The sequence below is a fragment of the Chryseolinea sp. T2 genome, from assembly GCF_037203685.1.
Taxonomy (GTDB): Bacteria; Bacteroidota; Bacteroidia; order Cytophagales; family Cyclobacteriaceae; genus Chryseolinea.
The window spans coordinates 1-41540 of sequence record NZ_JBBCAU010000016.1 but is presented as its reverse complement, the minus strand read 5'-3'; the positions used below and the strand labels follow the sequence as shown (position 1 = coordinate 41540).

At 48.1% G+C, this 41540-nt stretch carries 31 protein-coding genes; 12 read left to right on the top strand and 19 right to left on the bottom strand.

Annotated elements, in window-relative coordinates:
* Positions 1 to 306 precede the first annotated feature (306 nt).
* The gene (locus tag WBG78_RS30285; protein WP_337330293.1) at positions 307 to 930 is read right to left on the bottom strand and encodes a DUF3109 family protein; all 624 of its coding nucleotides are present in this window, start codon (positions 928 to 930) and stop codon (positions 307 to 309) included.
* 122 nt (positions 931 to 1052) lie between these two features.
* Between WBG78_RS30285 and WBG78_RS30280 the strand changes: the two genes are divergently transcribed.
* The 4 genes from WBG78_RS30280 (at position 1053) to WBG78_RS30265 (ending at position 4966) form a co-directional block, all read left to right on the top strand.
* Positions 1053 to 2030 (top strand): hypothetical protein, encoded by a 978-nt coding sequence (locus WBG78_RS30280; protein ID WP_337330292.1) that lies wholly within the window; start codon positions 1053 to 1055, stop codon positions 2028 to 2030.
* 112 nt (positions 2031 to 2142) lie between these two features.
* A complete protein-coding gene (locus WBG78_RS30275; RefSeq protein WP_337330291.1) occupies positions 2143 to 2487 on the top strand; it encodes a hypothetical protein in 345 nt (114 codons plus the stop codon).
* Between the two features lie 133 nt (positions 2488 to 2620).
* A complete protein-coding gene (locus WBG78_RS30270; protein WP_337330290.1) occupies positions 2621 to 3706 on the top strand; it encodes a rhomboid family intramembrane serine protease in 1086 nt (361 codons plus the stop codon).
* Positions 3707 to 3805: 99 nt separating this feature from the next.
* Positions 3806 to 4966, top strand: coding sequence for a hypothetical protein (locus WBG78_RS30265; protein WP_337330289.1), 1161 nt, complete (start codon positions 3806 to 3808; stop codon positions 4964 to 4966).
* A gap of 8 nt (positions 4967 to 4974) precedes the next feature.
* Here WBG78_RS30265 and tcmP read toward each other — a convergent pair whose 3' ends face one another.
* Positions 4975 to 5817 carry a three-Cys-motif partner protein TcmP gene (gene tcmP, locus WBG78_RS30260; RefSeq protein WP_337330288.1) on the bottom strand — a complete coding sequence of 281 codons (843 nt, stop codon included), beginning with the start codon at positions 5815 to 5817 and terminating at the stop codon, positions 4975 to 4977.
* 192 nt (positions 5818 to 6009) lie between these two features.
* Here tcmP and WBG78_RS30255 point away from each other — a divergent pair, with 192 nt between their 5' ends.
* From WBG78_RS30255 to murA, 3 genes are all read left to right on the top strand, one after another.
* A complete protein-coding gene (locus WBG78_RS30255) occupies positions 6010 to 8271 on the top strand; it encodes an ATP-dependent helicase (protein WP_337330287.1) in 2262 nt (753 codons plus the stop codon).
* 107 nt (positions 8272 to 8378) lie between these two features.
* Positions 8379 to 9098, top strand: a complete 720-nt coding sequence (locus tag WBG78_RS30250) for a DUF4290 domain-containing protein (RefSeq protein ID WP_337330286.1) — start codon at positions 8379 to 8381, stop codon at positions 9096 to 9098.
* Positions 9099 to 9160: 62 nt separating this feature from the next.
* On the top strand, positions 9161 to 10465 hold the full coding sequence (gene murA, locus WBG78_RS30245) for a UDP-N-acetylglucosamine 1-carboxyvinyltransferase (RefSeq protein WP_337330285.1): 1305 nt from the start codon (positions 9161 to 9163) through the stop codon (positions 10463 to 10465).
* A 200-nt stretch (positions 10466 to 10665) separates the two neighbouring features.
* Here the strand turns inward: murA and WBG78_RS30240 are convergent, their stop codons facing one another.
* Positions 10666 to 11499, bottom strand: a complete 834-nt coding sequence (locus WBG78_RS30240) for a universal stress protein (RefSeq protein WP_337330284.1) — start codon at positions 11497 to 11499, stop codon at positions 10666 to 10668.
* Between the two features lie 324 nt (positions 11500 to 11823).
* Between WBG78_RS30240 and WBG78_RS30235 the strand changes: the two genes are divergently transcribed.
* From WBG78_RS30235 to WBG78_RS30220, 4 genes are read left to right on the top strand one after another with little or no spacing between them, the layout of a single operon-like run.
* Positions 11824 to 13221 carry an MBL fold metallo-hydrolase gene (locus WBG78_RS30235; RefSeq protein ID WP_337330283.1) on the top strand — a complete coding sequence of 466 codons (1398 nt, stop codon included), beginning with the start codon at positions 11824 to 11826 and terminating at the stop codon, positions 13219 to 13221.
* A gap of 18 nt (positions 13222 to 13239) precedes the next feature.
* On the top strand, positions 13240 to 14013 hold the full coding sequence (locus WBG78_RS30230) for a prolipoprotein diacylglyceryl transferase (protein ID WP_337330282.1): 774 nt from the start codon (positions 13240 to 13242) through the stop codon (positions 14011 to 14013).
* The gene (locus WBG78_RS30225; RefSeq protein ID WP_337330281.1) at positions 13997 to 15394 is read left to right on the top strand and encodes a radical SAM protein; all 1398 of its coding nucleotides are present in this window, start codon (positions 13997 to 13999) and stop codon (positions 15392 to 15394) included. Before WBG78_RS30230 ends, WBG78_RS30225 begins: the two co-directional genes overlap by 17 nt.
* Position 15395: 1 nt before the next feature.
* The gene (locus tag WBG78_RS30220; RefSeq protein ID WP_337330280.1) at positions 15396 to 15677 is read left to right on the top strand and encodes a hypothetical protein; all 282 of its coding nucleotides are present in this window, start codon (positions 15396 to 15398) and stop codon (positions 15675 to 15677) included.
* Between the two features lie 68 nt (positions 15678 to 15745).
* On the opposite strand, the gene WBG78_RS30215 is transcribed toward WBG78_RS30220, so the two are convergent.
* The 9 genes from WBG78_RS30215 to WBG78_RS30175 all read right to left on the bottom strand — a co-directional run bounded on the left by WBG78_RS30215 (position 15746) and on the right by WBG78_RS30175 (position 24065).
* Complete coding sequence (locus WBG78_RS30215; protein WP_337330279.1) at positions 15746 to 17338, bottom strand: transferase; 1593 nt, start codon at positions 17336 to 17338, stop codon at positions 15746 to 15748.
* Position 17339: 1 nt separating this feature from the next.
* On the bottom strand, positions 17340 to 18314 hold the full coding sequence (locus tag WBG78_RS30210) for an ADP-ribosylglycohydrolase family protein (protein ID WP_337330278.1): 975 nt from the start codon (positions 18312 to 18314) through the stop codon (positions 17340 to 17342).
* A complete protein-coding gene (locus WBG78_RS30205; protein WP_337330277.1) occupies positions 18301 to 19239 on the bottom strand; it encodes a sugar kinase in 939 nt (312 codons plus the stop codon). Before WBG78_RS30205 ends, WBG78_RS30210 begins: the two co-directional genes overlap by 14 nt.
* A gap of 91 nt (positions 19240 to 19330) precedes the next feature.
* A complete protein-coding gene (locus tag WBG78_RS30200) occupies positions 19331 to 20353 on the bottom strand; it encodes an SPFH domain-containing protein (protein WP_337330276.1) in 1023 nt (340 codons plus the stop codon).
* A gap of 5 nt (positions 20354 to 20358) precedes the next feature.
* Complete coding sequence (locus tag WBG78_RS30195) at positions 20359 to 20847, bottom strand: hypothetical protein (protein WP_337330275.1); 489 nt, start codon at positions 20845 to 20847, stop codon at positions 20359 to 20361.
* A 339-nt stretch (positions 20848 to 21186) separates the two neighbouring features.
* Positions 21187 to 21423 (bottom strand): hypothetical protein, encoded by a 237-nt coding sequence (locus WBG78_RS30190; protein ID WP_337330274.1) that lies wholly within the window; start codon positions 21421 to 21423, stop codon positions 21187 to 21189.
* 35 nt (positions 21424 to 21458) lie between these two features.
* Positions 21459 to 22142: an NUDIX hydrolase gene (locus WBG78_RS30185; RefSeq protein ID WP_337330273.1), complete on the bottom strand. Its 684-nt coding sequence runs from the start codon at positions 22140 to 22142 to the stop codon at positions 21459 to 21461.
* Between the two features lie 99 nt (positions 22143 to 22241).
* On the bottom strand, positions 22242 to 23354 hold the full coding sequence (locus WBG78_RS30180; protein ID WP_337330272.1) for an AAA family ATPase: 1113 nt from the start codon (positions 23352 to 23354) through the stop codon (positions 22242 to 22244).
* A gap of 3 nt (positions 23355 to 23357) precedes the next feature.
* Complete coding sequence (locus tag WBG78_RS30175; protein ID WP_337330271.1) at positions 23358 to 24065, bottom strand: RNA ligase family protein; 708 nt, start codon at positions 24063 to 24065, stop codon at positions 23358 to 23360.
* Between the two features lie 220 nt (positions 24066 to 24285).
* Here WBG78_RS30175 and WBG78_RS30170 point away from each other — a divergent pair, with 220 nt between their 5' ends.
* Positions 24286 to 27810 (top strand): VCBS repeat-containing protein, encoded by a 3525-nt coding sequence (locus WBG78_RS30170; RefSeq protein ID WP_337330270.1) that lies wholly within the window; start codon positions 24286 to 24288, stop codon positions 27808 to 27810.
* A 79-nt stretch (positions 27811 to 27889) separates the two neighbouring features.
* Here the strand turns inward: WBG78_RS30170 and WBG78_RS30165 are convergent, their stop codons facing one another.
* From WBG78_RS30165 to WBG78_RS30135, 7 genes are all read right to left on the bottom strand, one after another.
* Complete coding sequence (locus tag WBG78_RS30165) at positions 27890 to 28375, bottom strand: lipocalin family protein (protein ID WP_337330269.1); 486 nt, start codon at positions 28373 to 28375, stop codon at positions 27890 to 27892.
* Positions 28376 to 28383: 8 nt separating this feature from the next.
* A complete protein-coding gene (locus tag WBG78_RS30160; RefSeq protein WP_337330268.1) occupies positions 28384 to 29859 on the bottom strand; it encodes a RagB/SusD family nutrient uptake outer membrane protein in 1476 nt (491 codons plus the stop codon).
* Between the two features lie 10 nt (positions 29860 to 29869).
* Positions 29870 to 33316 carry a SusC/RagA family TonB-linked outer membrane protein gene (locus WBG78_RS30155; RefSeq protein WP_337330267.1) on the bottom strand — a complete coding sequence of 1149 codons (3447 nt, stop codon included), beginning with the start codon at positions 33314 to 33316 and terminating at the stop codon, positions 29870 to 29872.
* A 19-nt stretch (positions 33317 to 33335) separates the two neighbouring features.
* Complete coding sequence (locus WBG78_RS30150; protein ID WP_337330266.1) at positions 33336 to 34289, bottom strand: FecR family protein; 954 nt, start codon at positions 34287 to 34289, stop codon at positions 33336 to 33338.
* A 92-nt stretch (positions 34290 to 34381) separates the two neighbouring features.
* Positions 34382 to 34993, bottom strand: coding sequence for an RNA polymerase sigma-70 factor (locus WBG78_RS30145; protein ID WP_337330265.1), 612 nt, complete (start codon positions 34991 to 34993; stop codon positions 34382 to 34384).
* Positions 34994 to 35135: 142 nt separating this feature from the next.
* Complete coding sequence (locus tag WBG78_RS30140) at positions 35136 to 36170, bottom strand: PorP/SprF family type IX secretion system membrane protein (protein ID WP_337330264.1); 1035 nt, start codon at positions 36168 to 36170, stop codon at positions 35136 to 35138.
* 24 nt (positions 36171 to 36194) lie between these two features.
* On the bottom strand, positions 36195 to 41540 hold a 5346-nt coding region (locus tag WBG78_RS30135; RefSeq protein WP_337330263.1), incomplete at its 5' end, for a tandem-95 repeat protein.

The window sequence follows — 41540 nt, the reverse complement described above, 5'->3', positions numbered from 1 at the left end:
CAACAGTACCCGTTGGAGTTACCCACATTCCAACATCGGTTCAATAGTAATACTGACACAGTTTATTTTACAGACCCGAACAACGATTGGAATTAAAGTATTCCCATGCTGCAACTTCTAATGAAACCCTTTTGGTAAGTATTGGGCTGCAATATGGTTGCGTATCCCCATTCGGAGATATCGTCCCCGTAAAGTATGGCTGCGCGAAAGTTCTTCAGGCAAAAGCAATTGGTCCAGGATATCAGGAACTCCCTACAACGTAATCACTTCAATACTCGATGCTCTGCATCATTGATGAACTGATCGCTACTTCTTAAGCTTCGGACTCTTCTTACCGTCGTCTTTGTTAGACTTACCCTCATCCTTAGCCTCCTCCTCGATCACCCTCACTAACTCTTCATACCACGCCTCGCCATACTTGCGAATGAGCGGATCGCGCAGGAACTTGTAGACCGGCACCTGCAACTCCTTTCCCAACGCACAGGCTGGTGAACAGATGTGCCACTTGTGATAGTTCACTGCTTCAAAGTTCTTCTTCTGTGTGATACGGATCGGATACAGATGACAGGAGATCGGCTTCTTCCAGGAGATAACGCCATCGTTATACGCCGCCTCGATACCGCATTTCAGAATACCCTTCTTGTCATAGATAGCATAAACGCACTCGCGGCCTTCGATTACGGGAGTTACAAGATCGTCTTCGTCGTCGACAGTGTGGGTACCCTGCTTTTCAATTTCTTCGACTCCCCGGGCACTCAGATAAGGCTTCACCTTGGGATAAATCTCTTCCAGGATGGCCAGTTCCTCCTCCAGCAGGGGCGCTCCGTAATCCCCTTCCACGCAGCACGCACCTTTGCATTTTTCAAGATTGCAAACGAATTCCTTGTCCCGGACGTCGTCCGACACCAAAACCTCTCCGACTTTAATCATGGTGCAAAGTTAACCCTTAATCGACGTCAAAAAACCAAAAATACCCGTCAAAAGTGCCGGGACAGGGTGCAAAAGGTGGTCACACTTTGGCTTCCCGGGGTATATAGCTTGAGGGAACCACTATGCAGACCTTTCTCAGCAGGCTCAATTACAAGCGCTATTTCGTGGGGCTATTCACCCTGACAATGCCACTCATGCTGGCAACGCTTGGTATCAGCATCCTGCTGCAGAACATTCGGGAAGGACAGCCGTGGAAAGAATGGGGTATCACGATGGTTATGCCCTTCCTTGGAATTTTCTACATCATCACCACGCTCATACATTATTACCGGAAGTCACCGAAGATCACCATCAATGATCATGAAATCTGGATCGGCAACAAAGTGATCAATGTGTCCGACATTGTTCTGGTCACTGTTCGCGGCAAGAGCTCTGACACGGTTCTCTTCGTTCCCTATACTTTTGAATCCAGCTCACTCCTGCTTGCCGATGGAAACCAGGTTTCCATTGCCGTAGAGAATTATGAAAATGGAAACGTGATCAGATTGAATCTGAGTCGCCTCAATGATTTCATTCTGGGTAAGTCAAAGAAGTTTCATCCGGTATCATCGCATGGCGATGATCAGATCATACGTCACCCCATCGACATTCAACGTGCGCGTGTCTTCAAACTTATGCCATTGAAGTCGTTCAACAACCTCATTTTTTTGGGGATGTGTGTCGTAGCTGTTGGCGTAGCATTTGACATCACGCGGCCGTTACTGCTGATATTTCCCTTCACTGTCTTCACGTTGTTTTATTCTCTGCTCATCAATCAGAACCATTACTTTATTGTGAGCGAGAATCACCTTATTGTGAGATGCTTTTTTCTTCCCCGCTGGGAGCGCTCATTTCGACTGGATGACATCCAGATCGTAGAAACAGAAGAAGTGCCCCGTCAGCAAACAGCGCTGAAGCTTATGACCAGCGACTTCAGAATATACCGTTACCAGTCAGGCCTGTTGAACTATGAACTTTTTGAACAGCTCATTCGCGCCATTCATGTGCGCAAGAGTGTATCGCTGACGCATACGTTGATTCAGAAGTATAAGCAGAATTAAAGGTTATATATAACCAGAATTTATATCCAGCGGATAGCGAAGTCCATTTTTTTCTACACGCCAATCAACCACAATTACCATTACCATTTAAACGAACAGGTCGATCAACTCCATGAACGATTATACTTCTAAGTTGAGGCATATCATACCCGCCTTCTTATATGTGACGATCGGTACATTATTAGCCCTCGTCTTAATAAGATATTTTCTGGCAATTGAAACAGAACTGTTGGATTTTAAGCAAGAGGTTTGGCAACTCTGGCTGCCGCTCTCACTACCCTGGATCCCAATTACGATATGGTTGCGCCCAAGATTTCGAATTTTAACTTACAAGAAGGACAGCGACCGCAAGCAGTTTGGGTTCCAGCTGCTGACAGCAGTTATAATGGCTGTCTCCATGATCATCTCGCAGATGTACCTGACGACAGAAAGCGGAACGCTGCAGGAGGTGACTTAACATCGAAGATCTGGATAAAAAAGAACCAACGAGATATTATCAAATCAATTCCTTTCATCCACTCGCATCCTTCGGCACATCATATACTGACTTTCGGGCTAGTGGACAGCATAACCAGTATCTGAACATCCATGTGTATTTCGCCTGTCCAATCGTAAATGATAGTCTGGACGATCAAAGAGATTCATTCAAATACTGGTATGGAGTTTCCTTTAAAAAGCAAATCGGCAATCGACTTAGTGCAGACCAAAAGGAACGCGAATACCAGGCTTTCTTCGCTGAGTGCATTGATAAGATGAATCGATTCGTATTTCACGACTTAACCTATTTTGAACGACTACCAAATTCGGAAGACCGGGATGGATTCCTGAAAGCCGTGGGTACGCGTAATGGAACACATATCAAAGCAGTAATACTGGAACCGAAGCACGAGGCTTTCGAAGTTCGAAGCGGCAAGATGCTGCAATGGATCTTTGGCTCCTATTTGATTGGAACTTCACTCTTTCTTCTCATTCTTGTCTCTGGAAGAGTCAGCAAGCGAGAGTTAGCGAGGCAACGCGCAGGAAAGAGACCAAAAGAAGATGACGTTGTTAACATGTTTAAGTTTCTTATTCCGAAACAGCCACATTTAGTTACGTCAGTTGTTCTTGATATTAATATTATTGTCTTTCTGCTAATGGTCTTTTCTGGTGTGCATATCATCTCGCCTAACGGACTGGAACTTTTGGAATGGGGAGCAAATCGAAGAGCAGAAACGACGTCCGGTGATTGGTGGCGGTTGCTTAGCAGTATGTTTTTGCACGGCGGGTTGATGCACCTCGCGTTAAATATCTACGGATTGTATCTGGCGTCGATCTTTATTGAGCCTATGCTTGGTCCAGTTCGTTATGCACTCATTTATTTTATATCGGGAATTGCCGGAAGCATTGCCAGCATCTGCTGGTATGAAAACACGATAAGTGTAGGAGCATCAGGTGCAATCTTTGGATTGTGTGGCGCAATACTGGCCGTGACACTTACCGGTCTCCTTGCCAAAGAGGGCAAAAAATTGATCCTGATCCTTTTCGGCCCTTACGTTTTTATTAATCTTCTGATGGGTCTTACAGGAGGAATTGACAACGCGGCACACTTGGGAGGGCTCGTCAGCGGAGTAAACGTTGGATTGATAATCTACACTACCATGAAGCCGGAAATAAGAGATGACATGAGTACTCAGTAATCCGCGTACTACGAACCTAACATTCTTCAAACAACTCATGACTGAGCACTCCGGATTAAAGACTTAACTTGATTATCTTGTTCTTCTTAAAACACCGCCATGAGGGAATATCGCCTGGGAATAGTTGTCACAATTTTTGCCTATGTGTTCGCTGGCGGAGCTCTTGTCGGCGCCTACTTTGCATTGAAGGCTGCGCTTGCCGCAAGTTCTCAAACCTCCGGACTGACATTTCATCTGATTGTGGCTGCATGTATTGGTGTAGCCATCTATATGGTTAAAGAGATTCAGATCAGCAAGTTTATCATTGCTGTCGATCGCATATCTCTCGTTTCCGTGATATACAAAAGAAGCCTCGCCCTGGACGAGATCAAAGGATGGCGGGAGGGAAAAGATGAACTTCATATTATACCAAAGAACGATTCGTTAAAGAAGATCCGCGTTACTACTTATTTTAAAAACAGTGACGAGATACGTGAATTCCTTGGCACAAATTATCCCAACCTGGATGCTGCCGATGCCCAGGCCGAGGAGGATGAAATATTAAACGACGAAGCCTTTGGCGCCGATCCGGAAGAACGAGGTATTCGCCTTGAACAGGCACGTAAGGCTGCCAGATACACCGAATGGTTTGGATGGGGAGTCGCTGCATGGCTGTTCTTCTATCCCACCCCCTACACGCTATGTTTGTCAGCAGGGATACTATATCCGCTTCTGGCGATCGCAGTTTGCTTCCGATACCGCGGACTCATCCGTGGCGAAGGAAATAAAAATGAAAAGCATCCTTCGGTGATGGGATCATTTATCGTTGTTTCATTGATGCTGGCGTTCCGCTGCATGAAGGACATCAACACTTTGGATTATGGCTTCGGATGGTTTCTCATGGCCATTATTGCAGTGGTCGTGTTTGTGATGTATGAGTTTTCTACCTCGCGGTTTAAATTCAAAAACAAGAATGAGTTGGTGACCGTTTTTCTCTTCCCCATTTTTACGTTCGCTTATGGGTACGGAGCAGTAACCATGGTAAACGCAGTTGGAGATCGGTCAGCGCCGACTCAGTATCAAACAGAGGTGATTGCAAAACGTATCTCGAATGGAAAGTCTACTTCTTACTATCTGGAACTAAGAAGATGGGGCGATCTTAAAGAGGATGAGGAGATAAGCGTAACGCGTTTGATGTACGACGACACCGCCATTGGAGATGGGATGATGATAAGTCAGTATCCGGGATTGCTGGGGATGAGCTGGATTGTAGTGGACTAGGTTAATTCCTAAAACAGCTCATACTGCATGTTCTCCGCGCCGCTCACCTCGCGCAGGATATTACGCGTTGAAAACTGCTTGGAGAAAAATCCGATATGATATGCGGGAAGCTCCATCATCCGCGACTCGAGCTTGTGCGTAGACATCGATGCGTTCAATCCCGCCACGAGCAGGTTGTTTTGGTACAAGCGAATCAATCGACGATAGAAATGGTGATTGCTTTCGAGGTCCTTCAATTTAGAGACCGATGATTCACCAATGTATCTGCGCAGCGTATCAGACTGTTCTTTCGCATAATAACGGCAGTCCATCCGGTTGTTCAGAACAAAAGTGAAGGGCATGAGCAGGCTGCAGTTCAATGCCGCCAGTTTATTTACGGTCGAGAACGGAAGTTCGAGAGAGAATGAATCGGCAAGAACAAGCACAGCGACCCTCTTGCCTGGCTTGGAAGTCGGGATAAGTGAAAGAAACCTGTCAGGGTCGCGCGGGTTGGAATGAATGATCTCTGTGTCAAGTGATGAAAATGCCCGGCGTATGCGTGTGTCAAGAGCCTTAAGTTGATCGGCGTCGCGCTCACAAAAGAGCCATCTTGTAAAAGGCAACGCATCGCTCATGGCGGCAAAAGTGGCGCCGGGGAAAATATCTTTTTGATGTCCTGAAGAAAATAGGCCACTGCCGGCAAACAGATCAACGAGCACTACTTCATCCGCGCGCGACAATGCAGTTACGATGAATGCCTGCAAATAACTCTGGAGTACTTGAACCTTTACTTTAAACCATGGCTCTGCGGCGCTGACGCTTAAGCCATCGTCAGAAAAACCGGGAACTGTTTCGCGCGATTTTAAGTTCAAAAAATTATAGTTTAGCGATACGACGTCGACGAAGACCGTTGCCTTGAGCCTTTGCAAACTGTTGTTCAAAATTAACTTGTGTCCAGCGTTTCTGCCAATCTTTTCGCGAACGCTATGAAATTTTTGTTCGATTGTAAGTGCAACTCCTCAACTGCTTGTGAATACTCGTGTGCTTGCTAACTTGTGGCCGATATGACTGATTACCTGGAGAGTTTGAATGAGCCCCAATATCAAGGGGTAGTGAATACAGAAGGAGCATGCATGCTGATCGCGGGTGCTGGTTCGGGCAAAACCCGGGTACTGACCTTTCGCATCGCTCAGCTTATACGCAATGGTGTGGATCCTTTCAACATCATGGCACTTACTTTCACGAATAAAGCGGCGAAAGAAATGCGTGAGCGTATTGAGAAAGTGGTGGGACACGATGCGCGCAACCTGTGGATGGGAACCTTTCACTCGGTGTTTTCGCGCATCCTCCGCGCCGAAGCGCATCACCTTGGATACACGAACAACTTCACCATTTACGATACGGATGATTCGAAGTCCCTCATCAGGAACATCGTAAAGGAAATGGGCCTCGATGATGCCATCTATAAAGCCAACACCGTTTATAGCCGGATCTCTGCCGCGAAGAACACCCTGATCAGCTGGCAGGATTATGCTAACAATGCGGAACTGATGGCCGATGATGCCGCTAACATGCGCCCTGAGATCTCCAAGATCTATCGCGCCTATGCCCAGCGTTGCTTCAAGGCGGGTGCCATGGACTTCGATGACCTGCTCTTCAACACAGACAAACTTTTCAAAGAACACCTGGAAGTACTAAATAAGTATCAGCATAGGATCCACTATGTACTCGTCGATGAGTTCCAGGATACCAACCTTTGCCAATACTATATCATCCGGAAACTTGCCGCCGTTCGCCAGAATATTTGTGTTGTGGGAGATGATGCGCAAAGTATCTATGGATTCCGGGGTGCCGACATCTCGAACATCCTCAACTTCGAGCGCGATTATCCCGATCTGAAAGTCATTAAGCTCGAACAGAATTATCGTTCCACCAACACCATTGTGAAGGCGGCGAACTCGGTAATCAAAAAGAACCGGGCACAGCTTCCAAAGAATGTATGGACGGAGAACGAGGACGGCAACATGATCGAACTGATCAAAGCCGTATCCGACAACGAGGAAGGCAAGCTGGTGGCGTCATCGATCTTCCAGGAGAAGATGCAGCACCAACTGAAGTTCAGTGATTTTGCAATTCTTTATAGAACCAACAGTCAGTCGCGTGCGATAGAAGAAGCGCTGCGCCGAATGAACATCAAATACAAAGTAGTGGGCGGTCTCTCCTTCTATCAACGCAAGGAGATTAAAGATCTGCTGGCCTACATGCGCTTCTCAATCAATCAATCGGATGAGGCGTCTTTCAGAAGGATAATCAACCTGCCCAAGCGCGGTATTGGTGATTCCAGTGTCGACAAAGTGATTGTTGCGGCCAATGACCATGCGATCACCATCTGGGAGGTACTTGAGAATGCGCAGTCTTTCATTGGCGGGCGGGCAGCCACAGCCATCGACGACTTCGTGGCCATGATCAAAAGGTTCGGTGTTGAGGTCGGTCGGAAAGACGCTTACGATGCTGCTTTCGATATCGCCAAAGGCTCAGGACTGTTGCGTGAGCTTTATGAAGACAAGACCGTTGAAGGCCTTAGCCGATATGAGAACGTTCAGGAATTGCTGAACGCGATCAAGGAGTTTGTTGACGACCCTGAGCGTCAGGACAAGAGCCTGGGGGCATTCCTTCAGGAGGTTTCGCTGATCACCGGTCAGGATGAAGACAAAGACAAGGACCCGGACAAGGTAACCCTGATGACCATTCACATGGCAAAGGGTCTGGAGTTCCGTAACGTTTATATCGTGGGGCTTGAGGAAGATCTCTTCCCGTCCCAGATGATGCTCAGCAACCGGTCGGAGCTGGAAGAAGAGCGTCGACTGTTTTATGTGGCTATTACCCGTGCCCAGAAGCATCTTTTCCTGAGCTACGCCCTTACCCGCTACAGGTTCGGCCGTCTGAAGAACTGCGAGCCCAGCCGCTTCCTGGACGATGTGGATCAGTCGTTTATTAAGGTAAGCACCAAGTTTGCAGGTCTTGAATCTCTTCCGCCACCTTCCCAGTATGCCAAAAACCTCGTTAGCGGCATCAAAAAGACCATTTCTTCCTCGCCGCCGCCCCGTGCCGCGGGTGCACAGGCTTATAAGGCTTCGGCTGATTTTCAGCCCAGCGACACGTCCCAGTTGCGGGAAGGGATGAAGGTGGAACACCCCAAATTCGGGTTTGGAAGGGTCACGGCCATGGACTCGGCAGGCGCCGACCGCAAGGCCAAGATTAATTTTGACGATTTTGGAGAGAAGACCTTATTGCTTAACTTTGCTAAACTCAAAATACATGCATAGCTAAAGTGTTTAGCTATCATTACCCGGGCGAAGTTTTTTGAACTGGATGTTCGCCCCGACTACAATCACTTACATACGTACTGACGAAAAACCTCAAAACAACTCGCATGCAAATTGGAGAATATAACTCTGAGCGTCCTGACATCATTCTGAAAGAATACGGCCGTAACGTTCAAAAGCTGGTCGAATACATCAAGACGGTCCCAAGCATCGAAAAAAGAACTGAGCTCTCATATACACTTATCGAGCTTATCAAACAATTGACCCCGAGTATCAAAGAACAGCCGGATAACCCGCAGAGACTTTGGGACGACCTTTATATCATTGCAAACTTTAGTCTGGACGTAAACAATCCTTACGAGATTCCTACACCGGAAATTGTTTTTAAGAAGCCCATGAAAATGGAGTATCCGAAGAACGACGTTCGGTTCCGTCACTACGGAAAGAACATTGAGAAGCTCGTGAAGGAGGCTTTGAAGAAAGACAACGACCAGGAAAGACAGGAGTCGATCATCTACCTCGGGAAATTGATGAAGACGTTCTACGGCAACTGGAATAAGGAAACGCTGGACGATTCTGTTATTCTCCGTGACATCCAGGCCATGTCGGGCGGTGCGCTGAACATGACCATTGAGAAAGTTCGCGAAGACAACCTCTTCGAGAAACTTTACAAGGACACCAAGAAGAAGACCAGTATGCGCGGCCAGGGCGATCAGCAACCTCGCCAGGGACAAGGCAATGGAAATCAGAACCGTCACCAGGGAGGCGGCCACAGGCCGTTCAACAAGAACAAGAACAACAACTTCCGCAGAAGAAGAGACCAATAACAATAACAACGCGATGGGCTTAGCTCATCGCGTATTTTTTAAACTAGCCACTATTTTTTAGAATGAGTGTTTTCAAGATCAAGGGTGGGAAGAAGCTAAAAGGTGAAATCATCCCACAAGGTGCCAAGAACGAGGCACTGCAAATTCTGAGTGCAACCGTATTGAGTGCTGAGCCCGTTACGGTACATAATGTCCCCAATATCGTTGATGTCAATAAGCTGATCGACCTGATCGGTGACCTTGGTTCCAAAGTTGAAAAGCTGGGACCCGAGACCTACCGTTTTACCGCGGCGAACATCAATACAAAATTCCTTGAGACTGAAGATTACCGTAAGAAGGCTGCAGCACTCCGTGGGTCTGTGATGTTGCTGGGACCAATCCTTGCGCGCTTCGGTAAGGCGACTATGCCAAAGCCCGGTGGCGACAAGATCGGACGCCGACGCCTCGATACTCACTTCCTTGGCTTCCAACGACTCGGAGCAAAATTCAACTTCGACGCCGAAGAACATCTCTTCCACATCGATGCTACCGAACTGAAGGGCTGCTACATGCTCCTCGATGAAGCATCGGTAACCGGAACGGCCAACATCGTGATGGCTGCAGTTCTGGCGAAAGGAACAACGACGATTTATTACGCAGCCTGCGAGCCTTATCTCCAGCAACTTTGTCTCATGCTCAACCGCATGGGTGCAAAGATCAGTGGCATCGGTTCCAACCTGCTTACTATTGAAGGCGTTGAGAAACTCGGTGGAACTGAGCATACAATGCTTCCCGACATGATCGAGATTGGAAGCTTCATCGGTCTTGCAGCCATGACACAATCGGAGATCACCATCAAAAATTGCCGCATCGATATGCTGGGCATTATACCGGAAACATTCCGCCGCCTGGGTATCAAGCTGGAATACCGCGGAGATGATATCCACATCCCTTCGCAAGACCTGTACGAGATCGATACGTTTATCGATGGATCGATCCTTACCATTTCAGATGCGCCATGGCCCGGATTCACTCCTGACCTTATCAGTATCATACTTGTCGTTGCTACTCAGGCAAAGGGCACCGTGCTCATTCATCAGAAGATGTTTGAGAGCCGCCTGTTCTTCGTTGACAAACTGATAGACATGGGTGCGCAGATCATTCTTTGTGATCCACACCGCGCAACTGTAATTGGTTTGGAGAGAAAGCAACAATTGAAAGGCATCAAGATGTCGTCTCCTGATATCCGTGCCGGTGTGTCATTGCTTATTGCCGCACTGAGCTCGAGCGGAACCAGTGAGATCTCCAACATAGAGCAGATCGATCGAGGGTATCAGAATATTGATACGCGGCTTAAAGCGTTGGGAGCACAGATCGAGCGCATCTAGAGGACTAGTCTTTAGTCCTGAGTCCTTAGTCCTTAGTATTGGTTATTAGTATTTTTAGTCTTTTAGTTGAGGTGGCTTGGACGTTGATCGTTGCATGTTTGATTTTGTCTTACCTGCCAACTTGCGTTCTTAAGTAGCTTCTAACAACTAAGAAGTCTAGTGACCAATACTCACGACTAAGGACTCAGGACTCAAGACTGCTATTTGATCGCTGCCGTCCAGATCAGTGTCTTCGAATGATTCACCAGATCCTCTGCAAGACTTCCGTTCAGCAGATGGCTCACTCCTCGCCTTCCGTGCGTGCCCAGCGCTATCAGGTGCCCGCCGATGGTCTCGCTGAAATGGAGAATGCCACCCTCTTCGTTCTCGTGGTTGAATACATTGATTGTATAGTCCTTGAACATAAATCGCTTTGCAAATTCCTTGAGGCGTTTCATCGTTACGGTATCTGACGTAAAAGACGAAGGCGTATTGATGTAAACAATATGGACTGTGGCCTTGAAGAATGCCTGCAGGGCCTTCACCTGCTTCGTCAGTTCCTCCTGCCCTTCAGTTTCCAGTGTGTTAGGGAATACGATGTTCCTGATCGCACCCTTGTAAAGATCTTTGACCACCAGCACCGGGACGGAAGACTTGCGCACGATGCGTTCGGCATTTGATCCTGAGATAAATTCCTTGAACCCACTGGAACCATGAGAGCCCATAAGCACCAGGTCGATGCTATTATTTTCGATAGCATTCACCACCAGGTTAGGAAAGAATCCGAACTCAATGGTGGTGGTTGTCTTTACGTCGGCATTGCCGTGCTTAGCCAGTAGCTTTTCAAACTGCAACTGAACCGACTTTCGTGAATCACGGAAAAAGCTTTCGTCCATCGTGACGACCTGCATCATGCCAGGGTCACCAACTACAGGCAGTTCAATAACATGGAACAGGTGCACGGTACCTTTGGATTGTGCGGCGATGTCTAACGCGAGACGAAATGCATTAACTGCTGGCTTCGAAAAGTCGCATGGGACGAGTATTCTTTTCATGAGCTGTGGGTTTACTGTGTTAACGGATGCTATCGCTTCCTTATGACTCAAAAGTAGCTTATTGCAGATGTCCGTTATTGAGGATTGTCAATAAAGGGGATGATATAAGTCAGAAGTTTGGCGCGGTCAAAGTATATTTAGTCCTGAGTCTTTAGTCCTGAGTCCTGAGTGGTATTGAGTATTTATAGTTTCTAAGTTGCGAGTATTACAAATTGGTCAGCAAAGGCCACGATGGTTTAACTATCATGCAATAATAGACTTTAAGTACTACTAACAACTCAGGACTAACGACTCAGGACTAAGGACTAAAAAAGAACTTTCCCCATGGACGTAAGAGTTAAATTTCTCGGCGCTGCCAAATCGGTTACAGGCTCCCGCTACCTGCTTGACATCGGAGACTTCCGGGTGCTCTTTGATTGTGGATTGTTTCAGGGATTGAAGGAACTCCGAATGCGAAACTGGGAGCCGTGCCCGGTGGAGGCGTCATCTATCCATGCTGTTGTTATTAGTCATGGTCACATTGATCATACTGGGTTTCTTCCAAGGCTTGTGAAGGAAGGATTTAATGGGCCAATCTATTGTACAAAGCCGACGGCGGATCTGCTGGAGCTTTTGTTACTGGATTCGGCGAAGTTACAGGAAGAAGAAGCATTGTATGCGGCGCAGAAAGGGTACTCACGTCATAGTCATCCGGAACCATTGTACTATACAGCCGACGCACAACGTGTGTTTCCAATGGTTAAGAAGTTCGATTATGGTATAGAGATACCGTTGGCGGATCACGTTTCAATCAGGTTTAATTCGGCCGGGCACATGCTGGGCGCCGCGATCACCGAGATGTTTATAAAAGGTGATAACCAAAGTAAGAAGATTGTATTTTCCGGTGACCTTGGGCGGGAAACAGATGAACTTTTGCCTCCACCTGCTAAAATCAAACAAGCTGATATTCTTTTCATTGAGTCGACGTACGGTCATAAAGACAACAAAGCAAATGATCCTGGCGAAGAGTTGGGACGCATCGTTCGTCAGACGTTTAACAATGGTGGCGTTCTGCTCATCCCCGCCTTCGCAGTAGGACGTACGCAGACCTTGCTCTATCATTTTCATGATCTGATGGAACGGGACATCATACCGGATGTGCCCGTGTACGTTGATAGTCCGATGGCGACGTCGGCAACCTATTTGTATTATCGTCATCCGACTTATCATAGTGCAGTGTTTAACCGCACAGAGTTCGCACGGCAACTGGAGACGAACCTTATGGTGTTTGTTAAGACATCGCAGCACTCGAAAGCGCTGAACGACATCAAGACCAATGCCATCATCATTTCTTCCAGTGGTATGATGACCGGCGGCCGTGTGTTACATCACCTTTATCACCGGCTGCGCAACCCCCAGGATACACTACTGATTGCAGGATACCAGGCGGAAGGAACGCGAGACAGAGATCTCGTTGACGGAAAGCCTACGATAAGAATATTTGGAGAGGAAGTTCCCGTAAACTGCCGCATCGAAAACATGAGTGCCTTCTCAGGTCATGCCGACCGCGGAGAGCTGTTTGAATGGATGAGCAACTTTGAGGACAAGCCGAAGATAACGTTCACGGTACACGGCGAAAACCCTGACCTCAGCGCATATGCTGAAGATATCAGAACACGATTGGGATGGAATGTTATTGTTCCGGATTATCTGGAGTCGGTGCAGTTGTTTAAGGGCATTTGATGCTTACATCCAAGCATTATGGACTATCCTCTGCACCTCGGATCTGGCCAGGTAAGTATATCCCTGCACCTGCTATTTGAAACACTGGCATTCTTTATCGGCTTTCGCTACTTCCTTTATCTGAAAAAGAAACGTTCAGATCCTATCCCGGAAAGCAATCGCGTTTGGATCATTATTGCCGCAGCTCTTGGCGCATTCCTTTTCTCACGTTTGGTGGGTTCACTTGAAAACCCATACGGATGGAATCAGGCTTCCAATAAGTGGTTATATTTCTTTGCCAATAAAACAATTGTCGGTGGCTTGCTTGGCGGACTTCTTCTGGTAGAACTAATGAAACTGCTTCTTCGCGAGAAGTCCTCGTCCGGCGATCTGTTTACCTATCCTCTGGTCCTCGCTATGATCATTGGTCGGATCGGTTGTCTCAGCTCTGGCATTCATGAACCAACTTACGGTGAAGCTTCAGCCCTGCCCTGGGCAATGGACCTGGGCGATGGCATCCCACGTCACCCCCTGGCATTGTATGAGATCATATTTCTGGGAGCAATCTGGATAGTTCTCAATCAGGTTGAAACGAAACAAATCTTCCGCATGGGGGTGCGATTCAAGCTGTTTATGATTGCTTATCTGGCGTTTCGATTTCTTATCGAATTCATCAAACCCAACCAACCGGTATTTCTATCCCTCAGCACAATTCAGCTAGCCTGTCTGGCCGGACTGGCATACTACTGTCAAACAATAATTGTTATCTTGTCTAACCCCAACAATCTCGTCGTACATGAGCGACCCGCGTAATTACATTTACTACGACTATACGCAAAGCCTCTGTGTGGTATGCCACCGGAAGATCGAAGCAAAGATCATCTTCGAACAGGACAAGGTGTACATGACCAAGCGTTGCGCAGAACATGGATTTCAAAAAGTACTGATAGCGGATGATGTAAACTATTACAAGCAGATCCGCAATTATAACAAGGCTTCTGAGTATCCAAAAAAACCACATACGACCACACACTTCGGATGCCCATATGATTGCGGAATATGCCCGGACCACGAACAGCATTCGTGTCTCACACTTGTCGAGGTAACTGATCGATGCAATCTTACTTGTCCGACGTGTTATGCCAGCTCATCGCCAACGCATGGACGCCATCGGACACTGGATGAAATCGAATTCATGCTCGATGCAATTGTAGCGAGCGAAGGTCAGCCGGACGTGGTGCAACTCAGCGGCGGAGAACCGACCATTCATCCTCAATTTTTTGAGATACTTGATTTGGCCAAGTCAAAACCCATCAAGCATCTGATGGTTAATACAAACGGCATACGCATCGCTTCGGATCCCGGATTTGCCGAGAGACTTGCCACCTATATGCCGGACTTTGAAGTCTATCTGCAATTTGATTCATTTGAAGCGAATGCATTAAAGGTTCTGAGAGGTAAGGACCTTACCGAGGTCCGGATGAAAGCGCTTGAAACGTTGAATCGTCTTAATTTATCAACGACGCTGGTGGTTACTCTTCAGAAGGGTTTAAATGACCATGAAATTGGCAAAACAATAGACTTCGCGCTGCAGCAACGTTGCGTGCGCGGTGTAACATTTCAACCAACACAGATCAGCGGACGCTTAGAGCATTTCGATCCTGGTATCAACAGACTTACGAGTACAGAGATCAGGAGGAAGATCCTCGAGCAGACAACAGTGTTTAATCCAAATGATCTTATTCCCGTTCCCTGCAATCCCGACGCCCTCATTATGGGCTACGCTCTGAAGACCGAGACTGGCGTTCAGGCGCTCACACGTTTTATTGATCCCGAGCTCTTACTAAACAACTCGCGCAATACGATTGTGTATGAGCAGGACGAGAACCTGCACCAGCAGGTACTGAAGATCTTCAGCACGGCAAACTCTATTGACGCTCTTGAAGAAGACTTCCATCACTTGCTATGCTGCTTACCCAATATTGTGGCTCCGGACCTGTCTTACAACAACCTGTTCCGGATAATCATTATGAACTTTATGGATGCTTACGATTTCGACGTACGCGCAATTAAGAAGTCGTGCGTGCATATAGTTTCACCGTCCGGCAAGATCATTCCATTCGAGACGATGAACCTGTTTTATCGTCCTGAATTTGAGAGCAAGCTGGACGAACTTAGAAAAGAATTGGTGTGACATGGAACACATAAAGAAAATCGGAGGCATCAACCTGCTGGTACTTGTTGCTTATATGGTTCTGATAAACATCAGCGGTATTTCCTCAGGTGGCGGTGAAGCGGGGCTTGGGGCACTGCTTCTTGCTGCTTTTCTGATCGGTCTGCAGGTGTTTGTCAACTTTGCAACTTCCATCGTCCTCTTCATTAAGAAGGCTCCACAGGCAAAAGCTTTTTTATTAAGCTCTGTGATCGTACTCGTGATTGGATTTTCGGCTTGCCTTGGAAGCGCGGCACTTTACTGAGCATTTATTAGAAATAATGTGGCGAATCTCAGATACACCAGGACAGTATGTATTCGAATTGAGGCATTCTATTTCTTCTCGGCCACGAGTATCATGTTCGTCACAGGATAATCGATAGAAACAATTTCCTCGCCGGCGCGTTCGTACAATTCAACTTTGTTCTTTAAGCGGTTATCTACAATCCAGTTGTTGGTGTAGACCCTCGACTGCGGGAGGATTACGAATCCTTCAGCCTCCAGATGTGCCGACCATTCTGTAAAACTCCAGAAGCAGAATGTTTCATGCATCTCGCTTTCCCAGTTGTCCACGTAATCCTTACGGCTCATGAACTCGCAGGCATCACGCAAAGTCAGCTCTATGTACTCGCTGTTGCTATCGAAAACCACCCGATATTTCAATTGATAGCCTTCATGCTTTCTGAAATCATTTACAAAACGCATGAAACGTGCTGCCGTTGATAAGCCCTTCAGGTATTCAGACAACTGTTCACGCGTTTCAAATGTCCTGTCGTAATCTGCGTTCCTTCCGTCTGCAGTGTTGAGTTTCATCATCACAATTTTGTTCTTATGCTCGGGACCTACCACGTCACGGTTGATCCATACGCCGCCGGTTGTCAGCTCTGAATAACGGTTCCTGATGAAGTTCAGCAAATCCTCCCGGCTTCCATAGGATTCGATCTCATGCGTGAGTGAGGAGGTGTGAATCGTATTCATCGAATGCGCGTCGAACACGAGGCCTGTCACCGCGTTGCGCTGAGAAAAGAAGACGAACGGATTCGCAAATTCACCGTTGTGTTTTCGTTGATGGCAGATGTCGAACAGATGACGCGCGACCTCTATGCCATAGAAGTCTGACTCACGGAAGCGCTCATCTCTGCAGGCCAGTCTGATCCACGATCCCACTGCACATCCAATGTCACCGATACGTCCGGGACGTACGAAGGGAGCTGTGTCGTTGTATTTCAGTTCGGCAACCTCATCCATCTGACGAACGTAGCTGTTGTAGTCGCGCGTTGTGGTAATGTCACCGTCATCGCTGATCATGTGGTCTTTGAAAAGAAGCTGGATCTTTCTGTCCAGTTTATATTTGACATAGAGCTCACGCGACGACTTGTGAATAACTTCAGTGAGACTTAGATCCTGTTCCCAATGGTCGTTGCCGGCAATGCGTTCAACTGCATCCCACGGCAACAAGGTTATATGAGTCCATTTGCTGCGTTCCTTTAGTTCAGCGGGAAGTATACGAAATCCGAGGTGCTCATACATATCAAGAACAGGTGTGGAGCAAACCACGATACAATTTGAAGGATTCAGATCAAACATGCCCTCACTCTCATGCTTTACCTGCTTTAGTGTATAGTTTGCAAAGTCACGCATGTCACCGACGTCGTCAATGCCGTAAATAAACGAGGGTACGCCAAGCTTTTGGGAAAAATCCTGGATCGCCAGGGCCCTGAGGTAAAATGATAGCGGGTTACGACGGGTATTGCTGTGATTAGCAGACGTTACAGCAAAGACAATAGCAGTGACGGGTTCGCTGGTAGCAATAGGCTCTCCGTTGATGTCATTAAATTGATTTAGTCCTTTGGAGGTGACGGCCTGAAGATATTGAAATTGAAATTCGGTAAGAAGCTGATGGCGACCGGGAAAGAGCAAATACATGCTACGTTTTTTCCGGCAATATCCTGTTCTTCAGTGATTCAGTAAAGTCGCAGGAGAGTTTTAAGATGTCTTTTTCTCTTGCGAGTACTTCCCGCCATTGTGACGGGATTGCCGCTTCGCCGTAATACAATCCCGCTAACGCGCCGGTGACGCACGCGGTGGTGTCAGTATCTTCGCCAAGATTGACCGCCTTTAGTACTGCGTCCTTATAGTTATCAGTCGTCAAAAAGGACCAAATTGCAGCCTCAAGCGTGCTAACCACATACCCGTCACTGTTTATCGAGTTGCGTTCTGCCTGAAGTAAACGACCAGAGAGTATCCGTTCAAAACGGCCAAGCTCATCACGATTGAATTCACTCACCGCGGCGAACTCCTTAACACGCGCTGCAGCCGACGCCAGGGCTTCAGACTTTGATTTATTACATAGTATTTCGCGAACAATAGTGCCGAACAGATAACAGCTGAAAACCGATCTGAAATGTGCATGGGTGATTCCTGAAACCTCACGAATGCGCGCAAAGAAATCAGCTTCATTGAGGCCGTGGGAATACAATGCCACCGGCGCTATTCGCATTAATGAACCATTGCCATTGCTTTCCACATCCAAGCCTCCCGAGAACAGAGGATCTTCCCCTCCCTTAATTCGACTCAAGGCGTGACGTGTAGTTTCCCCGATATCAAAAACGTGGTAATGTGCTGCCCAGTAGCCCTCGCGATACCATCGCAGAAACCCGTTCGCAATGTCACGAAGATCGTATGAACCCGCCAGTGATTCCGCCAAACAAAAAGTCATTGAACTATCATCAGACCATGTACCCGGCGCCTGGTGCCAGGTGCCATAACCCCGCATTCCGTCCACAGGCCTCGCATCCAGGTCTTTCCTGGATCTGAATTCCACAGGAACACCCAACGCATCCCCTACCGCAAGTCCAAGGAAACAACCACTAATTCTCTCTAACAGTTTATCTCTTGCCATTATCCGTAACCAAAAGGGCCTTTCGTGCAGCGACACCGATCTCGACACGTGTCCCGGAGTTAAATCTAATAAAATCGGCCTCTATCCCATCGCTGAACACCACGCCATTGAATGGCATATGCGATTCAATTAACAGCCTTTCCGACTGGTCAATAAATCCCGCAGAAAGACTGATTCCCGAGTGACGACTCATGAAAGGCTCCCGTACAACAAAGGCGAGCCGATCGGTATCCCATGGCAACGTCATGGCTACCGGCGATGGCGACTCGGAAAAAGTAGCGCTTACAGTTGAGGCCATATTCATCACGGAGCTTAGCCAGCCTGTGCTGCCTGCTCCTGTTGAAACGATGACGCCGCTCGAGCTTTGCTCTTCACTGTCGTTTCCAAAGGTAAGCTTATAGCGCGCAGACGTGTGGGACGCTGGCCCAATAAAAAGATCATTGAATGCCAGGAGCTGCTGACCATCATTGGATACGGCCTGTGCCAATGTAACTTTCCTAAACCTTGCTTTACCAATTAGCACATCCTGCACTGCCCTATCAAAAGTCTTGACACTAAAGGGCAGCAATACTCCATCGTTTCTCAAAGGGTCAGGATTGACCCCGACAATTGGAAGATTATTTACATACTTCGCAGTATTGGCAACGAGTCCATCCTGCCCCACAACGATGACCAGGTCTTTATCGCTGAACAGGAAGTTCGGCACAAACTTGAGGTCGACCACTTTCACCTTCAGCGTCTTTGTAATGGACTTCACAACTGAATCCAGCGTCTGATGAAACACATTGTGTTCTTCCTCGTAATCGACAAAGTCGTCGCCGGAATGTTCGATGTAAAACCGTGCCTGATCACGGGTATTAAATCTCTCGATCAATGACTCCAGGCGTGTCTTGTTCACAACGACTATAGCATTCTCAATTTTCATAAAGTTGTTAATTATAATCTTGTCATCGACATGCTCAATCAGAGTGAGGAACAGTGTGAGAGCGACGGTATTATCACTCTCACACTGTTGCTCACGCTGATTTTTTAGGATTCCGGATTACCGTCTCAAGCAAGTCGGGTGTAATGTTAAGCGTTCCAATCTTACCTGAATTTTCAGCAAGTTCTCTGAAGGCCAATCCGATGTTGTCGATAGCCGACATTCCATTGGAATGAATGGCCATTAGCACACGCCAGTCGAGCTGCTTGTATGGCGTGAGGGTCTTCTCCAATGAATACCCCTTGGCATCGGCCATCTTGCGTTCATTTTCCGACTGCATCTCAATGAGCTTTGTCTTCTCCTGTTCCACCGACAAGTCGGCCGCGACATTCATTTCCCTGAGTTTCCTTGTATTCTCCGCCTCACGTACCTTGATCTCCGCCTGCTTTTCGTGTATCTGCTTCTTCTTCTCCTGAACGGTGATCTCCGTATTCAACTCACTCTCTTTGATCTTGCGTTCCTGCTCGACGGCGAAGTTCCTTCGTTCATAGATTGCCAGGTCGGCTTCCTTCTGAAGGCTTTCGCGCATTTCCGTTTCCAATGCTTTGCCCATTTCAGGTGTCGGCCGAACTGACAATACATCAACACTGAGAATTGATACTCCCAGCAGCTTTACTGCATCTGAGGACTTCAATCCCTGTTCGATAGTATCGCTAATTTCCCGGGCGCTACGCAATGCTTCCTTTAAGCCAAGGCCCTGTATATAGGACGATGCCGCCGTCTTTGCCTCATTGTTCAGGCGTTGATTCAGCTTTTCAAAGTTCTCATTGTTCACCTTCTTGTCGGACGACAATGTGAAGTCAAGCATCTCCGATAATTGGCGCGCATTTTCAACTGAGTAAGTAACCTGTCCCTGTACGGTAACAGTTTGAAAATCCTTCGTCATTTCGTTGAAGATATACTGAATGTCGCGGCTCCCAACCGGGATAGCCACGATGGATGAATTCGGACCATAGTAGAAAAATGACAACCCTCTTCCCTCCTGGATGGCCTGGCCTTTCTTGAAATGAATAGCATAAGTCATCGAATCGAACTTGATAAAATTAATTCCGAACATATAGATTAAACTTTTAGTGTATTAACTGATTTGACGAGCTCTAAAACCTTCTCCCAATCGCTATTTGGATCGAAGCCCGCCTTGTCTTCGAACAGTACGTTGAAGTAAAACTTCCTGTCGTAATGCCCGTACGCGCCTGCGCATACATCGGGGTTTTCATTTACGTAGTCGAAATGAATTCCGCGCTGTTCGAAGAACTTCAGGTAATCAACGATTTCGTGCGGATAAGAACATGTGTACAGAATCCGCACTACGTCCTTTTGCTGTGTGATGTATCGCATCGCCTCTTCGGCATAGGGATAAAATTCCGTTGATAGTACACCGCTTTGAAACGTTGGCTTGAGTATAGTGCCGTGGATATCGAATGCCCAGTACACTTTTTCCCAGTGCTTTCCACGGGCGTTATTCATGCAGTTATTAATAGCGCGGGTAATCATATCGTTGTGAAATGCCTTTGTGTATTGTATACGCAAATATAGCTTTTCTGTTCTCATTACAGAAGCTAATTTGCGTATATTTTACACTAATATGAAGATCAGAATGTTACCGTCAGCCGCACACGATAACGGGCCTGTCCTGATATGGGAATAAGGCTTGGAGAGGGCATTGGCAAGGGTCAGAATTTGGTGCGGCCCCCTGTGGTTGAATCAGGCAAATTAGTCCAGCATATATCGCTACTATGCAGCAACTATCCACCTACATTCAAGAACATAACATAAACTCATATCCAGGTATTGCAGAAGAACTGAAGCGGATATAATGCAAGTATATTGGCGGCATGATAAGAATTTGAAGCGGATTTGAAGAACACATATAGCGGATCTAAAGAACACTTATAGCAGATCTAAAGAACACTTATAGCGGATATAAAGAAAGTATATAGCCGACATGATGAAAGTGTACAGCGGATATATAAAATCTGCAGGAATGAAGACGATCTCGATCGATTTCAGTGCGTGCGTTGTGCGCGGGGGGCGAATGTATTTCATTGAAGATGCTGCGCGACACGCGCGGAGATAAAAGATCGCGCAGTGCCACAGATCGAAGATCCCTAATGATCGTTGATCCATATGGGATCAAATACTGATAGAACGAGAGCCGTGTTTTAAGAGAAGAAATCGAAGTTATATCCACGGTCCTTCAGCTCGAAATACTTCTTTCGGTTAAACCGGAAAAGTCTTGCCGGTCGTCCGGCGCCGCGTTGTACGGTCCTGTCGAGTTCTTCGAGGATGCCAAGACTGGAAATCTTCTTCTTGAAGTTCCTGCGATCGATAGGCTGATCAAGCAGTGTTTGGTACAGATTTTCCAGGTCGGAGAAAGGGAACTCTTTATCCAGTAACTCAAAGCCTACTGGCTCATAGGTGATCTTACCCCGCAGGCGCGAGATGGCCGTTTCGACAATCTTCTTATGATCAAATGCAAGTGGCGGCAGCTTTGAAATGTTGAACCAGGCAACATCTTCTGCATCGGTGCGTGCCACCAGTTCAAAGTCACGGGGCCGGACGAGGCCGAAATAGGAGATGGAAATAACGCGATTGCGTGGATCGCGACCAGGGTTGCCAAACGAATACAGTTGCTCGAGGAACTTCACATCGATTCCGGCTTCCTCCTGCAACTCGCGATGCACAGCACTGTCAAGCGACTCTTCATTCAGAACGAGTCCTCCAGGCAGGGCCCACATCTTTTTGAACGGCTCGATCTTGCGCTTGATCAGAAGCACGGAAATGCCCTGCTCCTGATCGTAGCCAAAAACTACAGCGTCGACCGCTACCCTGATGTCCTGCCTCATGGAATCAAAAATAGGAAATTGCGTGACGTGTTTGTTATGAGTCAAAATGAAGTGTTCGCGAAGTGATGCATCCATTTACTCCGAGGCGACATACTCCACCTACTCCGAGACGACATATTCCAAGCGATGCGCCTCGTCAGACGAAGGGACTTCAAGTTTCGAAAGCAGACGCTGCATAACTGCAGCAGGCACAGCATGGTCCCGCTCCCTGTTCTGTTTGATCCATGTTTGATAAGGCGCCTCAACGTAAACAAGATGAACACGTGCCTTGTAAGTGGCAAAGAGGTCAATCCATTGAGAGCGCATCTGGCGTGTGATGTTTGTGGCATTCCAGGCAAATGGCTCTCCCCTTCTCAGGTATGATTTCGCTTCCTCTTTCGCCTCCTGCACTACCCATCCCGTTGCCGAAGTATCATCGGGCTTCAGCTTGTGCTTTCGCCTGATGTCATCAAGGCTCACAACTGGCGTGCTGGAATGGTATCTACTCAGATAGCTATCCTTTCCCATGCCCGGTAATCCACACATCATCACAACCGTGCTCCGCCAGTCATCGAAAGGAACATAATCGGGTGATGAATCTCCCCTGTTAAAATAGAGAAATCTGGAGAGATCGGTTTCAAAATGGCGAGGCGTTCTCCAGCAGTTATTTTCGCGACACAGCTCTTCGAACAGATTGATACGATAAAGCAGCTCCTGCTGATCGGCGCATATGCGACCAAGGACGTCGGCGCGTGCAAGCGTTGTTAATAACGAAAGGTCTACACGTAACGATGCCTGAATCGCAGCCTTCGCCGGATCGGGCTTATCAAATATCCAGAGCGGCAACCCATGATATCTCACCAGTGCACAAACTTGTTCTCTGATACTGAACGGAGCAGGAACTTCTTCATACAATATTGTCCTGCTTGTGTACTCGCCGCGTTTCGCATGTCCCCGCGAGGTAATTCGACCATCTGTTTCCAATAGTGTAGTGGATCTCTTTTCCACGTCGTGTAACAGCGCCGATGTCCACAGCACCTCACGCTGCCCGTTGTCAAGACGTTGGTAGCCGTCCAAAGAAGTTAAAGCCTCGAGTACCATACGAGTATGAATGGCTACATCACCTTCGGCATGGTGTATTGCATCCTGCGGAACACCATGCATATCAGCAACCCAGGAGAATCGTTTCTCCAGGGCACTCCAATCCTTATTATTAGCAATAGACCAATTCATAGCTCAGTTCTTAGATGGTGTTTCAGGTTGTTCCCAGGCCAGCCGCGCCCGTTTCCAATTCCGCGTCCAGTGCTCGTCAGTCTTCACATGTCCTTTGCGGACGTACTTGAATACCCGTGTTGCAAACTCGTTTTCATGGAACGCACCAGTATCACGGCTAACGACTCCTTCCCGTTCGCATGGTTTGCCCGTTGCTATATCCAGAGAATTAAAGACACTTGCTTGGCTGACCAGAGCAAGCACGTGTTGTTCAAAGAGCGGCTGATTATCGGGCTTTACAATGCTCAATTCAGGAACGGTAGGCAGGTCAAAAAGCGAAGCGTAAAACTTAACTTCGTCCCAACTTAACCATGCCTCCTGCTGCCTGATCCCGAACACATAAAAGTATTGCTCTATTCTGGGGTACTCGATCGAATGAACCGCATACAAGTTCTCTCCAAAGATCTCAATGTCGCCGAGATCGTTTCGGATCTGCTGCCAATGCTCTCTGATCTTTTGTGACCATGGGGATACCGTAGGCGCGGCATGGGACCGGGCAAACACTCCATGCCTGCTCAGGCAGTTGTTCTCTCCATCCAGTTTCTCCGTATGTACAACAGAAGACAACCGACTTATGTCTTCCCAATAGTTATGATTAACACGATCGTCGCTGGTGGTTCCCGGAGAAAACGGAAAGTGATACGTGCGACCGTACTTTTTTGAAATGCTCATGATACCACAATTTTAAGTAAAAAGATTGCCAGGCGTTCGTTGAATAAGAACGCGAAAGGATCTATGCAAAAAGAAATTGCTGATAGATGGAATGCAACCGAAGCAGTGGTATTACATGACGATTATGACGATGTCCCCGTTAAGGGTTTGGTACATACAGCACAAGGCGTGAGCTTAAAACGAAGGCAATTCTGAAAGGTTTCATTACCTTGGTCTCGACATGCACAAGCTTCCTCCCTCTAAGCTGTTCCTAATCGTTTCCTTTCTGGTTTTAACTGCATGTCGTCCCGATTCCAGGCGAGCGCCATTGTTTGAAGCATTGCCTTCATCACAAACTGGCATCGACTTCAATAATGTCATAAGGGAGGATAACCGTCTAAACATAATCACGTTCGAATATCTCTACAATGGCGCCGGTGTGGGCGTCATCGATGTCAACAATGACGGGTTGTCTGACCTTTTGTTCACAGCGAACATGTCAGATAACCGGCTTTACCTCAACAAAGGAAACTTTCAGTTTGAAGACATTACTGAACACAGCGGTCTGCTACAGCGCGGGAAGTGGGCCAGTGGCGTATCCGTTGTCGACATCAATCAGGACGGATTACAAGACATTTACATTTGCTATGCCGGTCCATATACTGATCCTCAAAAGCGCGCCAACGAACTTTACATTAACAAGGGCAACAACGCTTTTCAGGAAAGTGCAGATCAATACGGGTTGGCTGATACTGGTCACTCCGTGCAGGCCGCGTTTTTTGATTACGACCGTGACGGAGATCCCGACATGTATCTCCTAACCAACATCACGGATCAAACCGGGCCGAACATTATTCGTCCCAAAAGGCTTAATGGCGAAATGGCTAACACCGACCGCCTCTATCGCAATAATGGCAATGGAACCTTTACGAATGTCTCGAGAGAAGCTGGTATTCTTGCAGAAGGTTATGGCCTCGGCGTTTCAATATGCGACGTGAACGACGACGGATGGGACGATGTGTACGTAACGAATGATTACCTCTCCAACGACCTGTTATTTATCAATCAACAGGACGGCACATTCAAAGATGAATCTGCCAGTTATTTTGACCATACGAGTTATTCGGCAATGGGAAACGATGTGGCCGACTTCAACAACGATGGTCTGGTTGATTTCGTGGCTGTCGACATGTTGCCACCCGATAACAAGCGACAGAAACTTATGTTCGGAGCAACGAACTACGACCGTTACCAGTCCGAAATACGGATGGGATATGCGCCGCAGTACATGCGCAACACTCTTCAGCTCAACCGGGGCGCCATCGACGGCAAGACCTATTTCAGTGAGATTGGCCAGTTTGCCGGCGTGGCTGCTACCGATTGGAGTTGGAGTCCTTTGTTTGCTGACGTTGACAATGACGGGCAGCGCGACCTGCTCGTAACGAATGGATATCCGCGAGATATCACTAACCGCGACTTTGCCAGCTATAAAGCAAGCGAACTTATACACGAAGGATTTAGTCAGGGCATGAGTGACAAATTCATGGAGGCCGTGAGCAAGCTTGATGGCGCTCATCTTCCACCTTTTGCCTTTCACAATAATGGAGATCTCACCTTTGCTGACAGCTCTTCACATTGGGGCTTTATCACGCCTTCGTATGCGACCGGCGCAGCCGTTGCAGACCTTGACAACGATGGTGACCTCGACTACGTCACCAATAATCTGAATGGCCCTGCATCCGTATTCAGGAACCACACGACGGAACGACCTGGATCACATTATGTAAGGATCAGCCTTGAAGGTCCAGCGGGCAACAGGGAGGCATATGGAACAAAAATACGAATCAGAACACCGAGCCACTCAATGATCGCCGAGCACCGAGTTGTACGCGGGTACCAGTCCAGTCTGGAACCCTTTATACACTTCGGTGTGAGTAGAGATACTGTGGTAAATGAAATAGAAGTCATTTGGCCAAACCAAACCAGACAAACTATTCACAATGTACCTGTCGATAAGCTAATGAAAATCAAGTTCGGGAACGGCGGTGCTGATCAACTCCCGAACTCACGATTGGATGTGAAGGCAAGCACAGGACGCTTCATGACTTCCTTACATGAGCCTGCTATTCAATTCAAGCACGAGGAAGCACCATACGCCGACTTCAAAGTTCAACCGCTTATTCCGCAGCAGTATTCAACTCCTGGCCCAGCGCTGGCAGTTGCCGATGTTAATGGTGATCATTTGGAAGACTTGCTTGTCAGTGGCTCGTACAATCACTCCGGTCAGGTTTTCATACAGCAGAAAAACGGAACATTCAAAGGCCAACCAATTGCGCATGGAAAGAAGTTTGAAGAAGACACGGGCACCCTCTTCTTTGACGTAGACGGCGACAATGATCAGGATCTGTACGTTGTTAGTGGCGGCAACGAATTTGCCGAAGGATCGATCTATTACCAGGATCGTCTCTATTTGAACGATGGTCAAGGACATTTCTCGCTCAAACCTAATTCGATTCCCACGGAGTCGGCAAGTGGTTCCTGCGTGGTGGGCAATGATTTTGATGGTGATGGTGACATTGATCTTTTTATAGGTGGCCGGCTAAAGCCACAGTCCTACCCCGATGCGGGGACGAGTTTCATTCTTCGTAACGACGGCGGACAATTCACGAATATCACCAACGATGTTGCGCCAGGACTCCAGCACATCGGAATGGTTTCTTCCGCATTATGGACCGACTTCGACAACGACGGCGCCCGGGACCTCATTGTAGTTGGCGAATGGATGCCGATAACTCTACTGCGTAACACAAATGGAAAGTTTCAAAATGTAACTGCAACTTATGGTCTTGCAAAATCAGCAGGCTGGTGGAACAGCATTGCCGGTTCTGATGTCGACAACGACGGAGACATCGACTATGTGGTTGGAAACCTGGGGTACAACAGCCGATACAAGGCAACACCCGATCATCCACTCCATGCATACGCCTCAGACTTCAACGACGACGGCAAGCGCGAAGCAATTCTCACTCAGAATATCCAAGGCAAAGAGTATCCGGCACACCCACGCGATGACCTGTTCTTACAACTGCCTTCCTACAAAAAATATTACAACAGCTATGCTGCATATGCAGAAGAGTCGAAGGAGGCATTCCTGAAAAGGAATACCAAAAATAAAGTCGACACTCTTACGGCCCACGTGATGGCTACCTGTATTCTCATGAACCAGGGTAGTGATCCCTGGCAACTAAAGCCGTTGCCTGCTGAAGCGCAATTCTCGCCTGTTTACGGAATGCTGATAAAAGACGTTGACGGCAATGGAAGTGACGACCTTGTTCTGACAGGAAACTCTTCATCACCGGACGTACTGACAGGCAAGTACGATGCGTCAAAGGGCTTGGTTCTCGTCGGCGATGGTCATGGGAACTTCGCGTCACAAACCATTTCCCAATCGGGCCTGGTTGTCCGAGGCGATGCAAGAAGTCTCGTGTTGTTAACCCGTGGTAACGATCAGCTGGTGATTGCTGGTGTTAACAATGATTCAATACAACTTCGTTCAGTAGCCAGGCTACCTGCTCACTTTGAGTTCAGAGGTGATGACGCCTATGCTGAGATTCAATTTAAAAACGGTCGGTTACGGCGGGTTGAGAACTATATGGGCGGCGGTTATCTGTCGCAGTCAACGCGCGGGGTAGACGTTCCTGCGGATGGCATAAGGATCACGGTATTTGACTGTCAAGGCAAGTCCAGAGAACTAGCGCTAAGATAGGCAGACATGGCGAGTCACAGAACTAAAGCCTTGAAATAGGCGGAGGAAGACACAAAAGTATTCCGGTACTTGTAGTTCCTCAGTTTCCGAGAGGAACTCTGGAAAAATACCGGATCTCGTAGCGCTCCTGTTTTGCGCCGGAAAACAATGGTGGTTTGTCCTTTCGGAGGACCAGCCTGTCACCTCCTAGTTTTAATATCTGATAACGAGACACCTCGTGATTGTTCTCAATATACTTTAGGGTGTCTTGCGCTGAAAGATCATATAACATAGTTCTTGTAGTGCCGCTCCATGAGACATTCACCTTGCCATCGGGCAGATAAGTGTATTGCTCAAGGTCGACAATGGTCGTCTCCATGCTGCCAAACCCGTTGTAAAAAGTAAACACTGAATCAATCTTCCAGGTACCCTCAATTGCCTGACGTGGATCTTTGGGTGAGCATGCGCATAGCAGCCCCAACCCGATGGCTAACAGCGAAAAACCCGCTGGTGTATGTCTCTGTAAAAACGACCGGAGCACATCACGCACCCCGGTCGTATGGAATATTTGTCTTGTTACGATCAATTGTCAGCTCAATAATTCTCGTTCTGAATCAGAACCCCGTTGCTAAGGTCTATCTCACGTTGTGGTATCGGGAAATAGTAATGCTTGGGTCGCATGAACGTTCTGCCTGGCTTCAAAGGCCCGCGGTCAGCAGCATATAGCGCAACGATATCCACGATGTTGGCTTTGTCCCAGCGCAACAGATCCTGATGGCGTTCATTCTCGCCGGCGAGCTCAACGCGTCGTTCGTGCATGATGTCGTCCATGTCGGCATTAGTAACAGGATCGAGTCCGTTGCGTTCTCTTACGGCGTTGATTTCGGCATCACCATTTTGACCTGACCGGATCTTCGCCTCTGCTACCATAAGATATACATCGGAGGCGCGCAGGATGGGTGCATTTTGGCCTGCGTTTAGTCCACCCGTAGTACGCCACGAAGCGAACTTACGGAAGTGATAACCTGTCTGAGAGAGGTCCGCTGTGTATTCCTGTACACCCTCTTCACCGCCAAGATCGACCATATCGCCCACCTGAAATACCGTGTAGCCCAGGCGAGGATCATCAGCTTCGAATTCATCGACGAGATCCTGGATCGGTTCACGAAAATCCCATCCACCCCACGGCCGTGGAGTGGTGTAGATCTGCGGCGTGTTATCGGTTGTCCAACCATCTTTGTATTGCATGGCAAAGAGAGTCTCTGCATTGTTTTCAGCGTCGACACTGAAATTCACTTCAAACGTCGGAGCCAGGGCGTAAGCAGCATTAGTTGTCACGTGCTGTCCAGCCTCAATAGACTTGGCAAATTGTTCAGTATACAAGTAAAATTTTGCCAGGAAGCCATAGGCTGTTCCCTGGGAAACTCTTCCGAGATTATCCGGATCGCCGGCATAAGATGCAGGTAACAGTTCAGCGGCCTGCTGAAAGTCGGATTCAATTTGCGCCTCCATTTCTGCCATTGTTGCCTTAGGCTTGTTTAACCTTCCAGCAATCACGTCGTCTTCAACAAAGATGGGTACTTCGCCGTGAATCAGGTAATGTCTCCAGTAGGAAAATCCGCGCAGGAAATATGCTTCACCCAGACTGCGGTTTTTGGTTGCCTGGTCCATGTTAACATCGGGAGCATTGATCAACACCGCGTTAGCCCGCGATATCATTTCATACTTCCATTTCCATATTGGACGCAACTTTGGATTGTCGGCGTCATAGGTAAAGAATTCGATAGATTGATCTTCACCGTGGTCGCCTGCGCGCCACATGTCATCAGAGCAAATGTCGAACGTACGTTCCCAATGCCCGAAGTATTCTTCCTGCAGCAAGGGCTCATAAATGGCATTCACTGCCGAGACAACGTCTTCTCCGTTACGCCAGAATTGCTGAGTCGAAACCTGGCCATAAGATGTTGAATCCAGCACGTCATCGCACTGTGAAAAGAGCATCAACATCACCGAAAACGACGTGACCATTCCGGTTACACGATTACCAAAAGTTAACATTTTGTTTTTCATGGATGTCGGGTTAAAACGTTAAAGATGCACCCACAGTAAACGTCCTCGCTTGCGGGTATTGTGCATAGTCGATGTTGATCTGCCTGTTGTCGTCGGCATATCCAAGCTCAGGATCCATGCCTGAATACTTCGTGATGACAAAAATGTTTTGCCCTGTCACATATATGCGAGCACGTGTGAGTTTTAAGGATTGAGCCAGTGCCTGCGGGAAATTGTATCCCAGTGTAATATTCTTCAGCCGGAAGAAGTCTCCGTTTTCAACAAACATATCCGACGTTCTGTGATTAAGATTATCGCGCGCAGTGGTCATGCGCGGAATGCTGTTGCTGGTTCCCTCGCCATGCCAGCGATTGATGGTCTCTGCATACATGTTAAAGGAATACGTTGGATCGATACCCTGCATTCGGTCGGCGTTGTAGATATCTACGCCCCCAACACCGAGGAATAACAACGTCAAATCAAACTGGCGATAGCCCAGCGATGCGTTTAAACCATAAGTGAGTTTCGGCCACGGACTTCCAATAAATGTTCTGTCCTTGTCGTCAATCATTCCATCTCCATTGATGTCGACAAATTTCACGTCGCCTGGCTGAATAAGATTGTTGGCATGGCGTTCGTCGTTGGCCAGGGCAGGATCGGCCTCAATCTGAGATTGGTTTTGATACAATCCGTCGGTCTTCCATCCGTAAAATGTTTGCATCGGATGACCTTCATAGGTCCTGGTGATCTCCTGATTGGGTCTTCCGTACGCGGATGAACCGATGAAGTTTCCATCATACAGTTGTTCGACTTTGTTGGTGATAAAAGAAGCATTGCCGGCTATCGTATAGGTAAAATCTCCTACCGTCTTACGATACGAAAGTTCGATCTCAAGGCCCTTGTTCTGGAGCTGGCCCACGTTCTGATAAGGTATAGTAGCCGTACCGTTAGAGCCAAGTGACGGCGGCGGCAGGAGCATGTCTTTCGTGTTCTTGATAAAGTAATTCAGAGTTAGAAGGATCCTGTTTGAAAACAGCCCTGACTCAAGACCAAAGTTGGTCATCTCGCCCGTTTCCCAGGAGATGTTCGCATTTGCCAGTGCGCTTTGCGCGGAACCTACCGTCGACTGATCCCCAAAGGAGTAGCGATAACCGGAAGAGATCAACGCCAGGTAGTTCAGACGCGGAACGTTTTGGTTACCGAGCTGTCCCCATCCACCGGTAAGTTTAAGACTACTGATCGTATTTGTAAGGTTTGAAAAGAAAGGCTCCTCTGAAATGCGCCATCCAAGTGAAAAGGCAGGGAAACTTCCCCAACGGTTGCCTTCAGCAAATTTTGAAGAACCATCGGCACGGAACGTCAGCGTGGCCAGGTAACGATCTTTGAAGTCGTATGTAACTCTGCCGAACGCTGATGCGAGACCATCATACGAACGGGTTTCCTCAGCTCCGGTGATCGCTTGTCCTGCAGAGAGGTAACGCTGGCTTGGATCTTCGCTGGGAAAATCTCTGCGTTGCGCCATCTCTTTGTTCTCATTGAATTGCTGCACGGAAAAACCCCCTACAACACCTATCGTGTGCTGACCGAAGTCGCGATTGTAAGTAGCTGTATACTCCTGCAGCAGGTTATAATATCGCTCATTCCTTACCGTCAATGTATTCCTCGAATTGGTACGGATCTGATCGTTTACAATGATGTTGAATTCCTTATAAGTGAGGTAAGTCAGATCGACGCCAAAGTTTGCCCGCACGTGAAAACCTTCGAAGAGTTCCAGGTCACCGTTAAGGGAACCCAACAGCCGCGTCCGGTTTTGCTTTTTGTCCTGCGTATCAACCGTGAACACCGGATTATTGATGTCACCAAATTCCGAACTTAACTGTGATGTGCTGTAGGTGCCATCCGGATTTTTCACTGGCAGACCGGGATTGAAACGAATCGCACTCCAGATCAACCCATCCTGCGCCGACAAAGTATTGGGAGCGGACTCTGTTTGATTTACAATCTGAAGATTCTCGCCGATCTTAAATCGTTTTCCAACCTTGTGATCAGAGTTGATGCGCATGCTATACCGCTTGTAGTATGAATTTTCGATCATTCCCTGCTCGTCGTAGTATCCCCCTGTGATGGAAAATGAAGAGTTCTCGCCACCACCGGACAAGGTAACATCGAGGTTGCTTGTTGTTCCCTGGCCAAGAAGTTCATTCTGCCAGTTGGTCTTCTGCGTTTGATATTGAGGATCTTCCCATATTGGATTAATTACCAACCCATCATTGGTATATCGCTCGCGCTTCAACATTGCCAGCGTTGGTGCATCCAGCACGTCGACCGTCTTGATCTTGTTTGACACACCGGTGTATGCATTAACGGTGAAATGCATCGGCTGCGAAAACTTACCACGTTTTGTAGTTACGATGACGACGCCATTTGCTGCACGTGTCCCATAGATTGCGCTGGCGGATGCGTCCTTTAATATTTCTATGGACTCGATATCGTTCGGGTTCACATCATTAATATTGGAGGCAGGTACGCCGTCAATTACGATCAAGGGATCTGCGTTGTTGATGGTACCAATACCACGGACGCGTATAGCTCCAGCGTTACCTGGTGCACCGCCGCTTCGAACAATATTGACACCTGCTGCACGTCCTTGCAAAGACTGCGCTGCCGAAGCAACAGGAAGGTTTTCTATCTCTGATCCCTTCACAGAAGCAACCGCACCCGTGATGTCTTTCTTTTCCTGTGTACCGTATCCAACGACAACCACTTCGTTTAACGTTTGCGTATCGGAAGCAAGGGTCACATTAACAGAGGTTTGACCATTCAGTGGAACTTCCTGGGAGAGGAAACCAATGAACGAAAACACCAATACATCATTCTCGGTATCCACGGCTATCGAAAACTTACCGAATCCATCGGTAACCGCGCCGCGCGTCGTTCCCTTTACGATGACGTTGACGCCAGGCAGAGGTGATCCATCTTCTTCCACCACTGTACCGGTAACAATAACCTCTGTTTGTGACTGCGACGTCAAACTGACTGGCAGGGCTCCGGCCTGGGTTAACCTGGCCGTTGATCCCGCATCGCGTACCAGTATTGGACTCAGTGTGTGAGATTGTCCCGGAGGTATCAGAGTGATCTGTTTCTTCCTGATCTTGTAAAGGATATCGGTACCGTTGAGCAAAAAGTTCAACACCTCTTCGATGCTGTCGCTCTGAATGTTTCCGGAAACTGTCTTATTGCTCACATGCAACCGGCTATCGTTCAGCACAAAATGATAGTCCGTTTGCTTCTCTACTTCCCTGATCGCCGATTTAAGCGAAACATTTTTCAGATCAAGCATAATCATGGGACGCGGCTGCATCGTGACTGCAGCCTGCACGTTAGCTGTTGCCAGGAATCCCAACAGTGCCATACAGGTAAGTAAGCTACCGATCGTGGCCCGCGGAGAACACCGGATAAGTTTGTAGTGTCTCAACATAAATACTTGGGTTAGGTCTTTATTGATAGAGGATAAAGTCATTAATCTCGCGGCGAACCTTAAAGCCTGAAGACAACTGGATCAGCTCCAATACATCCTCGAAAGATTCGTCGCTAATGGTCATTGTCATACGTTCCGAGGCTGACACTGAACTGTCCAGTTCAATATGAACCTGAAACCGATTTTCAATTTTGTAGATGACGTCGCCCAACAGCGCGTTATCAAAGGTGAGTATGTCCTCTTTCCACGCTGTAAAATTGGCGGGATCAACTTTGCTTGTTTTTACCTGCTTTCTGTCTGCGTCAAGAGTGACCTGGTCACCAGGTACAAGCTGATAAATTTTGTTTTGTCCTGCTACCTTCAGTTCAATTGAGCCCTCTTCTAATGTTGCCTTTGTCTGAAGATCATTCTTATATGCACGAACGTTGAAGCGCGTTCCTTTTACCGTAATCGTTAACTCCTCAGCGTTCACAATAAAAGGTTTGGTCCCTTTTCTGACTTCGAAAAAGCCTTCACCGTGTAATGTCACGTTTCTGGAAGTTGCCCCAAAAGAAGAAGGATATTCCAATGTGCTGTTGGTGTTCAGATAAACTACCGAGCTATCGGGGAGTACAATTCGGGTATTTCTACCAGTTGAATTTTTTACAAGGCTTGTTTGCAAAGCAGAAGGCCCGGGTTCCGCCATTCGATAAATCCCGTATGAGGCCAGCGCCAATACGATTACAGAGGCTGCTATCCGCAACACCCAGGTGAGTTGAGAAGTTTTGGATTGTGCCGGAGGCTCCAGCCGATTTGTAAGTTCGTTCCAGGCCTCTTCTGTTCGTTGATATCCTGCGCGGTTGAGGGTAACCGATGCCTGGTAGGTGGCATTTACTTCGTCGAAATGCTTCTTATTGTCCGGCGAGGCATCAAGCCAATGGCTGAGCACGTCCAGATCTTCGTGACTTGCCCTTCCTTCCAATACACGCAACATTATTTCGTCAATTCCAGGGGGTAGGTCAGGCCATGTCATACCTGTAATACAGCAAAACGAATCTGCACCCTTACAGCTCAGGAAAAAAAATATCAGAAATAATAGTTCGCCAGCAGAAATCCGGAAAGGATTGCAAGGTGATGTCGAAGCTCGAGCCGCAGTTTACTGAGTGCACGATACATTTGAGTCTCGACCGTCTTTATTGAAATGTTAAGTCTCGAGGCGATCTCGTGATAGCGCAAACCTTCTACACGGCTCAGCTCAAACACACGCCGGCATTCTGCAGGCAAAGTGTTCAGGGCCTTGTCGAAAGCTGACTGCAGTTCGTTGGCAAGAAGGATCTCGTGAGTATTGTCTACAAACGATAGCTCGTCCGCATACAGACGAAGCATGAGCTCTGCCCGCCGGTTTTGCACGGCCCTTGATTTCAGCAAATTAAGGCACTTGTTTTTTACGGATGTGAAAAGGAAGGCATCCAGAGACTTCGATTCATCCAGCTTACTTCTATGATTCCATAGGGACAGGAAAACATCCTGCACGATTTCCTTTGAATCCTCGTGGTCGTGCAGAAACTTGTTAGCGTAAGCAAACAATCGTGGATACAACCTGCGAAACAGCAGCTCCAGGCTTTTCGTGTCTCCCTTCCTGATCCTGGCGATCAGTTCCGTATCAATAACAACCGATTTTGGGGAAGACGAAAACATAGAGAGGGGACTTCCAGCGCCAACTTCCGCATAATTATCAGAAGTTAAAAGCTTTCGCAGAAATCTTCACACTGTGCACATCTGGACGTAACGCCTGGATTGCGAACGCTGATCTTTTCAGCTTGATCTTTTCAGCTCGCGGTTATCTGCTCTTCGGCCGGCGATATTGATTTGTCCGCTTTCTCTTATACTGTTGTCTCTTGCTTGGCTTGTTATAAGACGATTTTCTCCTGGAAACCTGAGCCTGCTTTTTCTTGGCCTCTTTCGCGAACGGTTCGTACCGCAGCATCAGTTCATGGCTGCCTGAGTTCGTTCCTGAAAACTGCGATACCGTCATATCGTACGCATAACCAAACTGGAGTTCATCTTTAACCTGAAACTGCACCATGGCTACCAACGCATCCGCTGTACGGTATGAGAGACCTGCCCCCACCTTTTCCTGCCACCAGGCATTAAGATTAACATCCACTTCAAGTGGTGCCCCATGAACGCCCTTTAAAAGCATCGATGGCTTAAGGGCCCAGTCAGGGTTCAGATCAAACGTGTAACCTGTGGTGACGAAGATATGGCGGTTCTGACGATTTGGATAGCTGGTGAAATCCAGCGTTGGACTATTAGTACCTGAGAGATTGTTTTTGATCATCTTGGGAACGCCAGCTCCCACAAAGAATTTCCCTGTATAATAATACGCTCCGAAACCGAAGTTAGGGAACAGGCTTGTCGTTGAGTATCCAAAGGCTGCATCGATCTGTCCCGGTGTATATGAGGTCTCGACAGAGCTGTAATCGGCCTTAAATTGATTTATACCGGCCTGTAGCCCAAGCGATAGCTTTCCATCGTTCGCAAATCTGATGTGATACGCGTAGATGACATTAAGCATGAGCGTGTTGGATATGCCGATCTTGTCCTGTACAATGTTCATACCTAATGCCATCTTCTCGTTTTTGATAGGCGCATCGGCACTGAATGTAAATGTTGTTGGAGCTCCGTCAATGCCCATCCATTGCTTGCGGTACATAGCAGTAATTGATGGTGTTCCGCGTACGCCGGCATACGCAGGATTCACTGCCAGGCCGTTGAACATATACTGCGAATACATCGGATCCTGCTGCGCATGCAGTGTCGATACTGCAGCCATGAAGGAGATTGTAACCAGCGAGCGTAAAAGTGTTTTCATATTCTCAAAAAAATCTGGTTCTCGTTAACGCTTCAGAGTAAATGATTTGGTCTGCTGAAACTCACCAATGACAACCTTGTAGAAGTATGTTCCGTCGGGCAGGTCCTTGCCAATCGTAACGCCATGTGTAGATATACCCTGCCAGTCATTCTGATAGGCGTCGTTACTATATACGATGTTACCCCAGCGATTGAATATCTGCAGGTGAACCGGCTCGTTGCCAGTGTATGTGATGACAAAGTTATCGTTCACGTTGTCACCATTAGGCGAAAATCCTTCGGGTACGAAGACCACGCCAGCAAGAGGATCCGTGACGATGATGGTTAATGTCGTCGTGGCACAGAGTCCTGGCATTGGATCTCCACTGTCGCAGACCTCAATAACAACTTTGTCCTCGCCGGTAAAATTCTTATCCGGGGTGTATGTGAAGTTACCGTCGCTATCGATGACAATCGTACCGTGTTCCGGAGCGGTTACAGGCGTTGTATTCACCACGAGCTTTGTGCTGTCAGGGTCATAGTCGCCCACGAGAATAGTGCCTGTAGTCTCAGCGTTGCGATCACCCGTAAGTACGTCGTCTGCGAGAACCGGAGCATCGTTTACCGGAGTGATGGTGAATATGAGTTCCGTATTCGTGCAGGCCGGAACAGGATTCGTATCGCAAACTGAAATCTGGACAGTATCCTGACCGTGATAGTTTTCATCAGGTGTGTACGTGTATTTTCCATCGGCCTGAATCACGATCACGCCATGCGCCGGGCCATTCAACGGAGTAGTTGTTACTTTCAGCGGCAGACCTTCAGGGTCGACGTCGGACGAAGAGAGAACTGAACCCGTTGCCTTCGTATCCTCAGCTGTCGTAGGGCGCTTGACGCTTACAACTGGTCCCTGATTGTCTACGATCGTGATTGACAAAGTTACATTTGCACAAATTCCGGGAAGCGGCAAGCCGGAATCGCATACTTCGACGATAACCTGATCAGAACCGGTGTACGTCGCATCAGCCATGTAGATAAAAGTCCCGTCTGGCTTTATTGTGATAGTACCGTGGCTCGGGCCGGTTACAGGTGTAGTATTTATCTTCAACGGCGTTCCGTCAGGATCAAGACCACCAGTGAGTAAATTGTCGGTCGCTCCCCTACCCTGTGTTACTGTAAGTGTTTTGGCAGGGATTACAGGCGCATCATTTACAGGCGTAACTGTCACCGTAACGACAACTGCGTTGGATATAGCGCCTCCGTTGTCCTGAACGGTATATGATACGGTAGCAGTTCCGTTGTAATTCGTTTTAGGAACAAATGAGATGTTACCCGAATTGTCAGCAGTCCAGAGGCCGGCTGCTGTCGTCAGGGTCTTTTGGATGCCCGCCGTTGAAGGATCCAGATCTAACGTAGATGCGGCGATTGTTCCGTCAACGTCCGTGTCGTTGGTTGTCGGATTGAACGTCACACCAAGATCTTCGCCCGTGGTTATTGCATCCGCCACCGCGACTGGCGCATCGTTGACCGGAAGGACTGTTACCGTGATAGTGCCAGGAAGCGATACGGCTCCGGTATCATCATTTACGGTATAGGTGATTGTAGCTGTACCGTTGAAGTCCGGCGCAGGCGTGAAAGTAACGTTACCTGCGTTGTCGGCACTCCATATTCCCTGAGGTTTAGACACGCTGTGCTGTATCCCAGCCGTTGCAGGGTCCAGGTCGAGAGTTGAGGTCACAACCGTTCCGTCTACATCGGTGTCGTTGGCTGCAGCATTGAAAGTAACCGGCGTGTCTTCATTTGTGCTCTTGTTGTCGGCTCCGATTTGAACGAGATCGTTTACCGGATTTACGGTAACCGTTACAGAACCAGGATCCGAAGTTGCTCCGCCATCGTCTTTTACTGTATAAGATATGGTCGCTGAACCAAAGTAGTTCGCTGCAGGCGTGAAGGTGAGCTTACCTGACGCGTCAACGGTCCAGGTACCCTCCGAAGTAGTTACTGACGACTCGGTAGCCGGAGTTGCCGGATTGAGATCCACCGTCGAAGGGTCAATAACTCCGTCGATGTCTGTATCGTTCGAAACGATGTTGAAAGTCAGAGCCGTGTCCTCATTAGTTGACGGAGCATCGGCAACGGCAACTGGTTTGTCGTTGACAGAGATCAGGCTAATGATGAAGGTCTGAACAGAAGTGTTGTCTCCTCCATTGGAAGTTCCGCCGTTATCAGTAAGGGTGACAGTCACGACTGCGCTTCCAAATGCATTCGGGGCTGGCGTGTAGGTCAGGTTGCCCGACGCATCCACTGACGGCTGTACAGTGAACAGAGCGTTGTTGTCATTTGTTGAAGTGAATACGAGCGTTTGCGTGGACTCATTGGCAGGTCCGGCAGCAATTGAGCTAGCCCAGCCGTTGACAGTTTGCGCACCTGCATCTTCATTGATTGTCTGATCCGGACCTTTGGTAAAGGTAGGTTCGTCATTCACCGGAGTGACGGCAATTGTAAAGGTCTGCGTGGCGTAGGTGTCGTCGCCGCCATTCGCAATACCGCCATTGTCAGAGAGGACGATCGATATCGTCGCTGTTCCATTGGCATTCGCAGCCAGTGTATAGGTGAGGTCACCAGTTGTCGCATCAATAGCGGGCTGAACAGCGAACAATGAATTGTTATTGTTCGTCAGGGTGAAAGTCAGGATTTGAGCACTTTCACCTGCATCGCCTTTGCTGATTGATTTTGCCCACGCAGGTACTGTTACCGGAGCCGCATCTTCATTGACGTTCTGATCTGCTCCTTTAGTAAAGCTTGGCTCATCGTTCACACCGTTGACAGTGATCGTGAACGTTTGGGTTGAAGCGTTGTCGCCGCCATTGGCAGTTCCGCCGTCATCTGAGAGTGCTACCGTTACTAAGGCAACACCAGTTGCATTTGCGGCAGGAGTGTAAGTCAGTGTACCTGTTGCCGGGTTGATTGCAGGCTGAACTGAGAACAAGGCGTTGTTATCATTGGAAAGGGTGAACGTCAGTGTCTGTGAGCTTTCATTCACTGCACCTTTGTTCAAAGCTGTTGCCCAGCCCACCACAGTTTGTGCGCCTGCATCTTCGTTGATGCTTTGGTCCAGGCCAGCTGTAAAGGTAGGTTCATCGTTCACCGGGTTAACCGTGATAGTAAAGGTTTGAGTAGCATAAGTATCATCGCCACCATTAGCAGTACCACCATCATCCGAGAGCACGATCGACACTGTTGCTGTTCCATTGGCATTCGCAGCTAATGTATAAGTGAGGTCACCAGTTGTCGCATTAATAGCGGGCTGAACAGCGAACAATGAGTTGTTATTGTTCGTGAGGGAGAAAGTCAGTACCTGCGCATTTTCGCTCGCATCGCCTTTGCTGATTGATTTCGCCCAGGCAGCTACTGTTACCGGAGCTGCGTCCTCATTGAGGATCTGATCTGCTCCTTGGGTAAAGCTTGGCTCATCATTAACACCGTTGATGGTGATGGTGAACGTCTTCGTTGACGAGTCATCGCCACCATTGGTTGTACCTCCGTTGTCCGAAAGTGTTACTGTGACAATAGCTACCCCCGATGCATTTGCAGCCGGAGTATAGGTCAGTGTTCCAGTTGCTACATTGATTGAAGGCTGAACTGAGAACAAGGCGTTGTTATCATTGGTAAGGGTGAACGTCAGTGTCTGTGAGCTTTCGTTCGCTGCACCTTTGTTCAAAGCCGTTGCCCAGCCAACCACAGTTTGTGCACCTGCATCTTCATTGATGCTTTGATCCAGGCCTGCTGTGAAGGTAGGTTCATCGTTAACCGGGTTAACCGTGATGGTAAAGGTTTGAGTAGCATAAGTATCATCCCCGCCGTTGGCAGTACCACCGTCATCAGACAGAACTACTGACACCGTTGCTGTTCCATTGGCATTCGCAGCCAGTGAGTAAGTGAGATTACCAGTAGACGGATCTATCGCTGGCTGTACACTAAACAAAGAATTGTTATTGTTCGTCAGCGTGAAGGTTAATACCTGCGCACTTTCGCCGGCATCTCCTTTGCTGATCGACTTAGCCCAGGCCAGTACTGTCACAGGTGTTGCATCTTCCAGCACAGTTTGGTCCGAGCCTTTTGTAAAGCTCGGCTCATCATTAACACCGTTGATGGTGATCGTGAATGTTTTAATAGATGAGTTGTCGCCGCCGTTGGCTGTGCCGCCATCATCCGTAAGAGTAACGGTTACGATAGCAACACCGGTAGCATTGGCTGCAGGTGTATAAGTCAGGGTTCCGGTTGCAGCATTGATCGAAGGCTGAACTGAGAACAAGGAGTTGTTATCATTGGTAAGCGTGAACGTGAGTGTCTGCGAGCTTTCATTCGCTGCACCTTTGTTCAAAGCTGTTGCCCAGCCAACCACTGTTTGTGCACCGGCATCTTCGTTGATGCTTTGATCCAGGCCTGCTGTGAAGGTAGGCTCATCGTTAACCGGAGTTACAGTAATCGTGAATGTCTGCGTGGCGTAGGTGTCATCACCGCCGTTGGCAGTACCACCGTTATCAGAGAGAACAATCGATACTGTTGCTGCTCCATTGGCATTCGGTGCCAATGTATACGTGAGGTCTCCTGTTGTAGCATTGATTGCAGGTTGAACACTGAACAGCGAGTTGTTATTGTTCGTCAAAGTGAAGGTTAGTACCTGCGCACTTTCGCCTGCATCTCCTTTGCTGATCGACTTCGCCCAGGCTCCAACTGTTACTGGCGCCGCATCTTCGAACACCGTTTGGTCTGAACCTTTGGTAAAGCTCGGCTCATCATTAACACCGTTGATGGTGATCGTGAATGTTTTAATAGATGAGTTGTCGCCGCCGTTGGCTGTGCCGCCATCATCCGTAAGAGTAACGGTTACGATAGCAACACCGGTAGCATTGGCTGCAGGTGTATAAGTCAGGGTTCCGGTTGCAGCATTGATCGAAGGCTGAACTGAGAACAAGGAGTTGTTATCATTGGTAAGCGTGAACGTGAGTGTCTGCGAGCTTTCATTCGCTGCACCTTTGTTTAATGCACTTGCCCAGCCAACAACAGTTTGAGCGCCTGCATCTTCGAAGATACTCTGATCCAGGCCTGCTGTGAAGGTAGGCTCATCGTTCACCGGAGTTACAGTAATCGTGAATGTCTGCGTGGCGTAGGTGTCGTCGCCGCCGTTGGCTGTTCCGCCATTGTCAGAGAGAACAATCGTTACTGTTGCTGCTCCATTGGCATTCGGTGCCAATGTATACGTGAGGTCTCCTGTTGTAGCGTTGATTGCAGGTTGAACACTGAACAGCGAGTTGTTATTGTTCGTCAGCGTGAAGGTTAATACCTGCGCACTTTCGCCGGCATCTCCTTTGCTGATCGACTTAGCCCA

Excerpts from the sequence above, each read along its gene's own strand:
- WBG78_RS30210 (WP_337330278.1), bottom strand. The coding sequence starts at position 18,314 with ATGGCAAGAGATAAACTGTTAGAGAGAATTAGTGGTTGTTTCCTTGGA.
- WBG78_RS30265 (WP_337330289.1), top strand. The coding sequence starts at position 3,806 with ATGAGGGAATATCGCCTGGGAATAGTTGTCACAATTTTTGCCTATGTG.
- WBG78_RS30185 (WP_337330273.1), bottom strand. The coding sequence starts at position 22,142 with ATGAGGCAGGACATCAGGGTAGCGGTCGACGCTGTAGTTTTTGGCTAC.
- WBG78_RS30195 (WP_337330275.1), bottom strand. The coding sequence starts at position 20,847 with ATGAGAACAGAAAAGCTATATTTGCGTATACAATACACAAAGGCATTT.
- WBG78_RS30230 (WP_337330282.1), top strand. The coding sequence starts at position 13,240 with ATGGACTATCCTCTGCACCTCGGATCTGGCCAGGTAAGTATATCCCTG.
- WBG78_RS30215 (WP_337330279.1), bottom strand. The coding sequence starts at position 17,338 with ATGTATTTGCTCTTTCCCGGTCGCCATCAGCTTCTTACCGAATTTCAA.
- WBG78_RS30160 (WP_337330268.1), bottom strand. The coding sequence starts at position 29,859 with ATGAAAAACAAAATGTTAACTTTTGGTAATCGTGTAACCGGAATGGTC.
- WBG78_RS30235 (WP_337330283.1), top strand. The coding sequence starts at position 11,824 with ATGGACGTAAGAGTTAAATTTCTCGGCGCTGCCAAATCGGTTACAGGC.
- WBG78_RS30180 (WP_337330272.1), bottom strand. The coding sequence starts at position 23,354 with ATGAATTGGTCTATTGCTAATAATAAGGATTGGAGTGCCCTGGAGAAA.
- WBG78_RS30280 (WP_337330292.1), top strand. The coding sequence starts at position 1,053 with ATGCAGACCTTTCTCAGCAGGCTCAATTACAAGCGCTATTTCGTGGGG.
- WBG78_RS30190 (WP_337330274.1), bottom strand. The coding sequence starts at position 21,423 with ATGGATCAACGATCATTAGGGATCTTCGATCTGTGGCACTGCGCGATC.
- WBG78_RS30200 (WP_337330276.1), bottom strand. The coding sequence starts at position 20,353 with ATGTTCGGAATTAATTTTATCAAGTTCGATTCGATGACTTATGCTATT.
- WBG78_RS30285 (WP_337330293.1), bottom strand. The coding sequence starts at position 930 with ATGATTAAAGTCGGAGAGGTTTTGGTGTCGGACGACGTCCGGGACAAG.
- WBG78_RS30250 (WP_337330286.1), top strand. The coding sequence starts at position 8,379 with ATGCAAATTGGAGAATATAACTCTGAGCGTCCTGACATCATTCTGAAA.
- murA (WP_337330285.1), top strand. The coding sequence starts at position 9,161 with ATGAGTGTTTTCAAGATCAAGGGTGGGAAGAAGCTAAAAGGTGAAATC.
- WBG78_RS30255 (WP_337330287.1), top strand. The coding sequence starts at position 6,010 with ATGACTGATTACCTGGAGAGTTTGAATGAGCCCCAATATCAAGGGGTA.
- WBG78_RS30175 (WP_337330271.1), bottom strand. The coding sequence starts at position 24,065 with ATGAGCATTTCAAAAAAGTACGGTCGCACGTATCACTTTCCGTTTTCT.
- WBG78_RS30140 (WP_337330264.1), bottom strand. The coding sequence starts at position 36,170 with ATGAAAACACTTTTACGCTCGCTGGTTACAATCTCCTTCATGGCTGCA.
- WBG78_RS30220 (WP_337330280.1), top strand. The coding sequence starts at position 15,396 with ATGGAACACATAAAGAAAATCGGAGGCATCAACCTGCTGGTACTTGTT.
- WBG78_RS30240 (WP_337330284.1), bottom strand. The coding sequence starts at position 11,499 with ATGAAAAGAATACTCGTCCCATGCGACTTTTCGAAGCCAGCAGTTAAT.
- WBG78_RS30225 (WP_337330281.1), top strand. The coding sequence starts at position 13,997 with ATGAGCGACCCGCGTAATTACATTTACTACGACTATACGCAAAGCCTC.
- WBG78_RS30275 (WP_337330291.1), top strand. The coding sequence starts at position 2,143 with ATGAACGATTATACTTCTAAGTTGAGGCATATCATACCCGCCTTCTTA.
- WBG78_RS30150 (WP_337330266.1), bottom strand. The coding sequence starts at position 34,289 with ATGTTGCGTGTATTGGAAGGAAGGGCAAGTCACGAAGATCTGGACGTG.
- WBG78_RS30205 (WP_337330277.1), bottom strand. The coding sequence starts at position 19,239 with ATGAAAATTGAGAATGCTATAGTCGTTGTGAACAAGACACGCCTGGAG.
- WBG78_RS30145 (WP_337330265.1), bottom strand. The coding sequence starts at position 34,993 with ATGTTTTCGTCTTCCCCAAAATCGGTTGTTATTGATACGGAACTGATC.
- WBG78_RS30155 (WP_337330267.1), bottom strand. The coding sequence starts at position 33,316 with ATGTTGAGACACTACAAACTTATCCGGTGTTCTCCGCGGGCCACGATC.
- WBG78_RS30170 (WP_337330270.1), top strand. The coding sequence starts at position 24,286 with ATGCACAAGCTTCCTCCCTCTAAGCTGTTCCTAATCGTTTCCTTTCTG.